Consider the following 57,671-nt stretch of genomic DNA (forward strand, 5'->3'; position numbering starts at 1 on the left):
GCTGCAACCGCTGCTGCCCAAAGACGAGCGGGAAATCACCCTGCGGGTGCAGTGCCTCGGGCAGTGGTGTCACGGTTTTCTGGTGGGCTTTGGCAGCGCTGGGCACGCCGGCGACACCAACCTGTCGGACGAAGCCCGCGAGGCGCTGGAAGATCTGGCGGCCATTGCCCAGGTGGAGCTGGACGATGAAGAGTCCGCCCGTGAAGCCGAGAACGATTACGTCGAAGTGGTGGAATATGTGCGCATGGCCGCGCTGTCGCTGTTTATGGAGTTTGGCGCGCGGGCATTGGTGGATGCCAATGTGCCTGGTGCCGAGGCGACCCAGGACCCCTCGGCGGATGAACCCCCGACCCTGCATTGATGTCGTTACCTCTTTTTCGCGTTATCTAACGGCTGAGCCCTAAGGTCGATCCATGAAAATCACACGTCAGGAGTTCGCCCGTCGGCGCAAGGCGCTGATGGAGGTGATGGAACCCAACAGCATTGCCATAGTGCCCTCGGCGCCGGAACGTCAGCGCAGTCGCGATACCGAGTACCCTTACCGCCAGGACAGCGACCTGCACTACCTGAGCGGTTTTCCCGAGCCCGGCGCGGTGTTGGCGCTGATTCCCGGGCGGGAGCACGGCGAGTTCGTCCTGTTCTGCCGCGACCGGGACCCGGACCGGGAAATCTGGGACGGCTACCGCGCCGGACCCGAAGGTGCCTGCCGGGATTACGGCGCTGACGATGCGTTCCCCATTGATGACATCGACGATATTCTGCCGGGCCTGCTCGAAGGCCGGGAGCGGGTTTACTACGCCATGGGCAAAGATCGGGAGTTTGATCGCCAGGTCATGGACTGGGTGAACAGTATCCGTGCCAAGGTCCGCTCCGGTGCCACCCCACCCGGGGAGTTTCTCGATCTGAATCACTTTCTGCACGACCTGCGCCTGATCAAAAGTGCCGCCGAGCTGCGCCTGATGCGCCAAGCCGGGGAGATTTCCGCCCGGGCGCACAGTCGCGCCATGCGCTACTGCCAGCCGGGGGTGATGGAGTATCAGCTCGAGGCGGAGATTCTGCACGAGTTTGCAATGGCCGGGGCGCGCTTCCCGGCTTACAGCAGTATTGTGGGCGGCGGTAAAAACGGCTGCATCTTGCACTATATTGAAAATAGCGCCGCACTGAAAAACGGTGACCTGGTCTTGATTGATGCCGGCTGTGAGTACGAAACCTATGCCGCGGATATCACCCGGACCTTCCCGGTCAACGGCACCTTCAGTGCGGAGCAGCGCGCTCTGTATGAATGGGTCCTCAAGGCGCAGCGGGCGGCGATTGCCGAGATCCGCCCCGGCAACCACTGGAACCGTCCCCACGAGGTGTCGGTCCAGGTGCTGACCGAAGGTCTTGTAGAGCTGGGGCTCTTGCAGGGTGAAGTGGATGAACTGATCGCCAACGAGGCCTATCGCGAATTCTATATGCATAGGGTCGGCCATTGGCTCGGGCTGGATGTGCACGATGTGGGCGACTACAAAATCGATGGCCAGTGGCGCCTGTTGGAGCCGGGTATGGTCATGACTGTGGAGCCCGGACTCTATGTGGCGCCGGACAATGAGCGGGTCGCCCGGAAGTGGCGCGGCATCGGGATTCGGATTGAAGACGATGTGGTGGTGACCAAAGAGGGATGCGAGGTTCTGACCGACGGTGTGCCCAAGGAGCCGGATGACATCGAGGCACTGATGGCCGATGCATCGCGATCGCGGTAATGACCGCCACTGTTCCTGTGTGAGGCCTGTCCATGAATGAATCGCTTGCCCTGCCGGACTACGACATCGCCATTGTGGGCGGTGGCATGGTGGGGTCTGTGTTGGCCGGACTGCTGTCCGCCAGCGGTGCCGGCTGGCGGACAGTGTTGATCGACGCCCGCTCTCCCGACGGGTTGGTGAGTGATCACTACGCGCCTCACTATGACAATCGCTCCACCGCCATTTCCGCTGGCAGCGCCGATATTCTGCAGCGTCTGGGGCTATGGTCTCGGCTGAAAGCCCACGCGACGGCCATCACGGAGGTGCATGTGTCCGATCAGGGGCACCTTGGCGGGGCCCTGATTGACGCCCGTGAGCAGGCCCGGGATGCCCTGGGTTACGTTCTGGAAAATGCCTGGCTGGCACCGACCCTGCGAGCGGCGGCCGATGGCGCGCCGGAGGTCCGGGTGCTGGCCCCGGCGCAGGTGACCGGCCTGTTGCCGGGGCGGCACCTGAGCACCCTCACCCTGAAGGGTGAGGGTGCCCCGGGAACGCTCACCGCGCGGCTGGTGGTGCTCGCGGACGGAGGCGCTTCCGATCTGCACCGTCGGTTGGGCATAGAGCAGGTCCGCCGCGACTATCAGCAGCATGCGGTGATTGCCAATGTCTCGTTCGAGCGACCTCACAGGGGTCGCGCCTACGAGCGCTTTACCCCCCGGGGGCCCCTGGCGCTGTTGCCGCTGGATGAAAGCCCGCAGGCCCGTCGGGCCGCGCTGGTCTGGACCCTGCCCCCGGGCGAGGCCGAGGCACTGCGCCGCGCCCCGGAGCCGGAATTTCTTGACGCCCTGCAGCGGGCCTTCGGCTGGCGTCTCGGGCGCCTGACCCGGGTCGGCGAGCGACAGTCCTGGCCGCTGGCGCTGGTTCAGGCCCAGGAGCAGGTGCGCTCGCGGTTGGTGTTGCTGGGCAACAGTGCCCACTATCTGCACCCGGTGGCAGGGCAGGGGTTCAACCTGTCACTGCGCGATGCGGCGGCCCTGGCGGCGGTCTTGCGGCGGGCGCGTCTGGAGGGAGGTGATCCCGGGGCGCTGCCCGTGCTGAATCGTTATGTGGCGCAGCGCGCCCAGGATCAGCGTCTGACCATACAGCTGAGCGATAAACTGGTGCGGGTGTTTTCCAACCGCCGTCTCGGTCTGATGGCGTTGCGTCATCTCGGGTTTGTCGGGTTGGACTTTCTGCCCGGGGTAAAAGACTGGTTTGCCGCCCAGACCATGGGCACGGCCGGGCCGCGTGCGCCCTGGGAACCTCCCGTTCAACGGCTGTCGGAGATGGGGCCATGAGTGAAACCACGTACGATGTCATTGTCGTCGGTGCGGGGCAGGTCGGGGCCACCCTGGCACTGAAACTGGCGCCCCTGCTGGCGGCCCGTGGCCTGCGCCTGGCGCTGGTGGAAGCCAGCGACGCCGAGCCGGCCGTGTATCGGGGGGAGCAGTTCGATCCCCGGGTGGTGGCGCTGACGCCGGCGTCCCGGCGAATCTATGAGCAGTTGGGCCTATGGCGGCACATAGAGGCCGAGCGGGCCTGCCCCTACCGGGATATGTTGGTGTGGGATGGTGAGGCCAGCGGGCGCATCGGTTTTCACGCGGATGAGCTCAACTGCGACCAGCTGGGCCACATTGTGGAAAACAGCGTTCTGGTGCGCCACCTGCGTCAGGCCTTGACCTACCAGTCCACGGTCGAGTGGTTCCGGCCGGCGGCGGTGGCGACCCTTAAGCAGCGCAATGACGGTGCCGTATCGGTCGGCCTCGACACCGGGCACACCCTGGTTGCGCCTTTGGTAATTGCCGCCGATGGGGCTCACTCCCGGGTGCGCGAGCTGGCGGGTTTCAATATCCGGGAGTGGCCCTATGAACAGAGGGCCATTGTCACCACGGTGCGGACCGAGCGTCCCCACGGCCAGACGGCCCGCCAACGCTTTATGCGCACCGGGCCACTGGCATTCCTGCCCCTGCGCTGCCACTGGGGGGAAGTGGATGCCGGTGAGCACCCCTGGGATGAGCACTACAGCTCCATCGTCTGGTCCGCCGATTCGGCTCTGGCTGACGAACTGCTGGCCCTGGACGACACGGCATTCTGCGACCGCCTCGGACGGGACTTCGAATACACCCTGGGGGCGGTCACCGGTACGGATCGCCGCCACGGTATTCCGCTCTACCAGCGCCACGCCCGGGATTACATCCGTCCGGGCATCGCCCTGGTCGGGGATGCGGCGCACAGTATCCACCCGCTGGCCGGTCAGGGGGTGAATCTGGGGCTGAAGGATGTCCAGGCCCTGTATCAGGAAATTGAACGGGCGTTGACTCGCGGCCTGCCGCTGTCGGAGCCCTCGATACTGCGCCGTTATCAACGCCAACGCCTGGGGGATAACCTGGGCATGATGGCGACCATGGAAGGTTTCAAACGACTCTTCGGCAGTCGCTCTCCCGCCTGGATCGCCCTGCGCAATAGTGGGCTCCGGCGGGTGGATAATCTGCCACTGATCAAAAACACGCTTGCTCAAAAAGCCATGGGAGTATGAGCTGCTATGAATATCAACCCCCATCTGGAACTGTCCAACCTTCTCAAAGACCTGGGTGTGAAGCCCGGGGATACCCTGATGGTGCACGCATCGCTGCGTTCACTGGGGGAGGCCATGCCCGCCGATATCGTATCGGCGGGGCTGCGCCGGGCCCTGGGGCCCGCGGGTACCCTGGCAATGCCCACGCTCAGTTACGAAACGGTCAACGCCGAAAATCCGCTGTTCGACACCGAGGAAACCCCCTCTTGTGTCGGCAGCCTGAGCGAGGCGTTCCGTCGCCAGCAGGGTGTGGTGCGCAGTCTTCATCCGACGCACTCGGCGGCGGCGATCGGCCCCAATACCTCGGACCTGCTCGTGGGTCACGAAAAGGACCATACGCCCTGTGGTGAGCATTCGCCTTTCGCCATCTTGCCGAAGCTCGGCGGCCGGATTCTCTTTCTCGGGTGCGATTTCACCGTCAACACCATGATGCACGCGGTGGAAGAACAGGTGATGCCGCCGTACCTGTTGGAGGATGAACCCGTGGACTTCATCCTCACCGATGCCCGGGGCCGTCAGATCACCAGCGCCGTTCGCTGTCACAGTTTCAAAGGCTATGTGCAGCGCTATGATCGTCTGGAGGCGTTGCTGCCTGAAGGCGCGATCAAGCGCGGCCAGCTGCTCGCGGCCGACTGCATGTTGGTGGATGCCCAGGCGGCCTGGGATGCGGCACTGGCCGCCATCAAGAAAGATCCTCTGTACTTCGTGGACAAGGAGTGACGCCGACTATGCCGTTACTCACCCCCGAGCGTAAGCGCCGACTGGACCTGTCACTCAATGCGATGTTGATCCTGTGCCTCTTGGTTGCCGGTGCGGTGTTTCTGGGCTACTCACAGGGTTATGGCCTGTTGCTGGCCCCGGTGGGCTGGGCAGTGGCGCTGGGGGTTTTCCGGCGCTGGCGCTGGGCTTACTTCGCCAGCGCCGTCTGGGCGCTGGCCTGTTACCAGTTGGCCAAGGAAGGACTGGAGTTTGAAGTACTGAAGCGCGTGGTGATGATATTCAGCATGCCTCTGGTGGTGCTCTCCATCTACCTGCACGAAGTGCTCGCCCGTCGGTAGCGCACCCATGTGGTGCCCTACACCTTTTTCGGCACCCTGTGAGTGCCGTTCGCTGCCGCTTCGGAACCCGCTCAAAGTTTCATCAAATTATGCTTGAACTGCCCGGAGCGAAGTGCTTTAATTTTTTTGCTAGAGATTGTGAACGGCCAAAGGCTAGGCTCCCGCGAGGCACCCTCCAGTAACTTTGTTCGACCCTTCCCTTAGCACAACCCCTGGGGTTGTTTCACCCCGGCTTTTGCGTTGCTCGCCCAGGCGTTGACCAAGGTCGGTTTATGTCAGGCAGGTTCGTCGATGTTTTCGGATCTGCATTTGTTTGCTAGACGAGGAAAGTATGTCAGATCAACTGGTATCAGGTGTTGTTAAGTGGTTCAACGACGACAAAGGTTATGGTTTCATCGAGCGTGAAGGTGGTGCAGACGTGTTTGTTCACTTTCGTGCCATTAATGGTTCAGGTCGTCGCACGTTGAAAGAAGGCCAGAGCGTCACTTTCGAAGTGACCCAGGGCCAGAAGGGACCGCAGGCGGAAAACGTCACACCGCTGTAATCTGACCGAACGCAATCACCTGCGCGGCCGCCGGTTCCGGCGGCCCGCATTGGGCCAGAGTGCTCTTCGCTCTGGCTTGCCCCCGCTGCTTTTCGCTCGCGTTAAGCCACACGTTTCTTATGCTGAAAATTTTTCTCTCGGGGTGGTTCCGCGAGTCACCAGACGGTATCCTTCGGGTTTGTCCGGGAATCATGAATTCATGCTCGATTTGAAAGCGTTGATCTGGCTGACCGTTCTGGGCCTGTTCATTTATTACAGCTGGCGCGCCTTTCAGGCGAAAGACCGGGCGTTCATCGCGGCCCGTCGTCACTGTGAACAGATGCAGGTGCAGATGTTGGATCAGAGTGTTTATCTGCGTAAGCTCTGGATCAAAAAAGACGCCCGGGGTCGCCCCGGTTTATGGAGAGCGTTCTATTTCGAGTTCACCGTCACCGGTGGTGACCGCTACTTTGGCCGGGTGTTGATGCTCGGTCGACACATCCAGCGCGTTGAGCTTGACCCCCACCGTTTGCATTGACCCCTGAATGTCTCCCCCAAATGATAAAGGTGATTGTGTGACTGATAGGATCGGCGGCTGGCAGCGCAAGTCGACGCGCTGCGTGTATGAAAACCCCTGGATTAAAGTGTCCCACGAGGAGGTGATCACTCCGGCTGGTACGGATGGCATTTATGGCGTGGTGCATTTCAAAAATACCGCGGTCGGTGTGGTCCCGATTGATGAAGAAGGCAACACCTGGCTGGTGCGTCAGACCCGTTACACCATGGGTGAATATACCTGGGAAATCCCGGAGGGCGGTTGTCCCCGCGATGAAGACCCATTGAGTGCCGTCAAGCGTGAGTTGCAGGAAGAGGTGGGGCTCTCGGCCCAACACTGGGAGATGTTGCAGGAGCTGCAGTTATCCAACTCGGTCACCGACGAAACCGCGATCATTTACGTGGCTCGGGATTTGCAGACCGTCGAGCAGAGTCTGGATGATAGCGAAGATATTGAAGTGAAAAAGTTACCGCTCACCGAGGCCATCGCCATGGTAGATCGCGGCGAAATCACCGATGCGATTTCGGTGGCCGCATTGTTGCGGTTAGCACGATAGTGGGGGAGCTTAACGTTGGGTTACGGCGGATGCGCTTTGCTTATCCGCCCTACACGACCTGCCGTGCTATGCGTAGGGCGGATCGGTCCGACGCTTCGGAGGCCAAAGGCCGCATCCGCCTAACCCAAGGTAATTACCCCTCCATCTCCTCCAATTCCTTCCCTTTGGTCTCATGCACCATCATCAACACAAACACCACAGAGAGCGCGGCGAAGAAGGTGTAGATACCGTAAGCGGCGGATAAACCAATGCCCGCGAGAAGAATCGGGAAGGTCCAGGTGACCAGGAAATTGGCCAACCACTGGGCCAGACCGGCAACCGCCAGACCGGAACCGCGAATCTGGTTCGGGAACATCTCCCCGAGCATGATCCACATCACCGGGCCCCAGGACAGGTTGAACAGGAACACATAAGCATTCGCCGCAATCAGGGCCAGCAGGCCGGCATTGTCGGACAGGTTCAGGTTGCCGGTTTCCACGTTCACCGGTGCGCCGGCAAAGGCATAGGCGACCAGGCCCAGAGTGATGGCCATACCGGCCGAGCCAAACCACAGCAGAGGCTTACGACCGATCTTGTCGACAAAAAAGAAGGTGATCAGACAGGCCGCGATACTGATACTGCCTGAAATGACGTTGATGGCCAGCGCGTCGTTTTCGGAGAAGCCCGCTGCCTGCCAGAGTACTGCACCGTAGTAGAACACCACATTGATGCCCACGAACTGCTGCAGTACCGCCAGGCCGATGCCGATCCAGACGATGGTGCGCAGCTTGCCGGTCTGTTTGTTGATCAGGTCGGACAGCCGCGGGCGGTGATGGTCTTTGGCCAGGGAGGTATTGATTTCTTCGACTTTGGTCTCGGCCGTGCTGCGCCCATACAACCGGGCCAGTACGCCACCGGCTTTCTCCATCTTTCCAGACGCCACCAGATAGCGGGGACTTTCCGGAATAGCCAGAAGAGCAAAGAAAAATATAGATGCCGGGATCAATTCCATCCAGAACATCCAGCGCCAGGTTTCAAAACCCAACCAGAACTCCCGGGTGGAGCCGCCGGCGAATTTGGCCAACAGGTAGTTGCTGAAGAACGCCATGGTCAGGCCGGTGATGATGGCGATCTGCTGCACTGAGGTGAGCATACCGCGGTAGCGCGCTGGAGCCACCTCACTGATATAGGCCGGTGCCATGACGCTGGCGGCACCTACGGCGAGACCGCCCAGAATGCGATAGATGACAAATTCAACAGTGCCACCAGCAACGCCGGAGCCCCACGCGGACACGATGAAAAAGACCGAGGCGACGATCAGCAGGGAGCGACGTCCGTATTTGTCCGCAAGGTTACCGGCAAAGAAGGCGCCGACGGCGCAGCCGAGCAACATGGACGACACGCTCAACCCGGTACCGGCACTGTCGGAGTTGAACGCGGTTTGCAGGCCTTCGACCGTGCCGTTGATGACGCCGCTGTCAAAGCCGAACAGAAAGCCGCCGATAGTGGCGACGCAGCTGATCAACACAATAAACAGCGTACTTCCCTGTTCAGGGTGAGTTGCATTTGTAGTCATGGAGTGAATACCTATGGTTTTTTTGGGTTCCAAAAATTGCCAGACCGTGGTTGTTATCGTCGAACTGGTTGTTGCCCCATGTTGACCTGAAACTGACCGTAGGCGTGGCGCCCGGCGGCCAGTCCCTGTGCAACCCGGCCATTATTGTCTGTCTTTAAGGCCGGGTGCGTGTGTAGCTTATCAGGGCAGAGCGCGATACACCATGTTACTGAAGCGCACTTTACCTTCACCGGCCGCGTAAAGGGCCGGGCGCAGACTCATAAAGCCATAAGCCACATTGTGGTGGTAGCCGGAGACTTCCATCTGGGTCGGATACTTGATCCAGGTTTCCCCACCATCGGTACTGGTGTGGATGGTGAGAATGTGCCGGTCATTGGTGATCCGCATCCGCAGTTGGGTGTCCATGCCGTCGGGCTTGGGGGCGGTGCGCTGGTCCATGCCGTAGCGGTGCAGGACGAAATGCGCCTTGTTGACCCCAACGCCGGCGTAGAGCTTATCGTTGTAGAACACCATGGCGCCGGCCTGAGCGCCCTCGTCAAAGTCGATATCGACTTCAAACTGATAGGAGTGATCGCCGGCAATGAAGGTCAGAGGCGAGCTGTTGCTGGGTGAGTCGCCCTTGGCCTCCAGCTCCAGAACGCCAGCGTCGTGATCGTAGTGCACCCGTTCGTTTTCGGTAATATCCCCTCGGAAAAAACTGTACTGGATGCCGAACTTGTTGGTGCTGAAATCATCGGAAAGGGGGATGCCGTGCTTGAGCGCGGTGCCACCTTCGGGCTTGGGAATGGGCTGACTCATGTCGTAGCCTTTGGTGACCAGCCAGCCATCGTCGGTCCACTCCACCGGCTCCATCAGGGTCTGACGGCCCAGTGTGTAATAGCCGTTTTCATAACCGTGGTACATCATGTACCAGTCACCGTCGGTCGGGCCTTCCACCAGGGTGGCATGACCGCGGGACCACCATTTCTCCGCGGCGCTCTCGGTGCGCACAATCGGATTGTGGGGCGAGTCTTCCCAAGGGCCGTGGATGGATTTGGAGCGGGCGTGAATCACCATGTGACCCGTAGGCGGGCCGGCGGTGCCGCCGACGGCGGTGATCATATGGTAATAGCCGTCGTGCTGCATGATCTTGGGCCCTTCCTGGCAGTCGCATTCCACGTCCCAGTGCTCGGGATAATCCCAGGCGTCATAGACGTGCTCCATGTCGCCGGTAATGCGCAGGCCATCGTCAGATAGTGGCACACGATAACCGGCGGACAGGAACAGGTAGCGCTTGCCGTCTTCACCCACGGCGTGACCGGGGTCAATCAGGTCGTTATCCAGCGCGATCGGATCGGACCAGGGGCCTTCGATATTGTCCGCATAGACCACATAGATATTGTTGTTGCCCGGAAACTTTGCCGGAATGTACAGGTAGTAGCGTCCGTCGTGCTTGGTCAGCTCCGGCGCCCAGATGCTGCCGACATACTCGGTCAGGGCCGGGCCAACCGGCTCCCAGTTCACCAGGTCTTTGGAGTGCCAGATCGTCAGGGCCGGGTAGGCCTCAAACGAGGAAAATGTCATGTAGTAGTCGTCGCCGTCTTTCAGAATACTCGGGTCGGGACGATCGCCGGATAGGATGGGGTTGAGATAAGTACCGTCACCGAGATCCGCCTGGCGTTGACCCTCGTAGGTGGTCTCCCATTGCTGGCAGTGTTTGACGTAAGGGTTGCCCAGGTAGGGACTACAGTCTTCGGCGTCGGTTTGGGAATGATCGGGGTTGTTGGCCGATGTGCAGGCGCCCAGTAGCAGCGCTGCCCCGGCAAGGGATAGCCATGTTTTCATTGTTTTTCTCTCTCATGTGTCTGGTGTGTTCCCAGATCGGGTTTATTTTTTGTTTCGGTCTAGTAACTCTTTGCTTGTGCTACTTGCTTGGGATCTCCATTGGGTTGGGTTGAAGGTCTGAGACCGGAGCGACGGGATGGCATTGTCTGAAAACGCATGAATACGTCCCTGTAGCTCGCGCGCTTCATCCCTGAAGCGAGCGTTTCAGACAATGCCACCCCGCCGCTCTGGCTGCCAGTCGCTACCACCAGGTGGTGGCAGCGGGGTTGGGTTTTCTTAGCGTACGAAACGGTTGATGATGTTTTCGTACAGCTCTTGCTGGCCGCTGGTCTGCTTGGGCTCGCCCAGGGCGTTGCCAATCTCGGCCAGTTGCTCCAGAGTGAGTTTGCCCTGCTCGAAGTCGGCACCTTTGCCGTTGTCGAAAGAGGCGTAACGCTCGGCGCGCATTTTCTCCAGCGGCGACTTCTGGATCAGGTCGTCGGCGATCAACAGTGAGCGGGCGAACACGTCCATACCACCGATGTGACCGAAGAAGGTGTCGTTCAGGTCGGTGGAGTTACGACGACGCTTGGCATCGAAGTTTACGCCGCCGCCCTGGAAGCCGCCGTGACGCAGCAGAACCAGCATCATTTCAACGGTTTCGTTGATGTTGTACGGGAACTGGTCGGTGTCCCAGCTGTTCTGGTAGTCACCGCGGTTGGCATCGATGGAACCGAGCATGCCGGCGTTGGCCGCGGCCTGCATTTCGTGGTCCATGGTGTGCTGGGCCAGGGTGGCGTGGTTGGTTTCGATGTTCAGTTTGAAGTCTTTGTCCAGGCCGTGATGACGCAGGAAGCCAATGACGGTTTCGCTGTCGAAATCGTACTGGTGCTTGGTGGGCTCCATCGGCTTGGGCTCGATCAGGAAGTTACCCTTGAAACCGTTCTTGCGGCCGTAGTCGCGGGCCATGGTCAGGAAGCGGGCCAGGTGCTCCTGCTCGCGCTTCATGTCGGTGTTGAGCAGGCTCATGTAACCTTCGCGGCCGCCCCAGAACACGTAGTTCTCACCGTCCAGTGCAATGGTCGCGTCCATCGCGTCTTTCAGCTGGGCGCCGGCGAAAGCGACCACGTCGAAATCCGGGTTGGTGGACGCGCCGTTCATGAAACGCGGGTTACTGAACAGGTTGGAGGTACCCCACAGCAGTTTTACGCCGGACTCTTTCTGCTTGGCTTTCGCCAGCTCAACCCAGTTCTGCAGACGCTTCTGGGTTTCCGCGCGGGAATCACCCTCTTCAATCACGTCCACATCGTGGAAGCAGTAGTAGGGCACACCCAGCTTGGTGAAGAATTCAAACGCCGCGTCCAGCTTCATGCGGGTGCGGGTTTCGTGATCCTTGCCTTCACTCCAGGGGAAGTGGAAGGGGCCGGGGCCGAAGGGGTCGTGACCCGCGCCGCAGAAAGTGTGCCAGTAGCACACGGCAAAGCGGAAGTGCTCTTTCATGGTCTTGCCGGCCACTACGCGGTTCTCATCGTAATACTGGAACGCGAAGGGGTTGTCGGACTCGGGGCCTTCGTAGGCAATTTTGCCAACGCCGGGGAAATACTCTTTATCGCCTAGGGTGATACTCATGGTAATGACCTTTTGTGCTTTGTGTGAAAAGAGGTGGGCGGCGGTGGCGCCACCGCCCGGTTTTGGGTGTCCTTATCGGGCCTCGGCAAGGCGGCGCTCGACCGCCTCACGCCAATGGCCATAGAGTTCCTGGTAACGGGATTGCAGCGCTGCCTCCGGCTCGAGAATCGCTTTGCGGGTCAGGGTGCGGAACACATCCTCACGGGAGGTGTAGTAGTCGCAACCCCAGGCCGCGGCCCGGGCGACGCCCTCGGCACTGTCGGTCTGATACAGCTCCAGCGGAGCGCCGGTCAGGTTCACAAAGGCGCTGCTGAAAATCGGACTCAAAAACATGTTGCTGTGCCCGGCGCGCACCACGCGGGTTTCCGCGCCCAGGCCCTTGATCAGATCAAAACCCAGGTTCATGGCGTAGGCCACGCCTTCCTGGGTGGCGCGGGCGATGTGGTTGACGCTGTGACGGTTCAGGTCCAGGCCATCCATCTGGGCGGACAACAGCTTGTTGCGCATGATCCGCTCGGCGCCGTTCCCGAAAGGATAGACGTTCAGGCCGTCACTGCCAGGTTCCACGGATTCGCCCAGCTCGTTCAGTTTCGGGTAGGAGACTTCACCGCCGGCGCTCAGCACGCCGCGCAGCCAGCTGTTCATCCGACCGGCGCCGTTGATGCAGGCCAGCAGGCCCTTGTGCACTTCGGCCTCGCCTTTGTTGACGTGGCGGAAGGTGTTGATGCGCTGATCGGGGTCGGCAATGTTCTTGTCGGTGACCGCATAGACCACGCCGGAGGTGCCGGCAGTGGTGGCCACATCGCCCGGCTCCAGCACGTTCAGACTCATGGCGTTGGCCACCTGGTCGCCGGCGCGGAAGGCGATTTTGGCGCCGGGGTTGATGCCGAGTTCGCGGGCGGCCTGTTCGTTCACTTCGCCCTGCACGCCCAGGTTCGGGACCTGTTTGGCCAACAGGCTTGGATCGATATGCCAGTGCTTGAGCAGTTTTTCGGAGGCTTTGTTTTCGGCAAAGTCCCAGAACACGCCTTCGGACAGGCCGGAGGCAGTGGTGGTGCACTCGCCGCTCAGTTTGTAGGCGATGTAGTCGCCGGGTAGCAGAATCTTGTCGATTTTGGAGTAGGTATCCGGCTCGTTTTCCTGCACCCAGCGCAGCTTGGCGGCGGTGAAGTTGCCCGGGGAGTTGAGCAGGTGCTCCATGCACCAGTCTTTACCCAGTTCCTCAAAGGCTTTCTCGCCGGTGGCGACCGCGCGGCTGTCACACCAGATGATCGAAGGGCGCAATACCTCGCCTTGCGCATCCACCGCCACCAGGCCGTGCATCTGATAGGAGATGCCGATGGCGCCAATCTTGTCTTTCGCTTCGGGGTGCTCGGCCCACATCTGGGCGCAGCCCTGACGCACGGCGTCCCACCAGGCTTCCGGGGACTGTTCCGCCCAGCCGGACTGCGGGGCGCTGATGGTCATTTCCTGGGGCGGGTAGGTGGCGCCCACCACCCGTTCGCCGGTTTCGCCATTGATGACGGCCAGTTTGACCGAGGAGCTGCCGATGTCTAATCCTAAAAAGTACATAGTTCTACTCTTTCTGTCTGTTGGGTTTGAGCCGCTTGCCGCCCATCTTATAGTTTAGTTGACTACCAGTAAATCGGTGTTGCTCGATTCAGGCCATCCGTTCCGCCGACTGATTCTGCGCCTGGCCGGAGGTATCGGAGCGCGGTGGCGCGGTGGAATCTCGCACGATCAGCCGGTGCTCCACGATTTCCGGTGCCTCGCCAATATCGTGGCCCTCAATGGCGCTGATCAGACGGCGCATGGTGCGCTCGCCGATCTCTTCCGTGGGCTGCACCACGGTGGTCAGGGGCGGATCCATGATGGCCGCGTAGCGGGTGTCATCGAAGCCCACCACCGAAATGTCTTCGGGGACGCGCAGCCCCCGGCGTTTGATTTCATAGATTGCCGCCATGGCCATTTCGTCGTTGGCGCAGAAAATGGCGGTGGGCGCCTCCGGCAGGCTGAGCAACTTGCGGGTGGCCCGCCGAGCACCGTCGATGGTCTGGTCACCGTTGACCACCCACTCCCGGTGTTCGCCCTGGGGGCTGGCTTTCATGGCATCGAAGTAGCCCCGCTCCCGGTCCCGGGTCAGCAGTGAGCCGCGCGAGCCGGCGATAAAGCCGATGCGCTGGTGACCGAGCTGGAGCAGATACTGGGTGGCCTCACTCGCGGCGCGACGGTTATCGACCCGTACGCTGGGGATATGGGCCATTTCATCGGTGACGTTTTCGCAGCCGAGCACGATCGGCGTGCGCCGTGCCTGGGTGGAGTACTGGCTGGTGCCGGAGAGGGGCGAGGGGCTGGCGAGCACGATGATGCCATCGGCCTCCTTGGACATGACCATCTTGCAGTAGTCATCCAGCTCGGGCTGGCTGCTGGCGGTCTCTCGGATCAGGATCGAATAGCCGGTCTCCCGTGCGACCCCATTGATGCCGCGCATCACGCCTTCCCAGAAGGGCAGACCCACGGATTGGAGCACCACCAGAATCAGCCCGGTCTTGCCCCGACGGAAGTTGCGGGCCAGGGCATTGGGGGCGTAGCCGGTTTCCTCAATAGCCGACTGAACGGCGGCCAGGGTCTTGGGTTTGACCTGGTCAGGGCTGTTCAGGCACCGGGATACCGTGGAGATGGATACCCCGGCCAATTTGGCCACTTGCTTGATCGACACGGTTTCGCTCCGTTAGCGCTGTGTGCTTTGACGCCCCGGCCGGGATGAGACTATTCATAAAACGTTTATGAAAACGTTGCCATTCCGGCTTATGGTCGTAAAGACACTGAATAAGGCAGATTATGGACCCGTTTTTAGGTGGTTGGCAAGTGGCTGAGTCAAAAAAATAGAAACGTTTTCATTTTGGGCTTGTCGGCAGGACTCGGATCCTCTCGGTGAGGGGGGGGTGAGATGTGGACTAAGGGGGGGAAGAGAGGGAAGGGCCTCCGACTGGAGGCCCTTGTTGGTTATTGATCAGTCGTTCTTGATAGCGGAGTAAGTGGTGGTGCCGGAGCAACTGAAGTCACCCTCGGTGTAGGTCCACTGGCCGGTGCCCTCAATCGTAAGCCCTACCGGATCGCCCACACCATTGATAGTGGCGCTGACAGAGTTGGTGGTCTGGCCGTTATCCTCATCGTAGGTCCCGCTCCAATTGACGGAGGTTCCGTCCAGCGTGCCACTGAACTCGGTGCCTAGGTAGTCGATCACGGTCAGATCCGTGCCGCTCTGCTCGATCGTGTAATTCTCGACGTAGCTCTCTTCGAAGTCAGAGCCGCACTCGGTGGCATCCTCAGTGACACTAAAGGTCCAGGTACCATTGAGATCAATTGTAGTGTCGCTCCCGCCGTCGCTACCATCGTCGGTGCCTGAACCACCGCCAGTGCCCACTTCTACACCGGTGGGACCAATCCGCTCAAACGCTTCCGGCTCTTCATTGGGGTCGTTGGTTCCAAACACCAGGGTATTGCTGTCGGCGTCGAAGGTCAGGGTTTCCACGATGTCCCCACCGTCGGGGCCGCAGGCGGTTTCTCCGGCGGACAGGTCGGGGCAGGGGTGAGAGAAGCCGCTGTCGCCATTGGTGTCGGTCACCACGGTCCAGGTGACGGCGCTGGTGTCGGTCTCAATACTGTAGGAGCCGCGCTCAATCCCGTCGGAGGGGGTCTGCGGGTCGGTATCTTCTTCCAGGTAAGCGTACATGCCATCGGCAAACAGGTGCAGAAGCAGGAACTCGTCGGCGTCTTCCATAAACCAGGTGCCCACCCGGCCATCGGTGTCGCTGTAGAGACGGGTAAACTCAATGACTTCGGCACCGTCGCCTTCGCTGTCGCAATCGTCGCCGACGCCGGTATCGGCGCCCAATAACAGCTTGTCGTCGCCGGGATTGTCGCCAGTCACCAGATCAAAGGTGAACAGGCTGTCTTCCTCTGAGGCGCAGGTGCTACCGGACAGACCAATCTCACCGTTGTAGTCGCGCACGTTCGACAGGGTGACCCGGCCGTTGTTGATGTTCCAGTCGAGATCGCCGACTTCGAAACCATCCATTTCCGGCCAGTCTTCGTCATTAAAGATGGCGAAGCGACCATCGGCAAACAGGGTCAGCACGATAACAAACTGTTCTTCCACATCCGCCGCCGAGGTATCCACGTAATACCAGCTACCCACAGCCTGGTCGCGCACATCGTCGATTGAGGACTGCAAGTGAGCCTGCGCGTCCTCGGCGGTTACCAGTGCGGTGTTGTCGCTGCCGGAGTTGGCAACCAGATCGGCCACCTGATCATCGAAATCCACGGCTGAGAAGTCCACCGCCGTGGCAAAGTCGGCGGCCTGGCTGGCGATGTCGATGCCGTTGCTGGCGTCGCCGTCAAAATCGAGGGTCTGCAACAGGCGAGCGATATTGGTCGCCACCACATCGGTGGGGTCATCGGTGCCAGCGATGGTCAAGGGGGTGATGACGCCGCGTGCGGTGGTTGGGGGGAAGCTCAGATCACCGATGGAGAAGGTCACGGTATCGCCGGGCTCAAAGGTAAAGCGGCCCTGGGCATCGGTGGTGCCGGTGACGCCGCTGGGCGCGTTGGTGAAGGTTACACCCGCGACCGCGCTGTCGACAAAGGTGCCGGTACGGCTGCCGGCAGTGGGCTCGTCGTCACTGCCGTTATCATCGTCGCTACCGTCGTCGTTGCCGCCGTCATCGTTATCGTCGTCGTTGTCATTGCCACCGTCGTCGTTGGTGGGTGGGGTGTCACCGCCGCTGCTGCCGCCGCCGCAAGCGGCCAGCGTTATCAGGGCGAAGCTCAATAGTAAGGTTCGAATGAATACAAGCATGATCTGGCTCCAATATGATTATGAGAGGTCGGTACCGAATCCCGGTCCGGACGGGTCCCTGTCGCTGCCGATGGAGCGGAACAGCGGCTCCGGCGCGAAGCTGTCGCTAAACTCCTCTCGGCAGTCTAGTACAGGTGGGGCAGGGGGGCATCACCCATTTGAGGTATGACGGACCGGAGGTGGCGGCGGCCCGACCGAAGGTTTGGCAAAAACCCCTTGCACTCGGGGCCCTAACACTGAACAATTCCCGTTTCGGCGGAGGTCAGATTCCGCACGCCCCTCCGTCCTGTGACGTTGAGTGACGACTGCAAGGTGATCAATGACAGAGCTGTACATTTTGCGCAATCAGCATGGGTATTTTCTGGGTAAACAGAAAGATTGGCTGGACGGTCGGGACCGCGGCGCCCTGTACAAGACACCCCACAAGGACGAGGCCATCAATCTGAAGGTGGAAGTGAGCGCCAAGGATTTCGAACAGCGGATTCATATTCTGCCCTGTCAGCCCGACGAGCGTGGTCTTCCGGTGCTGGCGGTGGATGACATGCCCCCACCGCGGGCCCGAGTGAAGCCGGTCCGGGCAGACAGTGCCGAGCTGGCGCCGGAATCTTCGCCCGAGCCATCCGAGTCCGCCCCAGAGGCGCAAGACTAACGCGTTTTCAACACCGGCCGGTTCGTGCTGTAAAGGAGCCAACCTTGTCCCAATCCGAGCGTTTCCGCCATCTTCTGACGCACTTCGCGTCAACCGCCAATCAGACGCTGGGCGGTATTCGCCGGGGCGTGGAAAAAGAGAGCCTGCGGGTGACGCCCGAGGGCGAGCTGTCCCAGGCGGTTCACCCCAAGGGGCTGGGCTCGGCGCTGACCCACCCGCATATCACCACCGATTACAGCGAAGCGCTGCTTGAGTTCATTACCGAGCCGTTCACCCGGGTCGATGCATTGCTCAAGCAGCTGGATGATATTCACCGTTACACCTACAGCGTGCTGGACCGGGAGCTGCTCTGGCCGGCCAGCATGCCCTGTGCGCTCAAGGGCGAGGACGGGGTGCCGGTGGCGCTCTATGGCAGCTCCAACAGCGGCAAGATGAAAACCGTGTACCGCCTGGGGCTGGCCCACCGCTACGGGCGGGTCATGCAGACCATTGCCGGAGTCCATTACAACTTCTCGCTGCCGGACGATTTCTGGCGCACCCTGCAGGGCGAAGAGGGAGATACCGGCTCCCTGCAGGATTTCAAAACCCGGCGTTACTTTGACCTGATTCGCAACTTCCGGCGCTATTCCTGGCTGTTGATCTATCTGTTCGGCGCCGCCCCTGCGGTCTGTCGTTCATTTGTGCGCAATCGGCCGCACAAACTGGTGCCGTTTGAGGGCGATGAGCATACCCTGCACGCCCCTTACGCCACCTCGTTGCGCATGGGGGATCTGGGTTACCAAAGCGATGCCCAGCAACAGATGATTGTCTGCTACAACGATCTACCCTCGTACCTTCAGACGCTGTGCAAAGCCATCACCCAGCCTCACCCGGCCTATCAGGCCGTTGGCGTGAAGGGTTCAGATGGCGAGTACCAGCAGCTCAACACCAGTCTGCTACAGATCGAGAACGAGTTTTACAGCAGCGTGCGCCCCAAGCGCACCACGCGGCGTGGCGAGACGGCGCTGCAGGCGCTTCGGCTGCGCGGCGTTGAGTACGTCGAGGTGCGCTGCGTTGATCTGAACCCCTATGAGCCCCTGGGGATCAGTGCCGAGCAGATACATTTTCTGGATGCTTTCCTTCTGCACTGCCTGCTCTCACCGAGCCCGAAAGCCGATGATCAGGAGTACCGCAACATTCAGGAAAACCAGGCGCGGATTGTTTACCGTGGCCGGGAGCCCGGCCTGATGTTGTGTCGCGGTGAGGGTGAGGTCGCAATGGCCGAGTGGGCCGGGACGCTACTGCAGGAGATGGACGCCTGTGCGGGGCTGCTGGACCAGAGCGCCGGTGACGGCCACTTCCGGTCAGCGGTGGCGCAGCAGCGCCGTAAGGTGGAGGATCCGTCCCTGACGCCCTCTGCGCGAGTGCTAGAGGATATGCGGCGGGTCAAACTGACGTTTTTCCGTCACGCCATGGGACTGGCCGAGAAGCACCGGGACGCGTTTCTTGAGCGTCCGCTGGAGCCGGAGCAGCAGGCCGCCTACGCGCAAATGGCTGAACAGTCACTGAGCGACCAAGAGGCCGTCGAGGCGGAAGATCAGATCAGTTTTGAGGACTATCTGGCAAACTATTACCGCCAGTACCAGGATTGCGGCTGCGCAAATCCGGTTACCGAGGTGTAGCGCTAAATACAAACGCTTCAGCGTTGAACCACGAAGTTCCTGAACAGCAGATCCCGGACCACATCCTCCCGGCCTTCCTCCTGGGCAAGCAGCGCATTGGTTTCCGCCAGTGCGGTCTGACGCAGTTGCTCGCGTCCGCTCTGAGTGTTGATCTCCTCTTCCCCCTGGCGACTGAACAGCATCACCAGGTGGTGTCGTATCAGGGGCATGTGGTGGCGGATCACGCCGGCATCCCGGGATTGATCGAGACGCAGTGAGACTTCGGCGCGCAAATACTTGAGCCGCCCCGGCCCGCCGTAATTGACCACCAGGGGTTCGCTCAGCGGTACGTAGAGCTGGCCGTCTTCCTGCTCCTCTTCCTGGGCGCTGGCAGGCCAGCTCAACAGCAGGCTGACGCTGAGCGCCAGGGACAGAAAAAAGCCTGCCGACAGTCGGGAATACGCATGCTTGAAGATCGACATCGAAAAACCTACCGGTGATTCATTTTGGGTTTCTGTGCGCTAAATGGTGGCGCGCTCAGGGCGTTATTGCGTACCATTGTAGCCTAAAGGCGGCGCAGCCATAGCGCCTTGTTATGGCCCCACGAGAACTGATTATGCCATTGACCATTCGTATGACCAACCTGCTCATCGTGCTCGCGGTGGTGGCCATGATGGCCGTTGCACTGTATATGGAGCACGCCATGGGGTTGGAGCCCTGCCCCCTGTGTGTCAGTCAGCGAATTTTCGTCATTCTGGTGGGCGTCTGGGCGCTTCTGGCATTTTTACACCATCCGGGACGTATCGGCCGGGGTATTTATGCGGGGTTGGGTGTGCTGTCGGCGATCGCTGGTGGTGCCGTGTCCAGTCGCCAGCTGTGGCTGCAAAGCCTTCCGGCCAGCGAAGTACCCGCCTGTGGTCCGGGGGTGGATTATATTCTGGATACCTTCCCGCTGCTGGATGCACTGCGGGTCATGCTCACCGGCGACGGCAATTGCGCCGAGGTGGCCTGGTCACTGTTCGGGATCAGCATTCCCGGCTGGACGCTCATTGGATTTATACTACTGGGGCTTGCACATTTGTGGCAGGCCCTGCGTCGGCGCTAAATCGGGCGTCGATGTTTCACTCGGTTAAGGACGGGTTATGTTAGACAACTGTAAAGATGCAAAAGAGCGCTGGGGCGGCGTGAGTACAATCATTGATCGCTGGCTGGAAGAGCGGCGCAAAATGCTGGTTCAGTTTTGCGACCTCAGCGCCCTCAAGGCCGGTGAGGCCGACGATGAGTTGCGAGGCCATAAGCTGCGCCACCTGTGCGAAATCATGGTGGATTACGTGTCGGCCGGGCACTTTGAAGTGTACGACCAACTGATCAAGGAAGGTCGCGAATTCGACGATGAAGACGCGCTGAAAGAGGCCAGCCAATTGTTCAAAGTGGTGGACCTGACCACCCAGGAAGTGCTGGACTTCAACGACAAGTATCTGGAAACCGATGACCTGGAAGCGTTGGATCGGGACCTGTCGACACTGGGTGAAACCCTGGAAACCCGGTTTACCGCTGAAGACCGCATGATTGCCGTGTTACATACCGCACACAAAGATCTGGTGGCCTGATCCCCGATCACTGAAATGAGCGAGACCCGCCTATGCGTAACGCTGCGTCCGTGGTTCGTCACTTCTCCCGCCTGGGCCTGTGCTCGCTCCTCGGGCTGACGCTCGCCGGGTGTGATCGGCCGGCAGAGCCGGTGGCCAGCCTGGAAGTGGCCTCCCGCAGTGTTCAATCGGGCGCCCTGTCCCGCAACGGGGCCTGGGCGGTGGTCGGGTCCGGCTATCAGGGCGGCAGTCTCTGGGCCCTGGACACGGATGAGCGTCGCTATGACTGGAATCACAAGGCCGACAGTCTCACCCTGATCACCTCGGCAAGCTTCTCGCCAGAGGGCAACTTCGCCCTCACGACCGATGAGCGCACGCTGGTGCTCTGGAATCGTCAGAGCGGCCAGGCCGAACAGTACTGGAGTAGCCCGTCGGAGATTCTGGCCAGCGACCTCGGACCCGAGGGAGAGCACGCGCTGTTGGGGTTGGCCGATCATCGCGCTTCGGTCTACAACGTTCGCCGTGGCGGCATTATCCGCAACCTGCACCACAGTGACCGGGTATCGGTGGTGGCTCTGAGTGCTGATGGCACCCGCGCCCTGACCGGCTCCGATGCGGGAACCTCCACCTTGTGGAATCTCGACACCGGCGACCCGATCGTCTCCCAGCAGCATGACTCCCCCATCCAGTGCGTGGCGATGAGTCCGAACGGCGGTAAAATGCTTTCGGCGGCCCGCTATGAAAGCCCCAGACTGTGGAATGCGGAAGGCGATCTGATCTGGGAGTTGCCGCTGCCCGAGGAGCGGGTCAAGCGCGGCACCCAGGTGACCGTGGCGCGCTTCAGTGACGATGGTGACTGGCTGTTGACCGGACAGCCGTCCGGTCGGGTCGATCTCTGGGATTTGCAGCGCCGGGCGGTGGTGTACAGTTGGCAGTTGCCCAAGAGAAAAGCCTTCCATCCGACCGCGGTGGCGGTGATGGACCTCGCTTTTACCGACAACCCGGACGTTTATCGGGCGCTCAGCTCCGATGGCTTTGTGCACGATCTGACGTACTGATCGCTACCGGTTTTTACCGGACATAAAAAAAGCCGCCCTTTTGAGGCGGCTTTTTTTATGACGGAAACTGAATCTGTGGTTATTCAGCGCCTTCGCTATCAGCATTTTCGCTGTCAGCACTTTCACTTTCAGTGTCGGTCTGGTCGTCAATCTCGAGCAGCTCCACTTCAAAGATCAATGCTGCATTGGGTGGAATGGGACCATTGCCACCGGGGCCATAGGCCAGATCGGAGGGGATGTACAGTTCGTACTTGGAGCCCTCAGACATCAGCTGCAGCGCCTCGGTCCAGCCGGCAATCACACTGTTCAGTGCAAAGGTGGCCGGTTGGTCGCGCTCGTAAGAGCTGTCAAATTCAGTACCATCGAGCAGCCGGCCGCGGTAGTGAACGGTCACGGTGTCGTCGGCTCCGGGTTTGGCGCCGTCACCCTCTTCCAGCACTTTGTACTGCAGCCCGCTGTCGGTCTGACTCACGCCCTCAGCCTTGGCGTTTTCCGCGAAGAATGCTTCAGCTTCCTGCTTGTTAGTTTCCGCGGCCGCTTCCTGCTCGGCTTCGCGACGGGCCATTTCCTGCTCCTGGAAGGTCTGCATCACTTCGCGCATCTCTTCCTCGCTCAGGCGCGGCTCTACGCCGTCACGCTTGTCGCGCAGGGCCTGGGCAAAAGCCTCGGGCTCAATGGTCACGCCACCTTGCGCCAGATTTTCGGCCAAATTGGTGCCGAAAACGTAGTTGACCTTCTCTTCCAGGGTTTCCAGTTTGGCGGTTTCGTTCTCGGGTTCGGCCTGATTGCAGCCAACCATCAGAGCGGTTGCACCGAGCAGGCCCGCGATCAATCGTACATTGCGTTTCATGCGTTGCACCTTCTTTTATAGTGGTTTGTCAGTCTGCCCGCTTAGCCAGCGGTGTCAAAGAGCGCTCCATGGTAACCCAAACCGGAGGGCAATGGGCGCCTTTTTGCGGCGCTAACTGGCCACAATGAGAACCCGTTGGTCCACATTTTCGCCGGTAGGTTCCATTGAGCGCGGCAAATGGCGAAAATTTTTGCCAATCTGGCCCAATTCGGTGTGCTGCCATACACATTTTTGCCCGACGATACTACAATACCTGCACAGGTTTACGCGGTTAACCGTTCACTTTCCAACTGCACAGGAATTTCACTATGGCTGCCAAGAAAAAAGCTACCGTCAGCGTGTCCGATCTGGAAAAGCAGGTCGAAAAAGTCCAGTCGCAGCTGGACCAGGCGCGTGCCAAAAAACTCACCCAGGCTGAGAAGGCCGCTGCCCAGGCCAAGAAGACCCTGGATACGGCCAAGCGCAAGTTGAAAACGCTGCGCAGCAAAAAGGCCTCCGCCGGTAAGGTCAAGGCTAAAACCGCCGCCGCCCAGCAGCGGTTACGCAAGGCATCCGATGCGGTAGTCGCCCAGCAGAAGGTGGTGGATAGCGCACAAGCCACTCTGGATGAGGCGAAGCAGACACTGGCTTCGGCCAAGGCGGAAAAGAAGCAGGCGGATCAGTTGGCGCGTGAAATTCGCAAAGCGACCCGCGCGGTTGAGAAAAAAATGAACAAGAAGGCGGCGAGCAAGCGCGGTGCGCGCAAGAAAACCGCCAGCGCTGGTGCAAAGAAAACCACCGCTAAAAAAGCCACCGCAAAGAAGGCAGGCACCAAAAAAGCCGCCGCCAAAAAGGCCGCGGCGAAAGTGACCACCAAGAAGGCGAGTACCAAGAAGAAAGCGGCGGCCAAAAAGGCACCGGCAAAAAAAGCGCCGGCCAAGAAAGCGGCCAGTAAAAAAGCTGCCACAAAGAAAGTGAGCACCAAAAAAGCCGCAAGCAAGGCATCCACGACCCAGTCGACGGCCCCCAAAAAGGCTGCGGCCAAGAAAGCTCCCGCCAAGAAAGCAGCGGCGAAGAAACCGGCCGCCAAGAAGGCACCTGCGAAAAAGGCACCGTCCAAACCAGAGCCCCAGAAGCCTGCCACACCGGAAAGCACCCTTCCCGCAGCGGGCGCGACCAGCGAGAGCAACGCCGGGGTGAACCGCAACCCGGAGGCACCACCGGTACAGCCGGCCCAGGAGCATCCCCATGAGCCGGTTCCCGGTCACCAGAGCACGGAGCTGATTGAGCCGACCGACAAGCCCAAGGCCGAGCCTGTTCCGGATCGTCCTGCATCGGGCAGCCTGTTTGGTCGCGACTTTTTCGACAGTGATGACAAATTCTAGGGGCTGAGTCTATCCGGGCCGCAGGCCCGGGCAAGGCCAACGAAACACGACTCTGGAAAAACGCACAACGGGAGGCTCAGGCCTCCCGTTGTGCGTTTGGGGCTTGTGTTGGGCTCAGGCGCGGATCAGTACCTCAAGCATCTCCCGGACTTTGTCGTCGGGAAGATGTAGTGCTCGAGCATAGACGGTCAGGTTGGCGCCCGGTGTCACCGACGCTTTGCGCTGGCTGCCGAGCCAGGTGCGGGCGAGTTTTTCCAGTCGGGCCTGAACGGCCTGTTCGGCCTGCAGTTCGGCGGCCTTGATCGCCTGACGGCTGGCTTCGATGGTCCGGTCTGACGTGCCGTAATGGCGCTTGATATGCTGGCGCATGCGTCGTAAGGGCTCGACGATCTCCGTACGCCAGGGGGCGATGTAGGCCTGGGCAAGGCGCAGCCGGGTGTCGTTGATGAGGAAGCCTTCCTGTTCCAGCCAGCGCAGCCAGAGTAGAATATTCACATCGCCGCCCCATCCATCCTGCAGGCTCAGACACAAAGACTCCACACCCGGCTGCTGGTAGAGCTGGAGCGAAAAATCCCACAAAGGGGTCTGGAGGCGGGCGAGGTTCATTGCCAATGTCCTGTTGGGCCACTCAACGGCCAGCCGGCCATTCAGAACGTGTAGAATACGCGCCATGATCCAATTACAGCAAGTTTCCCTGCAGCGCGGCCGGCAGTTTCTGCTCGATCACGCCGACCTCACCCTTTTCCCCGGTCAGAAGGCGGGCCTTATTGGCCCCAACGGTAGCGGCAAGTCCAGCTTCTTTCAGTTGTTGCTGGGCGGCCTGCAGACCGACAGCGGCCAATGGGATATCCCGCGCCAGTGGCGCGTCGCGCATATGGCCCAGGAAGTGGAAACCCTGGATCGGCGGGCGGAAGATTATGTCCTCGACGGCGATACCGAGCTGCGGCGTCTGGAGTCGGCCATTGAGTCCGCCCATGACGATGGCGAACGACTGGCCCGGTTGTACGCGGAGATGGAGAACATCCAGGCCTACTCGGCGCCGGCCCGGGCCCAGCAATTGCTCTCCGGGCTGGGGTTTGCGCCCGGGGATGGCGATCGCCCGGTGTCTGACTTTTCCGGCGGTTGGCGCATTCGCCTGAACCTGGCCCAGGCCCTGATGTGTCCCTCGGATCTGCTGCTGTTGGACGAGCCCACCAACCACCTGGATCTGGATGCGACCCTGTGGCTGGAGCAGTGGTTGCAGCGCTATCCGGGAACATTGATCATCATCTCCCACGACCGGGACTTTCTGGACAATGTGGTAGACCGCATTGTGGCTCTGGAAAACGCCAAACTGAATCTGTACGTGGGCAACTATTCCGCCTACGAACATCAGCGGGCGGAGAAACTCGCTCAGCAGGACGCGGCCTTCAAGAAGCAGCAGGAACAGATTGCTCATATGGAAGCCTATGTGCGCCGCTTTCGCGCCCAGGCCAATAAAGCCCGGCAGGCCCAGAGCCGCCTGAAGGCGATCGAGCGGATGGAGAAAATTGCCCCGGCCCATGTCGACTCCCCGTTCAGCTTCCGGTTTTCGCCCGCGGGGAAAATGTCCAGCCCGCTGATCAACCTCAGTGAGGCCGATATCGGTTACGGCGACAAACGCATCCTGAGTCAGGTGAATTTGGGGATTTTGCCCGAAACCCGGATCGGTTTACTCGGCCCCAACGGTGCCGGCAAGTCCAGTCTGATAAAAACCCTCTCCGGTGAGCTGCCCTTGCTGAGCGGTGAGTGTCACACCGGTGACAATTTCCAACTCGGCTACTTCGCGCAGCACCAACTGGACGCGCTGGATCTGGATGCCTCCGCCGCGCAACACATTCTGCGGATGACCCCCACGGCTCGAGAGCAGGAGGTGCGGGACTTCCTCGGGGGTTTCGATTTTCACGGCGATCGGGCCTTCGAGCCCATTACCCATTTCTCCGGTGGCGAAAAAGCGCGCCTGGCGCTGGCGATCATCGTCTGGCAGAAGCCCAACGTATTGTTGCTGGACGAGCCCACCAACCACCTGGATCTGGAAATGCGCCAGGCACTGACGCTGGCCCTGCAGGATTTTGAAGGGGCGGTATTGGTGGTGTCGCATGACCGTCATCTGTTGCGCAGCACCGTGGATGAATTTCTGCTGGTGGCCGATGGCCAGGTCGCCGCATTCGATGGCGATCTGGACGACTATTACCGTTGGTTGTTGCAACGTCGCCAGGATGACAATGCGGCGGATCGGGCGGCGGCGCCACCCCCGCAACAGGATAAAAAAGCCCAGCGTCAGGAGGCCGCCGCTCGTCGCGCGCAGTTGAAGCCGCTGACGGACAAGCTCAAAAAAGTGGAACGCCAGATGGATAAGCTGAACCAGTCGCTGTCCGGCATCGAAACCGAGCTGGCCGATCCGGCGATCTACGATGCCGAGAACAAGCAGCGTCTGCAGGACCTGCTAAAATCTCAGGGAGAGACCCAGGCACAACTCGACGAGTGCGAGGAACAATGGCTCGCGCTCAGTGAAGAACTGGAACAATACGCATAGGGTAACTGGATGTTCAATCTGTCCCGCCTGTTTGGTGCCCGCGCCAGCCACATTGCCGCCATCGATCTGGGGTCCAACAGCTTTCATATGATCGTTGCTCGTTGGGAAAACGATCAGCTCACCCTGCTCGATAAACTGCGTGACCCTGTACGCCTGGGGTGGGGACTGACCGAAGACGGTCGCCTGGACGATGAAGCCCGTGACCGGGCCATGGCCTGTCTGGATCGGTTCGGTGAACGGCTGCGGGATTACCCCTCCCGCAGCGTGCGGATCGTCGGCACAAAAACCCTTCGCAGCATCGAGGACTCCCGCGCCTTTCTGAGCGATGCCCAGAGTCGACTCGGGCATCCGGTGGAAATCATTTCGGGTGAAGAGGAGGCCCGCCTGGTGTATCTGGGCGTCGCACACTGCATCGCCCCCGGAGAGGGACGCCGGATGGTGGTGGATATCGGCGGCGGCAGCACCGAAGTGATTCTGGGCCAGGGCATGCTGCCGGAGCTCAAGGAAAGCCTGAGCATGGGCTGCGTGGCCCTCACCAAACGGTTTTTCTATGACGGCAAGGTTACCGACAAACTGATCAAAAAAGCGCGCCTGGCCTGCCAGCAGGAAATTGCCCCGGTACTGGACCGTTTCCTCGATCAGGGCTGGCAGGAGGTGCTGGGCGCTTCCGGCACCATCAAGGCGGCGGCCAAAGTCTGTGAACAGAATGGCTGGACCGACGGTGCCATCACCCTCGACGGCCTTAAAAAAATCATCAAGGCCTACCAGGACCACGGTAAGCTGGACTTGAATTTGAAGGGCCTGTCCAGTGACCGGGAGCCGGTGTTTCTTGGTGGCGTGATTGTGCTGACCTCAATTTTCGAGAGCCTGGGCATTGAAAAAATGCTCGCCGCCGATTGGGCTCTGCGGGAGGGGTTGTTGTACGATCTCAAGGGCCGACTGGAAAACCGGGACATCCGTCAGGAAAGTGTCGACGCCCTGGCCAAACGTTTCCATGTCAATATCCCCAAAGCCGACCAGGTCGAGCAGACCGCCCGGGTGTTGCTCGATCAGGTGGCCGAGATCTGGGGAATGGACAATGTCGAGGCGGGCAAGTTACTGGGCTGGGCGGCGCGGCTGTACCCCGTGGGGCTGGATATTTCCCACACCGATTATCACAAGCACAGTGCCTACATCATCGATAACGTGGACCTGGCGGGTTGCTCAAAAGCCGAACAGGCGCAATTGGCGGCGTTGGCGCTCGCGCATCGCAAGCGTTTCCCGTTGAAAAAATTTCCGATGGATAATACCGAGCTGGTGCTGTTGGCCATGGTGCTTCGGCTGGCGGTGATTTTCAATCGGGCCCAGAAAAAAACCGATAATCCACCCATACAGTTCAGTGTGCAAAAGCAGACCTTGACCTTGAGCGTTCCGGGGCAGTGGGTGGAGAATAATCCGCTGACCTTGGCGGATCTGGAAACCGAGGCGGGGTATGTGAAAGATATTGGTTACCAGCTGGATATTGTTGCGGTGTGATGGTTGGGTAACGGCGGATGCGGCCTTCGGCCTTATCCGCCCTACGAATAGCACGGCAGTCCGCGTAGGGCGGATAAGCGAAGCGCATCCGCCGTAAACCCGCCATTCCACAAAATCCCTAAACCGACGTCAACTGCCGCGCCGCCCATCGGTCCAACAGAATCGCCTGAGAATCCACCGCCTCTTCACCGCCCTTGGGCTGCAAGTGCTGGTAGCTACCGTTAGATTGCAAAATCCAGGCGTGGGTATTGTCCTGCAGGTACAGCTCCAGATCTTCAATAATCCGATCGCGAATTTTCTTGTGCTTGATCGGAAAACAGGTCTCCACCCGGTGAAACATATTGCGGATCATCCAGTCGGCGCTGGAGCAATAGAGCTCCGGGTTGCCGTCATTTTCAAAATAGAACACCCGGCTGTGCTCGAGCAGACGCCCGACAATGGAGCGCACCTGAATATTATCCGATAGCCCCTCCACACCGGGGCGCAACTGACAGATGCCGCGCACAATCAGATCGATTTTCACCCCGGCCCGGGCGGCCGCGTAGAGCTCGTTGGTGAGCTCCTCCTCATACAGCGAATTCATTTTGGCAATGATCCGCGCCGGTTTGCCCTTTTCCGCATTCTCTTTTTCCGTGCGAATCCGTCGCACCATCCCCTTGTGAAGGGTAAAGGGTGCGTACAGCAGACAATCCATCTTGGACGCCTTGCCCAGGCTGCTCAGTTGCAGAAACACCCGGTACACGTCCTCCCCGATTTCCCGATCGCTGGTCATCAACCCGTAGTCGGTGTAGAGCATGGTGGTTTTGGGGTGGTAGTTGCCCGTACCCAAATGCACGTAATAGCGCAACTTGTTCTCTTCCCGACGGGCCACCAGCAGCATCTTGGCGTGGGTTTTAAACCCCACCACCCCGTAAATCACGTGAATGCCATAGCGTTGTAGGCGCTCGGCCAGAGCGACGTTCTGCTCCTCGTCAAAGCGCGCCCGCAGCTCGACAATGGCGGTCACTTCTTTGCCCGCTTTGGCGGCGGCCACCAGCGCGTCTACCACCGGCGAGTTGGAACCGGTGCGGTACAGCGTCTGCTTGATGGCCAGGACGTTCGGATCGGTGGCGGCTTCGCGCAGAAAATCCACCACGGCATGGAAGGAATCGAACGGGTGATGAAGCAGGATGTCCTGCTTTTTCAGCGCCGAAAAATAGCTGTTGGCCCGCTTGGGCAATCGGGGCATGTTCTGCACAAAGGGGGTGAAGTAATAGGCGCTGTCCTTGATCAGGTCAAACAGGTCCGACAATCGGTTCAGGTTGACCGGGCCGTTGATGCGATAGACATCCCGCGGCTTGATTTCGCAGCGCTGCATCAGGAAGTCTTCCAGCTCTTTGGGGCAGGTGTCCGCGACTTCCAGACGCACTTCGTCACCGTACTGGCGATACACCAGCTCCCCCTGAACCGCCCGCAGCAGGTCTTCGCTTTCCTCTTCATCGAGAAAAATGTCGGAGTTGCGGGTCAGGCGGAACTGATAGCTGTCGATCACCGTCATGCCGATAAAAATTTCCGACATGAAGTAGTGAATGATGGAGGATACGAACACGAAGGTTCGTCCTTCACCGCCGACTTCTTCCGGCAACTCGATCATATGGTTGAGGGAGCGGGGCACCTGCACAATGGCGCGGCCGGAGCTGCGCCCGAAGGCATCTTTGCCGTCGAGCTTGACGATAAAGTTCAGGCTTTTATTCAGAATGCGCGGGAAGGGATGGGCCGGGTCCAGTCCGATGGGGCTGAGCAGCGGCAGGATGTCGGTTTCAAAATAGTCCTGCAGGTACTCAATCTGCGCGTCGTTCCACTCGTCCCGACGCAGGATCCGGATGTGATTGTCCCGCAGCAGGGGAAAGAGCTGATCATTGACGATCCGATATTGCTCATCCACCAGGGCGTGAGCCCGCTCGGATACCTCGGTCAGGGTCTGTTCCTGACTCAGGCCATCGGGTCCGGCGGGGCTGGAGGCATTGAGTTCCAGCATTTCCACCAGGCCACCGACCCGGACCTCGAAGAATTCGTCCAGATTGGTGGCGAAAATGCAGACAAACCGGAGCCGTTCCAGCAGTGGCAGCGAATGATCGTAGGCCTGATAGAGGACTCTTTTGTGGAACTCAAGCAGACTGAGTTCGCGATTGAAAAACGCGTTGGACACGGTGTAACCCTGTTGCGCCATAAAACGAAGGCCCTACCTTATTGCAGAAATATGACAATCATAAGTCAGGCGCCAGGGCATCTCCCTTTTGGCCACGCTCATGTCGCCCTCAGTATAGCATCCGCTGGGGCCCGATTTTTCTGGACTGCAATCGATTGCGGTGTGTGACGGAGCAGGCTATGCTTGCCACAGAGCCTGGCACTATCAGACCCGGAATTGCCAATAATAACCACTGCGCCCAATGTGGCCGCGGTACAACGCGAGGACTTTCCCCATGACATGGCCCATGACTCGTCGCGCCTTCACCCGCAATGCCCTCACGGCCCTTGGTCTGACACTGCCCCTGGGAAGTGCCCAGGGAGCTGAACGCCCGCCCAATATCCTGGTGCTGGTGGCCGACGACGCCGGAGCTCGGCACTTTGGCTGCTATGGCAACCCGGAGATCAAGACCCCGCATATCGACCGGCTGGCGCGGGGTGGGCTGACCGCCGATAACGCTATTCTGACCACGCCCCAGTGCAGTCCGTCCCGAATCAGTATCCTCACCGGGCGCTATCCGCACGAAACCGGGGCCGAAGACCTGCATATGCCCCTGCCGGAGGGTGATCCAATTGTTCCGGGACTGCTCCAACAGGCTGGCTACTTCACCGGGCACATGCAGAAAACTCACTATGGACCTCACGCGGATGCCCAGTTCCAGTGGTATGACCCGGGTTTGGATCAGCTCGACGGGTTCATTGATGCGGCGCAGGGTAAGCCGTTCTTCATGTGGGTCGGATTTGACGACCCGCACCGTCCCTATCAGGACAATACCATTCCCGAACCCCACGACCCGGCGCGTCTGCCTCTGGCTCCCTGGTTGGCCGATACCCCCGAAACCCGCCTGGACCTGGCGCGTTACTACGACGAAATCGCCCGTATGGACGGGGTAATCGGGCGGATGATGGCCACGCTCGCGGCGCGCAACCTGGCTGAGGAGACGCTGGTGGTGTTCCTGAGCGACAATGGCGCCCCCTTTCCCCGGGAAAAGGGCGCTCTGACCGATGCCGGGGTCAAAACCCCGTTGATCTTTCACTGGCCGGGCAAGGTGCCCGCGGGCCAGCGGACGGCGGATGTGATCAGCGTCATGGACCTGGCGCCGACCTGGCTGCAGCTGGCGGGGCTGGATCCGTTGGAGAACATGGGCGGCAGCACCCTGGTGCCTCATATCCTGGGGTTGGAGCCCTTTACCCGGAAGGCGGCCTTCAGCGAGCGCAATTGGCACGACACCGACGAGCACCTGCGCAGTGTCCGTGCTCAGCGGTACAAGCTGATCCATAACGCCTATATTCACCTGCCGTTCGGCTCCCCGGCGGACGTTTCGGAAAGCCCCTCCTGGCGGGCGCTGTTTGACCTCAAACAGAAGGGGCAGCTCAGCCCGGAGCAGGCGCTACTGTTCCAGTCTCCCCGCCCGGAAATCGAGTTCTACGACCTGGAACAGGACCCCTGGGAACTGAACAACCTGGCCGGTGACCCTGCCTATCGGGACCGACTGCGGGAGCACGTCAGGCTGCTGGAAGACTGGCGGGAAGCCACCGACGACTTCCCGCCCTCCCGCCGCCAGCGCCGGGGCCATACCGACCGGATCCGCGGGGTGTTTTTCTCCGATACCATACCGCCGATGACGGATCCCTAGCCGATTTGGTGATAATCTGGAGGCGCCAGATGGCGGATTTTGCTTTCACGGTCGTCCTACAGACAACGAGCCCCGGCGTCGGCTGTGCGGGGATTGCGTGATACGACCATAGACGCGAAAATAAGTATGACAAATAAAGAGAGCTTGGAGAACGTATACCTTTCGATCAGAAAGGGGCTGATAAGGGCTGTTTCCCGGCTGGTGCCTCCCAAGGAGATAGAGGACATCGTCCAGGAGACCTATGTCCGGATCTGTGCGGTCAAGCAGACCGAGCAGATCCGGCACCCTCGCTCGTTTCTGTACCGGACGGCCCGCAACCTGGCGCTTGATCATCTCAAGCGGGCCGAGACGCGGGTGGGCGTCAGCATGGAAGATGACAGTGTAAACCTGGACTGGGCTACCGATGATGTTGACCAGGTATACAGCCAGGTATCGGCCAAGCAGGAGTTTGAACAGTTTTGTGAGGCGGTTCGACATCTGCCCCTGCAATGTCGACGAGCCTTTGTATTGAAAAAGGTGTACGGATACTCCCAGAAAGAGATTGCCCAGAACCTGAATATCAGCGAGAACACGGTTGAGAAGCATATTGCCACGGGCATGAGCCGGTGCAGGAAATACATGAAACAGGCTTCGGCCACTGTGAACAGGAATCCGGGCTCGTTCAAGAGCCAGGAGATAAAGTGATGAGTAATATTTATCAATTTCAGACAGAAGAGCAGATGTACGAGGATGCGAGCCTGTGGGTAGCGCGCCTGGATCGCGGTCTGTCTGAAGAAGAGACCGCCGCCTTGCGCCGCTGGCTCGACGTCAATCCCGGTCATCGCGACTGTCTGCTGGAAATGGCGGAGCTCTGGGACCGCATGGACAGCCTGTCGGTCCTGTCGGAGCTGTTTGATCCCCCGGTGGCTCAGCAGCAGCGCTCGCGGGCGGTGGGACGCACGGTATGGGCGGTCGCCGCATCCATTCTGGCAGTGGTGTTTGCCGTCAATTTGCTGTTGCCCATGTCACCCTGGAGTGGGGCGAACTCCGAGGGACCGGCACTGAGCAATCTCGAGACCTCAGACACCCTTTACGAAACCGGGGTTGGCGCTCACTCCACGGTCAATCTGCCGGACGGCACCAGAATGTTACTCAATACCAATACGCAGGTTTCGGTGACCTACAGTGATCAGGAGCGCCTGCTGGTGCTCAACCGGGGGGAGCTGCATGTTGAAGTCGCTCACGACAAACAGCGCCCGCTGCGCGTGCGGGCAGGCAGCAATGTCGTGGAAGCGGTGGGCACGGCGTTCAATGTCTATCTCAAAGAAGACGAAAGTGTTGATGTGATTGTCACCGAGGGGCGGGTTCGGGTTAAACCACTGCCGCAAAACGATGACGTATCAAAGCAGGTAGATCAGGTCCGCGACCTGGTTCGCGGCCAGAAGCTGACCGTACGGGACAGCCAGGCGCTGGCTGTTGAAGAGGTCGACACGACCTTGATCAATGATCGGCTCTCCTGGCGCGATGGCAACCTGGTGTTTCGTGGAGAAACCCTTCGGGAAGCACTCAACGAACTCAGCCGCTATACCCCGACGACGTTCAAGGTGGTTGATTCACGTATCCGTGACGTTCGCATAGCCGGATTGTACAAGGCGGGCGACGTTGATGGATTGCTGTTGGCACTGAAAGAGAATTTCAATATTGACCACCGGCGGACCGGTAGTGGCGTCATTGAACTGTCTTTAAGGGACACTCCGGAGTCAGTCAAATCAAAAGGCTGACAATGTTGGACGGCCTCAAAGCGAACCTTTAACTTTAACTCCCGTGAACTGGAGAACAACCTATGTCATCAAGGCAGCAGGTAATGAATCGTATTGTTCTGGCGCTGGTCGGTGTGGCGCTGACGGTGTCAGCGTCGATAGCGAGCGCCGATGAAGAGCGCCATGCAGGCACATCCGTCCAGCTGTGGTCGGTCAAAGATCAGGTCTCAGAGGATATCAGAGGCACCCTGGGAGATCTGGCGGATATGGGGTTCGATGGCATTGAGTTGGCCGGAAATCTGGGTGAGTTCACGGGCGAGCCAGAGGCTTTCAAAGCGTATCTGAATTCTCTTGGCCTGGAAATCAGCGGTGCGCACGTGGGCGTAGATCAGTTCAACGACGCCAATTTTGCGGACACCATAGAACTATACCGCACACTCGGCGTGGACCGGCTGATTGTACCCATGGATGCCCGAGCCTGGGACCCGGAGCGAATAGACGATCTGATTGCTGACCTGAACCGGATCGCCGAGCAGTTGAAGCCTTACGACATGAAAACCGGCTACCACAATCACCATCGGGAGTTTGATTCCTATAAGGACACTACCTTCTGGGACTACCTGGCGGACAACACTGCCGATGATGTGCTGCTGCAGTTGGATGTAGGGTGGACCTACTTTGCAGGTAAGGACCCCGCCGAGGTGATCGAACGCTACCGGAGCAGAATCGAAACGGTGCATTTCAAAGCGCAAATGACCCGCTATGCGGATATACGCGATCAGGCTCAGGCAGCCGCCGGGGCGGATAATCCGTTTGGTGAGTTCGGTGTCATTTTTCAGCACAACCAGAAAGCGGCGGATAGCAGTGACACCCATCAACCCTTGATTGGTCAGGACTCATTGGACTGGCAGGCAATTATTGAAGCGTTGGAAGGCGAGGGCGATCCGGTCTGGTATGTCGTCGAGCAGGAAATCTATCCCAATGACATGCCACCGATGAAAGCCGTCGAGATTTCGATGGACGGCTTGCAAGACGAACTGAACAATAACTAGAGAGGACGAGTTATGTCTGATAACCACTATGACGCAATTGTGGTCGGCTCCGGCATTAGCGGTGGTTGGGCCGCCAAAGAGCTGACCGAAAAGGGCCTGAAGGTGCTTCTGTTGGAGCGTGGCCGGAATATTGAACACGTTAAGGACTACAAGAACGCCACCAAGGAAGTCTGGGACTACCCGCATCGGGACAAGCCCACCCAGGAAATGAAAGAAAAGTTTCCGGTTCTCAAACGTGACTATCCCCTCAATGAATCCACGTACGGCATGTGGGCGGATGAGCAGAAGAACCCTTACGTTGAAGAAAAGCGCTTCGATTGGTATCGGGGCTATCACGTGGGAGGTCGCTCCCTGCTGTGGGGCCGCCAGAGCTATCGCTTCAACCGGATGGATTTTGAAGCCAACGCCAAAGAAGGTATCGCTGTTGATTGGCCGATCCGCTACGACGATATCGCGCCCTGGTACGACTATGTCGAAAAATTCGCGGGCATTGCCGGTACTCGTGAAGGTCTGGATGTTCTTCCAGATGGACAGTTCCTGCCGCCGGTAGAGCTGAACTGTGTCGAGAAAGATATAGCCAAGCGTATCAAAAAAAGTTTTGGTGGGCTGCGTCATCTGATCAATAGTCGTACCGCGAACATCACCAAGCCCATGCCTGAGCAGGGCCGGGTCAACTGCCAGTACCGCAACAAGTGCTGGCTGGGCTGCCCCTTCGGCGCCTACTTCAGCACCCAGTCCTCCACCCTGCCGGCGGCCATGAAAACCGGCAACCTGACTCTGCGGCCCTTCTCCTTGGTGAAAGAAATCATCTACGACAAGGACAAAAAGCGGGCCAAAGGCGTGGAGGTGATCGACACCGAAAACAACCAGACCTACGAGTACACCGCCGACGTGGTGTTCCTGAACGCCTCGGCCTTCAATTCCACCTGGATTCTGATGAACTCCGCCCGGGATGTGTGGAACGGCGGGCTGGGCAGTAGCTCTGGAGAGCTCGGTCACAACGTCATGGACCACCATTTCCGTTGTGGCGCCAGTGGCGATGTCGAGGGCTATCTGGATAAATACTATTACGGTCGCCGACCGGCCGGTTTTTATATTCCTCGCTTCCGCAACGTGGGTGGCGATCAACGTGACTATGTGCGCGGTTTTGGTTATCAGGGGTCGGCGAGCCGCGAACGTTGGGATCGGGAAGTGGCCGAATTTGATGTGGGTGCCGACCTGAAGCAGGCACTGAGTGAACCGGGCGGCTGGACCATCGGTATGACCGCCTTCGGTGAAATGTTGCCGTACCACGAAAATCGGATTGCGCTGGATCATTCGGTCACGGACGCCTGGGGTTTGCCGGTCTTATCCATGAACGTTGAGATCGGGGACAACGAGAAACAGATGCGTAAGGACATGATTCAGGATGCGGTGGATATGCTTGAGGCCGCCGGGGTTAAAAATGTCCAGGGTAGCGATTGGGGCTACGCGCCGGGCATGGGCATCCACGAAATGGGCACCGCCCGCATGGGGCGGGACCCGAAAACCTCGGTCCTCAACGCCCACAACCAGGTATGGGACGCGCCCAACGTCTACGTCACCGACGGCGCCTGCATGACCTCCGCCTCCTGTGTGAACCCGTCCCTGACCTATATGGCGCTGACCGCCCGGGCCGTGGACCACGCGGTGAATGAACTGAAGAAGGGGAATCTGTGATGAATCGACGTGAACTCCTCAAACTGATCACCGCTGCCACCGGCACCGCCATGATTGGCGCGACCGGCACGCTCGCCGGTTGTGCAAATGAGGCTTCAAAAGCGGCTCCCCTGACGTTCACCGAACAGGACGTGTTCCTGCTCGATGAGGTGGCGGAAACCATCCTGCCACGCACCGACACCCCGGGGGCCAAAGACGCCGAAGTGGGCCAGTTCATGACCGTGTTTGTCCGGGACTGCTACACCGAGGCCGAGCAGGCGATTTTCCACAGCGGTATGGATCAATTGAACGCCGCGGCCAACGAGCAGTACGGCAGCGGCTTCCTGAACCTGAGCGGCGAGCAGCGCACCGAGTTCATTCGGGCGCTGGATGCCGAGGCGAAAGCCGTGGCCGCCGCCGGCACCACACCGCCGCACTACTTCACCATGATGAAGCAGCTGACCCTGTTCGGTTTCTTCACCTCCCAGGTGGGGGCCACCCAGGTGCTGCGCTATATCGCCATCCCGGGCCGTTACGATGGTTGCATGCCTTACGAGGAAGGCGACCGGGCCTGGGCGACCTGATTTGGGGTCAGGTAACGGCGGGTGCGCTTCGCTTACCCGCCCTACGCATGATTATGGAGGTGTCGTGGATTTGGTTATGACGTGCTGCCGTGGTATGCGTAGGGCGGATAAGCCGAAGGCGCATCCGCCGTAACCACTCTTCCCGCATCCGCCGTTACCCAAAACCGTAGGGTGGATAAGGGCGATAGCCCGTCATCCACCGCTTGGCTTCCTTTCCACGTTACGTCTTCTGAAAATCGATCAATATCTTAAACGTCGCAGATCTTGATCGCCGCTTTCAATGACTCAACCTTCTCCTCATCCGTCGCCCGCGCCGGAATAAATTCCTGGGCCACATACCCTTTGAAATCCACCTCCTGAATGGCCCGCATGATTGCCGGATAGTACAGCTCCTGGGAGTCGTCAATCTCGTGGCGTCCCGGTACCCCGGCGGTGTGGTAATGGCCGAAATATTGATGGTTGTCGCGGATGGTGCGGATGATGTCACCTTCCATGATTTGCATATGATAGATATCGTAAAGCAGTTTGAAGTTTGGTGAATCCAGCCGCTTACACAGTTCAATACCCCAAGCCGAGCTGTCACACAGATAATCGGGATGGTCCACCTTGCTGTTGAACAACTCCATCTGCAGCACAACGCCACGCTTCTCGGCCTGTGCCAGAACTTTCTTCAAACCGGTGACGGCGGCTTTCAGACCATCTTCCGGGTCCATGCCCCGAGCGTTACCGCTGAAACAGATCAGGTTGGTGTAACCCGCGTCGCTGACCAGATCAATGTGCTTACGATAGCTTTCGATAAGGGCGCTGTGGTGCTCGGCATTACCAAACCCTTCCTCAAGGCTCAGCTCGGCGCCGTTACACATGGACGAGTCCACCCCATGCTCTTTGAGAATGTGCCACTCCTTGGGGCCGATCAGGTCGATGGCCGAAAAGCCGATTCGTTTGACCAGCTGGCAGAGCTCCTCCACGGAGAGGAAATCGTAGGTCCACCGTGCCACCGAGTGGCGAATATTGCCCTTGAGCTGATGAGATTGTCCGTGGTGGTCGGCCAGTGCCCGGGGTCCCAGAGCGCTCAGGCTGGTAACGCCAAAGGCGCTGGCGACGGCACCGCGCAGCAGGGCGCGGCGGTTGAGAGAGTCAGTCATGGTTACAGTCCTCTTATGGTTTTGTTGTGGTTACCCCTCAGCGGCGCTGAAGCGTAATTTTCTGAATCGGATTGACCGAATTGTGTTCCTTGTGTCGCTGAATAAGACGGTTTAGCTGGAAGAGGGAGGTCAGCATGCTGTTCATGGCCATCAGGTAACCCCGTTTCTGGAGCTCCAGCAGTTCTTTGTCAGACAGCGACGATAACCTGTCCTGATCCAGTGTGTACAGTCCTTCAAGAGTTCGGCTCTTACCGTCTTTGTACAGCACGTTGATGCTGATGGGCTGAATGAGGTTCAGCCCATCGAGGTGTTGGCAGAAAGCCCGGGTGGCCGCAGCGCCAGAGAGGTCTTCATGCAGAGCATTTTCGATTGCTTTGAGATAGTCCGTCGGCTGGCCTTCATCGTCGTAGAGTCCGGCTCCGGAATCCGAAAGGTCTTCGGCCCGAACCGCGAGGCTGACGCCTTCTGCGCCGTCGGCTCTGGTGAGTCGCACCGGGTAGGTCTGGATGGACAAAGGCATATAGACGCCCTGCCAACCCTCATCTCCGACAAATAGGTTGGATTCCGGCTCAAGGGACGTCAGTGCGGTGATATCCCATTCTCCGAACTGGGGGTCTTTGGTGATCAGCACCGGAAAACAGCAGCCCGCGTTTCCGACCTCGGGAACCCTTAGTCGAACCACCTGGGCCTGGCGAAAATCATTGATCGCGCGCCGGGTATCTATAAACCGGTGCTTATGCTCTGAGGGTGATAGTGGAATCAATGTTGACATCGTAACTCCGGGAATCGATGAGTGTTCAGTCAGGCGGCCTGGCCCAACCAGCGGTTGATCAGGTCGCGGTGGCTCGGCAGCGAATCCAGCAGTTGCCGGGTGAGCTGTTGATTGCGGGTGAAGACCTGCTGGGCCAGTTGCTGTTGATCATACAGCCAGGCCTGACTTGAAAAGTCGGGTCTGAATCCCATGCCGTAAAGAACGTACTGATAGCTGGCCGCCGGGAACAGCTCCAGAGCGCTGTCAAAGTCCGCGGTCTGGGGGCCACGGGTTGCCCAGACCGCAAGATCCTCCTTAAGGCTTTCGGGAATGCTGGCCGGGTCCCGGTGCGCCCTCCAGTATGGCTCGGGGCGATCGTTCAGCATGTAGTGCAGCTTCAGGAAATCGATGATTCGCTGCCAGCGGTAGGACATCGCCTGATTGAAGCGCTTCTCCATGATGGCCATGGTGTGGCGGTCGGCCGGCAGGTTTTCAGAAATGAACCGGGCCGACAGCTCAACCAGCATGATGGCGGTGGCTTCCAGGGGCTCGACAAATCCGGCGGACATGCCGACGGCAACACAATTTTTCTTCCACCAGCAGGCCCGGTGGCCAGATGAGAACTTGATGACTCTGGAATCTGCCTCGGACTCGTTCAGGTCAAGATACTGACGCAGGGTAAATTCGGCTTCATCTTCGCTGATAAAATCACTGGAAAAAACATGACCTGTGCCGCGGCGGTGCGTCAACCCGATATCCCAGATCCAGCCGGCCGCTTTGGCAGTGGCCAGGGTGTGACAGGGGATGGGACTGCGCTCGTCCGGGTAGGGCGCCTGTACGGCAATGGCGCGATCATTGAACAGGATAGAATCCATCGGCTTGAAGGGAACACCCAGGGCCTGGCCCAGGAGCCTGGACGCAAAGCCCGTGCAGTCGACAAAAAAGTCTCCTTCCAGTTTCCCTGTCTGCTCCAGGGTGATTGCGTCGATAAATCCATCGCTGGACAGGGACACGTTCGATACTGTATCGACGAGATGATGCACGCCCAGTTTCTCCGTGGCGTGTTGCTTGAGTAGCTCGGCGAACTCGCCGGCATCCAGGTGATAGGCGTAATTGCAGGGGCCCTGAAAGTCGGGATCCGTCAGGGATCTCGGCCCCAATCCCGCCTCACAGATGTGATGTTGAAAATTCGTTTCCGGTGCAAAGTGAGTCAGGTCGTTGATGTAAGGCGCCAGATCCAGCCGCTCATAGGCGATCGGTACAGTGAATGGATGGTAGTAGGCATCGCCGTTTCCGGTATGCCAGTCGATGAATTTTCCGCCCTGCTTGAATGTGCTGTGGCAGCGGGCAAAAAAGGTTTTTTCATCGATTCCAATTTTCTGCAGCGTGTTTTTCATGGTGGGCCAGGTGCCCTCGCCCACGCCGACGGTAGGTATGCCGGAAGACTCCACCAGTGTCACCTTCAGTCCGTCCGGGCGGTGACCGTTATGATAGGCGGCGATCATTGCGGCGCTGAGCCAACCGGCGGTGCCTCCACCGACGACAACAACGTGACCAATGCTTTCCGTCATGATGACTCTTCTCCTGGCTTATCGTTATGGTTTTAAGGCGCGTGCAGTTTCAGCAAAAAAGACCCGACAGCATGATTGCTGCCGAGCCAATCAGACACTGAGCTTTCGCTTCAGAAGTCTCCATGAACCTCCGGCGTCCCTGCCGGACTCACCGGTTTAGAAACGGGCGCGCAGACCGACCGAGTAGCGAGCGCCGGTATCAAAGACCGAAATGATCTGGTCTTCCTCACGGCCGCGGCTGACCAGCTCTTCTTCGGTGACGTTCACACCCTCAAAGTATACCGAGAAGATGTCGTTCACGTCGTAACTCGCGCTCACATCCCACTGGCCGTAGGTGTCCACCGTAAGCGGCTCGCTGGCGGGACCATTGTTGATCGCCTGCAGGAACTGCTCCCGGTTGTTGAACGCGACCCGAGCCTGGAATGGGCCACGCTCATAGAACACTACCGCATTCTGCGAGTCGCCGAGACCAATCAGGGCAAAGGTCTGGTCCCGGTCCTCGGACAGCGTCGCGTTACTGTCGGTTTTGGTGGCGTTAAGGGTTACACCAAAGCCATTATCCCAGAGGTGTGTCCAGGCCAGCTCGAGACCGTTGACTTCCGCCGTCTCCGCGTTCCGTGGGCGAGTAACCCTCAGCGTCTCAGACAGGCCTTGCAGTTCATCGGGAAGTCCGGCGTCGGCAGCAATGTCTGCACACTGGTCTGTAGCGCAGATGTTATTTGGGGTGCTTGTGCGATCTGCCAAAGTGAACTCTTCATCAGCGGCAAGAGTGACGATGAAGTTGTCCACCTCTTTATTGAAGTAAGCTACAGACAGGTAGCTGGCGCTTCCGTAATACCATTCGTAAGAAATGTCCCAGTTCTCAGCAGTAAATGGCTTGAGATTAGGGTTGCCACCAGAGGCGGTCAAGTTCTGCAGGCGTGGCTGTCCAATGTTCAGCGCTGGTGACAGTTCCGTCAGGGTAGGGCGAGTAAGGGTTTCATAGCTCGCAAAACGTAGCACCATATCGTCCTGCAGGTCAATTTTGGCGTTGATGCTGGGTAACAGGTTGGTGTAAGAGTTGCTTTCGGTAACCTCGGTTGGCGAGCCTTCTACGGTCTCAAACAGCGTCGGATCGCCGGTGGCCACAATGTCGCTCAGCACAGTCTGTACCGCATCGACCGAGGTTGATGTTTCCGCGTAACGGGCGCCAACATTGACGGTCCAGGGCAAATTCATGACATCACCTTCAAAGGTGAAGTCCATATACAGGCTGGATATATTTTCTCGTACTGTGTAACGGTCGTCGTTTACCGTCAGCTCGAACATATTGCCGTCCTGCAATGCCTGCCAGGTCGTGCCGATCTCATTGCCCCGCTCTCGGTCGTTTTCGTTGGCCTTTTCCTCGGTGAGCATTACGTCGTAAAGCTCCCAGTTATCAAAGGTCCACCAGGTATCCTGAGCACCGGGGAAGAAGCTGGGTGCAGTAAATTTGGACATAAGTTCTTCAGGGGCGGATGCATAATAACCGCCGTAAAGAGAACCATTTTCCACGCCGACTGAATAGTAGGCTTTTTCCCGTTCCTGACGATAGGCGCCGAAACGCATTGAGGTAAAGCCGCTGGTATTGTACGGCGTGTACTCAAAGTCTGCGCGAAGCTCATTGATTTCATCTTGGCTGTTGGGACCACCCGGAGAGCCAACGTGCATTTTCATGATGGAGCGATCCGGGATGTCACTGCCGTTGTAGCCTTCATGGTTGGCCAAGGGACGTCCGGAGCTCAGGTCAAAATCATAGGTGTTGATATGACCGATCACGCCGAAGTTTTCCTTCCCGGCCATATCGTTTTCGGCATCCGAATAGGAGGCATCAAATTTACCCACCAGCTCGTCGGTAATATTCCACTCAACATTCAAACCAAAGGCATTGAGGGTGACGAACTTACTGTCACCGTGGTTGACCACGAAGTCCGTTGCCGCCCGGGTGTCTTCCGTGCCGACGTTATTCATGTAGGTGACGGTGCGGGTTTCGTTGTTGAAGTCAACGTCCGTGACCCTGTTGGGCTCGAACCAGGCGGCCAGAGCATTCAGCTTGGCGTCGACCTCATAGTTGGAGTGATAACCATCAAAGGTTACAGTCAGATCATCAGAGGGGGCATACTGAAATGACAGGTTTGCGTTGGTGCGGGTTCGCTTCTGTTGCTCAGTGCGCATGTCCAGATTTCGAGGAGGAGTGACGTTGCCTGCCTGTAGTTCCCCCTGTTCATTGTACAGATTCAGGCCTGGTCGATACCCGGCGGTAAATAGTGAGTTGACGTAGTTTTCCCGCTCAGAGTGGGACACCGCCAACAGAACACCCAGGGTGTCATCGGCAAAGGTGTTGCTGATCAGGCCCGATACGGTTGGATAGGTTTTTTCATTCAGGCTTTCATAAGTACCTTTGATCGAACCGAACATTTCAAGACCATTAAAGTCGAATGGTCGTGCGGTCTGAACATCAATCGTGGAACCGATGCCGCCCGAAACCATTGAAGGGTTGCTGGTCTTGTAGACGTTCACACCTCGAACCAGCTCGGCTGACAGGGTGTCAAAGCTGAACGCCCGGTCCTGGTTCTCGGTCGCCATCTGCCGACCGTTGACCATGACCGTATTAAAGGAGGGACCGAAACCGCGCACGGTGACCGACTGGCCCTCGCCGCCACTGCGGTCAATCGAAACGCCGGTAATCCGTTGCAGGGATTCGGCCACGTTGGTGTCGGGAAATTTACCCATGTCTTCGGCAGAGATTGCGTCGACCACGCCGGATGAATCCCGTTTGATATCCATGGAGCGCTCGAGAGAGCCCCGGATCCCGGTTACGACCACTTCTTCAAAGTTGCCGTTGGCGGCGTCCTGGGCAATGGCCTGAGCGCCTGCCAACGAAGACATGGCCACGATGATAGCGCTGGATAATTTATTCTTTTGTAGCATTGAATCTTTCCCCTTAGAGTCGTCATCGGTGCGGATAAAGAGCTTGCCGCTGCCGCTTACGGAGAGATTCAGTCCAGTGCCTTCAATCAGATGGAGCGCCGCTTCCACAATGGTGTAGTGACCTTGCAGCGGCTGGGTTTTGATATTCACCACCTGCTCGAACGGGACAATAACAGTCATATTTGACTGTTGTGCAAACTCCGTGAGCGATACGTCTGCTCTGCTTTCAGAGATGTTGAATTGTGTGGTTTCCCCCAGACGCGACGCATCCCCAGACGCATGAACTGCGCATGTGATCAGCTGGGTCAGCAGCACGGTCGGTGTTATTTTCAATTCAACGTTCTCCCCAACGGATCAGCTCCGTTGTATTACAGTGACGAACGGGTTGGTGTTTTCCGCTACAGGGTTCTGTATTTGTATCCGGTTGCGTGTTTGTTCAAAAGGGAGTAAAAGACGCTAAGGTCTTGTCTGCCGCCAGGAGTGGCGCATAATCCCTTGACGAGTATATAGTCTCATTTGCGGGTCCGCGAATGGGCCTTGGTGGTACTATAAAATAAGATGAGTGACTTTTCCCGTCGGATTCTGCCTGTGTTCAATTGGCCCGCTTTAATGGTCATAAAAACCATAAGGAATAGCTTGGTTGACCGCTCCCGAGTGGCGCTGCTGGTGCTTCTGTTTGCCGCTGGCGCAACGGCATCGGAACGTCAGTCCATAGTGCTTGCCCCCGGTTTGACGCTTCAGCCCCCCAGCGCGCTATCGCTTGAGTCCGTCAGAAGTGATGCCGCGGACGGTGCGCCGGTGTTGGTCGGGTATATCGAGGGGGCGCCGGGGTATTTTCTGGCGGCCGACAGAGTCACCGGTAAACAGCGTGTCTCGGTGCTCTGGGAAAAGCTGGAAATGGAAATGCGCGGCCGCGCAGATGCGCGTTCAATCGAGGTGGAGGACCGGGGCATTTTCCTGACCCAGAGCGAGGCGAAAGTCTGGTATCGCGCTTACCGGTACCGGCTGGATGGGGTCAAGCTGCGGCCGGTTTACTATTTGCTTCGGCAGGATGATCAGAGTTATTGGCTGACGCTGACTACGGCGGAGGGCGTTGATCTGGAAGTGGTCAAGCCTATCGTCGATGTGATTCTGAAGCGGGTGGTCATCAGTAGCGAGACGGGCCGGTACTGAGCCGATGCAGTGAAGGCCCGGCGTACCGGGCCTCGATCGCATTACTGACAGCGGTAGATGGAGAATGTCTGGCGGCCATCCTCAGGCTCTCCCTGAGGCACGATGGTGTCGCCACCCAGGCGTACCGCTTCATTTTTACCCATGTTCAGCAGCTCGGTCGCCACTTTCTCTTCGCTGCGGCTGATCGGCCCGATACTGTCGGCGACGCTGACGTTGGTGTCGCTGAGCTTCTCGCAGCCGCGCACGTTGGCCTCTTTGCCGACCACGATGTCTTCGGCTTGTTCATTCACTTTCACCCAGGTACAGGCGCTGGCCAGGCTGGCCATCAGGATCAACAGGGATAATTTTTTCATGGAGGTGTCCTCTAGCAAAGGGTAAGTGTCCGTTTGGAGCCGGTGAGACCACGTGGTGGCGGGTTGGGTTCCAGCGTTGTAGGGCATCTTATACCAAAGCCGGAGGTGGCGTCACAAGCGACTGGGCCGCAACCCTGAAGGTTGACGGCCCGGAGGGTGGAGAGGTTCAGTGTGCCGGCTGTCGCCAGGCTATCAGGCCCAGTGCCAGGGCGGTGAGCAGCAGGCCGGCGTTGATGCCCGGCGCCGCACCGGAGAAGGCATCGGCGCCGAAGCGCAGGGCGTGCCCCAGCGCCAGCAGCACCAGGCCGGCGCTGGTCAGCCCCAGCAGCCAGCGCTTGGTGGGGGGGTGCCGGTCGCGCCATTGCGCGAGGATCATGGCGGCCAGGATCACGCCCCAGAAAATCCACTTGGAGGGCCACTGGAGCAGCACCTGGGTAATGGCGCTGACGACAAACGCCAAGGGTGTACCCCAGACAATGCCGGTCCAGAGGTTGTTCAGGGCATCCCGGTGTTTGCGTTTCGCCAACCAGATATTGATGCCGCTGACTGATACCACGGTCAGCGCCAGGCCCAGTGCCACCCAGAGCAGTTTCACGCCCAGGCCGCCAACGTGCCCAAAGTGGATGCGATAGACCGAGAATATCGCCTGCCGCCCGGGTTCCCCGTCGCTAAAGCCCACCTTGTTCAGGAAGTTGCCCGCGCCGTCGTAGTAAAACTGCTCGGCATAGATGAGTCGATCCGGGTAGTGAGTGCCCACCAATAGGTGCTCCTCGTCGGTATCCGGGTGCTCAACGGTCACGTAGATGGGGCGGGTGCCTTCCGGTGCGCGCTCGATGCTGTCCTGCAGGGCGCTAGCAATACCCAGCGGGCCCTCGCGCTCTGGCAGGTTCTCCGGATGACCGCCGTACACCGTCTCAATTACCGCGTCGGTATCACCATCGTAAAAAGCCTCCGCCGCGACCCAACTGAGCATGGCGGCGAGACCGTAAAAGGCGCCGGTCACGGCAATCATGATGTAAAACGGCAGCCCCCAGACGCTCAGGCGGTTGTGCAGGTCGGTCTGCTCCAGGCGCGCGTTGCCCTTGCGTCGGAAGTGAAAGGCATCCTTGAACAGTCGCGGGTGGGCCAAGACGCCGGAAACAATCAGGGCCAGCAGCATGGCGCCCAGCGTGCTCACCAGCACCATGCCCCAACTGCTCGGCAAGTGCAGGTACAGATGCAGGTCGGTCAGTATGTGAGTCCAGGGGTGTGCGGCGGGCTCCCCCAGGGTGCCGTCGGCATTGAGCACCCGGGCGCTGTGGTCGGACATCAACACTGTGCGGGGCATGCCGGGGCGGGGCAGCAGGACGTAGGCGTGCTCGGTGGGCTCCTGACCCTCCATGAAACGCTGGTAGGCGCTCTGGATGGTCTCGGGGTTTACCTCGGTGTATTCCGACACGGTCGGCGTCTCCCAGCGCTCGAACTCCGGATAGAGCACCGCCAGAGTGCCGGACAGGCACACCCAATACATCAGCGCGCCGATGGCGATGCCCATCCAGCTGTGGCTGGCCAGGGAGTTTTTTACCAGTTGGGGAGAGAGTCTGAAGGCCATAGTAGAGCGTCGTTATAGAAGAAAGAGGTAGCCGGCGCTAATCACGCCGGTCGCGATCAACGCCAGGGTCGGGCGCCAGAGTCGGGTGTCGGCCAGCACCCAGTAGCTGGCCAGGCCCCAGAACACCGGCATCATCAACACCCCGGTCACCAGGCGGTTGACCGCCTCCCAGGGCAGCAGATCGGTGACCGCAAAGCTGAGCAGGGCACTGACAAGACCCGCCAGAGGCACACTGATCACCAGTTTGAGCACCTGCACACCCAGTAACGTGATCCGGGGCCAATTCAGAGTCCGCTGTTCCAGTTTGGTGTCCCGTGCGGGCTGTCGGTCCGGGCTGGCCCAGCCGATCCAGAGCCAGGCGAGCAGGGCCGGGACGGTCAGGGCGAAGCACACGGCAAACTCCACTGGCTGGGCCCAGAGCCAGGCAATCAGTGACAGCATCAGCAGTATCCAGCCCAGGCGGCGCCAGTGCGTCGGCTTGGGCAGGGGCAAACGCCAGCTGCGGTAGAGGCTCAGTACACCGGCAAAGCCGGTGGCGGTAGCCAGGGTTCCCAGTATCCAACTCATGGTTTAAAACTCGACCGAGGCGGACAGAACCAGGCTGCGCGGCTCGGACAGCACCAGGTAGTTCGAGCCCGGGAAGCCGCCGACGGAGGCCCAGTAGTTTTCATCCGTCAGATTGTTCAGTCGGGCTCGCAGGGTCAGGCCCCGTCCGTCCCACTGGGTCTGGTAGCGGGCGCCCAGGTCCCAGCGGGTCCACGCGGGGGCGCTCACGGTGTTATCGGCATTGGCGTACTGGTCATCGGTGTGAATGATCCGGGTATCCAGGGTCAGGCCGGGCAGGGCGGTCAGGTCCCATTCCAGGTTCAGGTTGAGTTGGAATTCGGGTACTCCCACCGCCTGCTTGCCGTCGTAGAGGCCGCCCTGGGTTTGGGTCTGTTCGCTGTCCAGGAAAGTCAGGCCGCCGAGCACACGCACTGTGTCCAGGGGCTGACCGAAAGCGCTCAACTCCAGCCCGCGATTGCGCTGCTCGCCGTTGACGGAAAACCGGTTGTTCTCCACATAGCCGCTGGGCAGCGCGGTATCAAACAGGCTGACGCTGCCGCCGTAGGTGTCGGCGTCGTATTTGAGCCCCACTTCGATCTGCTCGGCCTGGTAGGGCTCGAAGACTTCTCCGGCATTGTCGACCGGCTCACCGCCACTGGTGGCCGGGGCCACCTCGCCGGGCATCAGCCCCTCGATGTAGTTGCCGTACAGGGATACCTGGTCGCTGGGCTGATAGACCACGCCGGCGACCGGAGAGAGACGACCGTCGTCGTACTCGGAGGTCAGATTGCCGCTGTTGTAATCATAGCTTCGGGTGTGAATATCCTGATAGCGGGCGCCCAGAGTCACCAGCAGGGTATCGCCAAACAGTCCCAGCATATCCGCCAGCGCGACACTCTGGTTGTCCACCCGCTCGGTCACACCGGGGGCGGACAGATCGCCGCCGACAAAGAAGTCGGGGGTGGGAGGGGCAACCGGTTCGGGGTTGTACAGGTTGCCGGAAAAGCCGGAAAAGTCTGAGAACGCATAAGCGTTGCGAGACTCGGAGGAGAAGTCCGTTGCCGACGCCACCAGTCGGTGACTGACCGTGCCGGTCTGGAATTCACTTTTCACGCCGACTTCGGCGGAGCGCACAGAGTCTTCCCGCACGTTATCAAACCGGTAGGTGCTGGTGTTCCCTTCGGCGTCGCTGTTGGGGTTGGCCAGAATGTTGTTTTCCTCCCCCTCACGCAGTCCGGCGGCGGCCCAGCCGGTGATGTGGTCGGTCAGGTCATACTCGGCCCGCACCACACCAAACAGTTGTTGTTCGTCGGTGTAGGTCCAGGGCTGGGCGAAATTGCGGTCCGAGTCCGGTGCCTCGGGCAGCTCGCCGGTGGGGGTCACACTGGGGCGGGGCGCATCAATGCGATGATCCTGAAATCCCAGGTCGGCGGACAGACGCAGGCGCTCGCCCCGATAATCGGTACCGATGGCGGCCAGGGTCAGTTCCCGCTCCTGGTTCTCCACGGCGGTCTCGCCATCCCGGCGAACCAAATTGGCGCGCACCCCGGTTTCCTGTCCGGCGCCAAAACGCTCGCCGATATCCAGCGCGGCGTAGCCCTGACTCTGGCCCCCAAGGCCAAGCGTGGCCCGGCGCACACCGTCCTCCGGCGCCCGCTTCGGCACCAGATTCACCGATCCGCCGATGCCACTGCCGCCGGGCGCCGCACCGCTCAGGAAGGTGTTGGCGCCGCGAAAGACTTCCACCCGCTCCAGCAACTCCGAGGCGACGTACTGCCGGGGCAGAATGCCGTACAGGCCGTTATAGGTCATATCGTCGGAGAACACGGGAAAGCCGCGAATCACATACAGCTCCTGGAAGTTGCCAAAGCCTTTGGCCACCCGGACCACCGGGTCGTTCTGGAGCACGTCCGCCACGCTGCTGGTCTGTTGATCCAGCATCAGCTCGGCGGTGTAGTTGGTACTGGTGAACGGCGCATCCATCATGTCCAGATTGCCGAACACGCCCACCCGGCCGCCGCGGGCCACCTGACCACCGGCATAGGCTTCGGGCAGCAGTACCTGGGAGCCATCGGCGGTGACCACCATCTCTTCAACGCGCTCGGTCGATCCGGTCTGCGCCAGTGACGGCGAACACAGCGCACCGGCTGAAATCAGCAGAGCGAGCGATTTGAGGTTAAACAGGGAGGACGAAGGATTGCGCATAGCGGGTTCGGTTCCGGAGAGTCATTGAGCAAGAGGCGTTGAATAAGGCGCATGATAACGAGATAGTTTCTCATTTACAATAAGATTTGTTTCCAGTGGTGGGTTGCTTTGTCATCAAGGCGGAGGCCGCTGCCCAAAAAGCCCGACGGGTCGATGTAAATTAGTGTTAAAGCGTCGGCCGGAGTCGTCTGGTGTGGTGTGACTGGGCGTAAAATCGAGGGCTTACCAGACTATCCCCCGACGAGCATGCACCTGATGAATAAACCCCTGGCGATGACCCTGTTGATTCTGTCTCTGTTCCCGGTTGGCGTGGCGCACAGCCAGTCCGGTGATCCGGGGGTCGTCGTCCAAACCGTGGTTCAGGAGCCGATCCGCAACCGCATCGAGGCGCTTGGTACGCTGCGCGGCAACGAATCCATTCACCTGACCTCCAATGTCACCAAAACGGTCACCCGCTTGAACTTTGAAGACGGCGAGCGGGTAGAAAAGGGCCGGGTGCTGGTGGAAATGACCAGTGCGGAGGAGATTGCCCTGCTCGAGGAGGCGCGCACCAACGCCGAGGACGCCGAGCGGCAGTGGCGCCGGGTGCGTTCGCTGGTGGATCAGGGGGCGGCGTCGCAATCCATGTTGGACGAGCGGCAGCGCGAATATCATTCGGCCCAGGCCCGCTACAACGCCCTGGAGGCGCGACTGGAAGACCTCCGGTTGAGTGCGCCCTTCGACGGGGTGGTGGGACTGCGCAATATCAGCGTCGGTGCCCTGGTTACACCGGGAGATCTGATTACCACGCTGGTGGACGATCGTCAGATGAAGCTGGACTTCACCCTGCCGGCGGTGCACCTGCAGGCGGTGGAGCCGGGGCTCGATATTCGCGCACGTAGTCGGGCGCTCGGCGACCAGGTGTTCGAAGGCGTCGTCTCGAGCATTGATAACCAGGTGGACCCGGTTACCCGGTCGTTCACCGTGCGCGCGATCCTCCCCAACGACGGCGGCCAGCTCAAACCCGGACTGTTGATGACCGTGGAGTTGTTCACCCGCGAGCGCGAAGCGATCATGGTATCGGAAGCGGCGTTGATGTCCGAAGGCGGTGGCCACTATGTGTTCGTGATCGTGAACCCGGACAGTGAGCCGGTGGCGGAGCAGCGCTCCGTCACAATTGGGCAGCGGTTTTTTGGGCGAGTGGAAATTCTGGAAGGCCTGTCGGCGGGAGAAAAAGTGGTGACCCACGGGTTACAGAAAGTGCGCTCCGACGAGCCGGTGGTCATCACCGCCGAAGACAGTGGCAGCGACCCCTTACCCGAATTGCTCAATCAATCCCAATAACCGAGGAGACACGCCATGTTGTTGTCCGATGTCTCCATCAAGCGGCCGGTGTTTGCCTCGGTCATCTCCCTGATCCTGATCGCCCTGGGCCTGCTGGCCTACGATCGATTGACGTTGCGTGAATACCCGGATATCGACCCGCCGGTGGTGTCCATTCGCACCAACTACCCCGGCGCCGCCGCGGCGGTGGTGGAAACCCGTGTGACCCGACTGCTGGAAGATCGGGTGGCGGGTGTCGAGGGCATGGAGTACATCGAGTCCTCAAGCGAAAACGGCCGTTCGGATATCACCATCCGCTTTAATGTCGACCGGGACATTGATGCCGCCGCCAACGATGTGCGTGACCGGATTTCCCGCGCCCTGAACAATCTGCCCACCGAGGCCGATCCGCCGGAAGTACAGAAGGTCAGTTCCGACGAAGACGTGATTGTCTGGTTCAATCTGGCCGGCGAGGGGCGCACCGTGCCGGAGTTGTCGGATTATGCCGAACGTTACCTCTTGGACCGCTTCTCGGTCATTGACGGAGTGGCCCGCGTTCGTATTGGCGGGCAGCAGCGCTACGCCATGCGCATCTGGCTGGATCGTCAGGAAATGGCCGCTCGCGGTCTGACGGTAGCCGATGTGGAAAACCGCCTGCGCGAAGAAAACGTCGAGTTGCCTGCGGGCAGTATCGAATCGGATCAGCGGCATTTCACGGTACGAATGGCCCGGCTCTATCGGGAGGCCAGTGATTTCGATCAACTGGTATTGGCCGAGGGCAGCGATGGGTATCTGGTGCGCCTGAAAGATATCGCGCGAGTGGAAAAGGGCACCGAGGAAGACCGCACTATTTTCCGCGGTAACGGCATTCCAATGGTGGGCATCGGCATCGTCAAACAGTCCACCGCCAACACCGTGGATGTGGCCCGCGCAGCGCGCGAGGAAGTCGAGCGCCTCAATGAAACTTTGCCCGAGGGCATGCGCCTGGAGCAGAGTTTCGACAGTTCAGTGTTTGTCGGTCAGGCGATCAAGGAGGTGTATTACACCCTGGCGTTTGCGATCGCCATGGTGATCCTGGTGATTTACTTGTTCCTCGGCAGCGCCCGGGCCATGTTGATCCCGGCGGTGACCGTGCCGGTATCGGTGATCGCCACCTTTACCGTGCTGGCGGTACTCGGCTTTTCGATCAATTTGCTGACCCTGCTGGCACTGGTACTGGCCATCGGTCTGGTGGTGGACGATGCGATTGTGGTGCTCGAGAACATCGTTCGCCACATCGAGGAAAAAGGCAAGCCGCCGCTGCTCGCCGCCTATCGCGGCACGCGGGAAGTGGGCTTTGCGGTGGTGACCACCACCCTGGTACTGATTTCGGTGTTTGTGCCCATCGCCTTTCTGACCGGCGATGTGGGGCGGCTGTTTTCCGAATTTGCCCTCACCATGGCGGCGGCCGTGGGTTTCTCTTCGCTGGTGGCGCTGACGCTCTCGGCCATGCTCGCCTCCAAGCTGATCAAGAAAAAGGAAAACACCTCCTGGCTGGTTACCAAACTCGATCAGGGCATTATCTGTTTGCGTCACTATTACGGCAAAGCCCTGCACCAATGCCTGCGCCACGCGCGTATTGTGGCGGTGGTGTTTGTCGGGTTGCTGGCGGGCACCTGGTGGGTGTCGCAACAGCTGCCCCAGGAGTACGCACCGCGGGAAGACCGGGGGGCCTTCTTTGTCATTGTCGACGGTCCGGAGGGGGCGAGTTACTCCTATATGGTGGAGTACATGGACGAGATCGAAAAACGCCTGATGAAATACGTCGACCAGGGTGAGATGGCCCGTCTGCTGGTCCGTGCGCCCCGGGCCTGGGGGGCACTGGAGCGGTTTAACAGCGGCATTGTGATCGCGACTCTGACCGACTGGTCCGAGCGGCGCAGCGGTTTTGACATCATGGACGATGTGCGTGCGGACCTGGCCGATTTACCCGGCGTGACGGCCTTTCCGGTGATGCGTCAGGGCTTTGGTTCGTCCACCCAGAAGCCGCTGCAGTTTGTGATCGGTGGTGGCTCCTATGAGGAGCTGGCCGAGTGGCGGGATATCCTGCTGGAAAAAATCGAAGCGGATAATCCGGGGTTGACGGGCATTGACTGGGATTACAAGGAAACCCGCCCCCAGGTCGAGGTGATTGTCGATCAGGATCGTGCCGCCGACCTGGGTGTGAGTGTGGCCAACGTCGGGCGCACTCTGGAAACCATGATGGGCTCGCGTCGGGTCACCACCTTTATTGAAGACGGCGAAGAATACGAGGTGATGCTCGAAGGTGAGCGAAGTGAACAGCGCACACTGGACAGCCTGGAGAATATTTTTGTGCGTTCCGAACGCAGTGGCGAGCTGGTGCCCCTGGCGAGTCTGGTAGAGCTGCGGGAGTTTGCCGACGCCGCTACGCTGCGACGCTATAACCGGATTCGAGCCATCACCATTGAAGCCAACCTGACCGATGGCCTCACCCTGGGGGATGCCCTGACGCATATGGAAGGCCTGGTGGCGGAGCACCTGCCGGAGAATGCGGTGATCGACTACAAGGGCCAGTCCCGCGATTACAAGTTGGCCGGCGGCTCGGTGGCCTTTATTTTCATGATCGGCATTCTGATCACCTTCCTGGTGCTGGCCGCACAGTTCGAGAGTTATATTCACCCCTTCGTGATCATGCTGACGGTGCCACTGGCCATGCTTGGCGGACTGCTGGGGTTATACCTCACCGGCAACTCGCTCAACCTTTACTCCCAGATTGGTCTGGTCATGTTGGTGGGGCTCGCAGCCAAAAACGGCATTCTGATCGTGGAGTTTGCCAACCAGTTGCGGGACCGGGGGATCGCCTTTGATGAGGCCTTAGAGCAGGCCTCTCTGGCCCGTCTGCGGCCCATCTTGATGACCGGCATCACCACAGCGGTGGGTGCCGTGCCCCTGGTGATGTCCTCCGGCGCCGGCTCGGAAACCCGGGCGGTGATCGGGGTGGTGGTGATTTCCGGGGTCCTGGCGGCCACGCTGTTTACCCTGTTTATCGTGCCCACGGCCTACAGTCTGCTGGCCCGCCATACCGGTTCGCCCAACGATGTGAAGCGCGAGCTGGAACGGGTGGCGGATGAGTACGATCGCAAACAGCAGAAGCATCCCTCCTGATGGACTGAGGTGCCAGGGATGGCACGTTTTTCCACTTTTTTGCCGGGCCGGCCATCCAGACCGATCGCCAGTGCGTATATAAAAACACTCTCAATAACGCACAAATGGAGCCTTCTCCCATGACCGATCTCGTTCAGGTGGTTTACATCAGCCGGGCCACGTTCAAAGCCATGCCCGCCTCCGGCGGTGTGGAGCCGCACGTGGCGCGCATTCTGCAACAGTCCCGCACCAACAACCCCCGCCTGGGGCTCGGTGGTGTGCTTTATTATGGGGAGGGGTGTTTCTTTCAGTGTCTGGAAGGTGAGCGCGAAGTCGTGGATAAGATGCTTGCCAAGTTGAAAGGCGATGATCGCCACAAGGACTTCAAGGTCGTGCTCCAGCGCAATATCACCGAGCGGCAGTTTACCGACTGGTCCATGAAGTACATTCCCACCAATGCCACGGTGAAAGGGTTGTTGGCACGGGCAGGGTATGACCGGTTTGATCCCTATCAGTTTGATCAGAAAACCATTGAAGACCTGCTGACTACCTTCCGCGAACTGCGCGCTCAGGCCGATCGGGCCATTCCCAGTCACGCCGCCCAGCCCGAGGTACGGGCCAACGAGTCGGGCGCCATGCCCTATGTGGTGGCCGGCCTGGTGGTCTTGGTGTGTGCCGTCGCGGTGGGCTGGTTCGTGTTGTAGCGAGCGCTGATCAGCCGTTACCACATCAGGTCGTCGGGGATAACATAGTCCTTGTAGGGATCGTCCTCGTCGACCGCTTCCTGGGTTTTCTGATTGGCGACCACAATATAGTCCGGGTCGCGCTCGGAGATCTTGTCGGATACCACTTTCGGAATCAGTTCGTAGTTCTCCCCGGCGCGGACCACAATGAGTTGGCCGCGAATGATCTGTTGTTGCACCCGAGCGCTGACCAGCAGCTTTTTGATTTTGGTGCCGTCGGTAAAGTTGTACTCCACCTCCCCTTCACCGCTGCCGCGCTTGGCCTGCTTGTGGGTCTGAATCAGCTGGCGGATTTGCGCTTCAATGGCTTTTTTCTCGGCGGCGGCCTGGCGCTCGCGATTCAGCGCCCGATCCCGTTCGGCCTTCTCTTCGCGGGCCGCCTGCGCCGACTGGCGGAGTTCCGCGTGGGGGTCCTCACCGGTATGGCGGGCCTGCTTTTTCTGTTTGCGCTGTTCTTTCTTAACCTGCTTGGCTTTCTTGTCGTCCACCAAACCGGCTTTCAGCAGTTGATCCTGTAGGGAAGGCATAAGAGGTACCGTATGGGTTGTGCTCGTTGGCGATCATTATGCCAGCTTCCCAGACCACCTCGCCAATGTTGACGGACATTTCGGTCAGGAGCCGTTGGTAATGGCTTCCAGGTTGACTGGAACGGACTTGAACGCCGGGGTCTGACTGCGGGGATCCTGCTCGGTGCCGATCAGAATGTTCGCCTCCGGGTAGTAGGCGAGCAGGGAGCCGGCGGGCAGGTTGAACGGGTAGACCGTCAGGTTTTCCATCACCCCGTGAGCCGAACGCAAAGTGGCTTTGTCGCCGGCTTTCAGGCTCAGGCGTTCCCGGTCTTCCGGCCCCACCAACACACACCAGCGGTGCTCGGTGCCCCGGTAACTGTCCGACTCTTCGTAAATGATGGAGTTGAACTGCCCCTCACTGCGGATACTGGCCAGGGTAAAGGGAAAATCCGGCTCGCGGGCGACCGGCAGAGAGTGCACCTGAAAACGGGCCTTGCCGTTGGGGGTGTTGAAGGTTGGCGATGTCAGCAGGCGACCGCCAATGGTGAATTCCTGATGGCTGGTGCCGATATCGGCCAGCGCCTCCATGCCGGGCACCGTTGCGGCTATGGCGGTACGCACCCGGTCGTGTTCCCTAAGCGCCCCGAAATCAAAAGGTCCGGCGGGCAGTAAGCGCTTACCCAGTTCCGCCAGAATGGCCACCTCCGAGCGCACATTGGTCAGGCGGCGAATACCGCCATCGCTCAGTCGTACATAGTTGAACATGGATTCCTGGGTGGTGCTCTGGGGCTCTTCGTCCCGGGCGGTGACCGGCAGGATCATCGCCTCGCTGTGCTCCATGCCGTGAATGTGCCCCTGGTTGAGGGTGGTGGTCAGATACAGCTTGAAACCCACCCGATCCAACGCCCTCCGGGCAAAAGTGGCGTCCGGGGTGGCCGCATAGAGGTTACCGCCCATCAGCAGGGCCGCGTCCATGTCCCCGGCGTCGGCGGCGCGCAGGCAGGCGAGGGTGTCCAGCCCCCGAGTGCGGGGCAATTCCAGATCAAAATGCGATTCCAGCGCCGCCAGCACATCCTCGGAGAGCACCGGCTTTACGCCGATGGTGCCGATGCCCTGAACGTTGCTGTGGCCCCGCAAAGGCAGCAGTCCCGCGGACGGTTTGCCCAGCATGCCGCGCAACAGCGCCAGATTGGCGATGGCCTCGACATTGTCCACGCCATTGCGGTGGTGGGTGATGCCCATGCCCCAGGCAAACACCGCGTGCTCGGCCCGGGCGTAGTCGGCGGCCAGGGCTTTGATGTCGGTTTGGCTGAGGCCACAGGCGGACGTCAGCGACGCCCAGTCCGTCTGTTCCAGATCCGTCCTGTAGGCATCGAAGCCCTCGGTGTGGGCTTCGATGAAGGTGGTATCCAGCGCGTGCTGTTCGAGTAGGGCTTTGCCCACGGCTTTGAGTAGAGCGAGGTCCGAGCCAATGTTCGGTTGCACATAGCGCGAGGCGATCCAGGTGCCGCCACTCAACATGGAGCGGGCGCTTTTTGGTACGGCAAAGCGCACCAGCCCCGGCTCCCTGGCCGGGTTGATCACAATCACCTGGCCACCGCGTTCGCGGCAGTGCTGCAGTTGGTGCACAAAGCGGGGGTGATTGGAGGCCGGGTTGGCACCAATCACAAAAATCAGGTCCGCGCCGCCCAGGTCTTCCAGGCTGATGGTGGCCGTGCCGGTACCGATTACGTTGCCCAGGCCCACGCCGGTGGCCTGGTGGCAGTAATAGGAGCAGTTGTTGACGTTGTTGGTGCCATACAGGCGGGCCAGCAACTGCAACACAAAGCCCGCCTCGTTGGAGGAGCGGCCGGAGGAGTAGAAAAAACTGCGGCTGGGGTCGGTGGCCGCGAACCGCTCGGCGGCCAATGTCAGGGCCTGATCCCAGTCGATGGGTTGGTAGCGGTTGCTGTCGGCGGGCTTGTGCAGCGGCGTGTTCAACCGCCCGAGGTGTTCCAGCTCATGGGCGGAGAGCTCTTTGAAATCATCCAGCGTATGCTCGAACAGCTCGTCGGGGATCGGTGGTTGGATATCCGTGGATTGGGCCTGGATGCTTTTATTGCACACCGAGGGGAACTCATCCAGCTCGTTGGTCATACCCCCGTGCTGGCCACCCATGCCCAGCCCGCAGGCCTTACAGGTATTGCGTGCTTTGAGTGCCTTGGTGGAGTTGAGCAGCCCGATCCGGCTCAGGGTGCGCAGCGTATACAGCACCTTCTTGGGGCCACCCCCGACAATGGTGATGGGATCGGCAGAGGTTTCGGAGGCACGCTCGGACATGGCAGACTCTTGGGTTACGAATGGCAACTGACAGACTATGCCGAACCGGCAAACGAGGCAATACGTTGATTGACGCTAAACACTATCTGATTCACGGGCGGGTCCAGGGCGTTTCCTATCGCGCCAATACCCAACGCAAAGCCCGGGAGCTGGGTCTCACCGGCTGGGTTCGAAACTTGCCCGACGGCCAGGTCGAAACGCTGGCTCAGGGGGCTCCCGAAACACTGCAAGCCTTCGAAAGCTGGCTTTGGCAGGGCCCGGCGTTGGCAGAGGTCACCCGGGTGGAGGTCAGCGAGGCCGAGGGCGAGCCGGCCGATTCAGATTTCATCGTGCGCTACTGATCCGCTGGATCCATTCTCA

General features: G+C 59.7%; 49 protein-coding genes (2 of these 49 cut by a window edge). 29 read left to right on the forward strand and 20 right to left on the reverse strand.

Annotation, left to right across the window (positions count from 1 at the left end):
* The 9 genes from N645_RS17105 to N645_RS17110 all read left to right on the forward strand — a co-directional run.
* On the forward strand, positions 1-361 hold the 3' portion of the coding sequence (locus N645_RS17105; protein ID WP_024461965.1) for a UPF0149 family protein. 266 nt of this gene lie to the left of the window's left edge; 361 of the gene's 627 nt are visible here — the last part of the coding sequence; the start codon falls outside the window, past its left edge; its stop codon occupies positions 359-361.
* 52 nt (positions 362-413) lie between these two features.
* On the forward strand, positions 414-1,742 hold the full coding sequence (gene pepP / locus N645_RS0113075) for a Xaa-Pro aminopeptidase (RefSeq protein ID WP_024461966.1): 1,329 nt from the start codon (positions 414-416) through the stop codon (positions 1,740-1,742).
* Positions 1,743-1,774: 32 nt separating this feature from the next.
* Entirely contained in the window at positions 1,775-3,058 is a 1,284-nt protein-coding gene (ubiH, locus tag N645_RS0113080; protein ID WP_024461967.1) for a 2-octaprenyl-6-methoxyphenyl hydroxylase, read from the forward strand.
* The gene (locus N645_RS0113085; protein WP_024461968.1) at positions 3,055-4,296 is read left to right on the forward strand and encodes a UbiH/UbiF/VisC/COQ6 family ubiquinone biosynthesis hydroxylase; all 1,242 of its coding nucleotides are present in this window, start codon (positions 3,055-3,057) and stop codon (positions 4,294-4,296) included. The genes ubiH and N645_RS0113085 overlap by 4 nt, the downstream gene beginning before the upstream one ends.
* Positions 4,297-4,302: 6 nt before the next feature.
* Positions 4,303-5,055, forward strand: coding sequence for an AAC(3) family N-acetyltransferase (locus tag N645_RS0113090; RefSeq protein WP_024461969.1), 753 nt, complete (start codon positions 4,303-4,305; stop codon positions 5,053-5,055).
* Positions 5,056-5,063: 8 nt separating this feature from the next.
* The gene (locus tag N645_RS0113095) at positions 5,064-5,393 is read left to right on the forward strand and encodes a hypothetical protein (protein WP_024461970.1); all 330 of its coding nucleotides are present in this window, start codon (positions 5,064-5,066) and stop codon (positions 5,391-5,393) included.
* A gap of 331 nt (positions 5,394-5,724) precedes the next feature.
* Positions 5,725-5,937, forward strand: a complete 213-nt coding sequence (locus N645_RS0113100) for a cold-shock protein (RefSeq protein ID WP_024461971.1) — start codon at positions 5,725-5,727, stop codon at positions 5,935-5,937.
* A gap of 199 nt (positions 5,938-6,136) precedes the next feature.
* Positions 6,137-6,454 (forward strand): DUF3301 domain-containing protein, encoded by a 318-nt coding sequence (locus N645_RS0113105; RefSeq protein WP_024461972.1) that lies wholly within the window; start codon positions 6,137-6,139, stop codon positions 6,452-6,454.
* Positions 6,455-6,461: 7 nt separating this feature from the next.
* Positions 6,462-7,028, forward strand: a complete 567-nt coding sequence (locus tag N645_RS17110) for an NUDIX hydrolase (RefSeq protein WP_051174463.1) — start codon at positions 6,462-6,464, stop codon at positions 7,026-7,028.
* 133 nt (positions 7,029-7,161) lie between these two features.
* Here the strand turns inward: N645_RS17110 and N645_RS0113115 are convergent, their stop codons facing one another.
* From N645_RS0113115 to N645_RS0113140, 6 genes are all read right to left on the reverse strand, one after another.
* Entirely contained in the window at positions 7,162-8,583 is a 1,422-nt protein-coding gene (locus N645_RS0113115; protein WP_024461973.1) for a sugar porter family MFS transporter, read from the reverse strand.
* A 180-nt stretch (positions 8,584-8,763) separates the two neighbouring features.
* On the reverse strand, positions 8,764-10,407 hold the full coding sequence (locus tag N645_RS0113120) for a family 43 glycosylhydrolase (protein ID WP_024461974.1): 1,644 nt from the start codon (positions 10,405-10,407) through the stop codon (positions 8,764-8,766).
* 276 nt (positions 10,408-10,683) lie between these two features.
* Entirely contained in the window at positions 10,684-12,015 is a 1,332-nt protein-coding gene (gene xylA, locus N645_RS0113125) for a xylose isomerase (protein WP_024461975.1), read from the reverse strand.
* Between the two features lie 72 nt (positions 12,016-12,087).
* A complete protein-coding gene (locus tag N645_RS0113130; protein WP_024461976.1) occupies positions 12,088-13,587 on the reverse strand; it encodes an FGGY-family carbohydrate kinase in 1,500 nt (499 codons plus the stop codon).
* Between the two features lie 88 nt (positions 13,588-13,675).
* A complete protein-coding gene (locus N645_RS0113135) occupies positions 13,676-14,734 on the reverse strand; it encodes a LacI family DNA-binding transcriptional regulator (protein ID WP_024461977.1) in 1,059 nt (352 codons plus the stop codon).
* 294 nt (positions 14,735-15,028) lie between these two features.
* Positions 15,029-16,876: a hypothetical protein gene (locus tag N645_RS0113140; protein WP_024461978.1), complete on the reverse strand. Its 1,848-nt coding sequence runs from the start codon at positions 16,874-16,876 to the stop codon at positions 15,029-15,031.
* Between the two features lie 319 nt (positions 16,877-17,195).
* Here N645_RS0113140 and N645_RS0113145 point away from each other — a divergent pair, with 319 nt between their 5' ends.
* A complete protein-coding gene (locus N645_RS0113145; protein ID WP_024461979.1) occupies positions 17,196-17,525 on the forward strand; it encodes a hypothetical protein in 330 nt (109 codons plus the stop codon).
* A 44-nt stretch (positions 17,526-17,569) separates the two neighbouring features.
* Complete coding sequence (gene gshA / locus N645_RS0113150; RefSeq protein WP_024461980.1) at positions 17,570-19,186, forward strand: glutamate--cysteine ligase; 1,617 nt, start codon at positions 17,570-17,572, stop codon at positions 19,184-19,186.
* Positions 19,187-19,203: 17 nt separating this feature from the next.
* On the opposite strand, the gene N645_RS0113155 is transcribed toward gshA, so the two are convergent.
* Entirely contained in the window at positions 19,204-19,647 is a 444-nt protein-coding gene (locus N645_RS0113155) for a flagellar basal body-associated FliL family protein (RefSeq protein WP_024461981.1), read from the reverse strand.
* Positions 19,648-19,781: 134 nt separating this feature from the next.
* Between N645_RS0113155 and N645_RS0113160 the strand changes: the two genes are divergently transcribed.
* The 3 genes from N645_RS0113160 to N645_RS0113170 are packed head-to-tail and all read left to right on the forward strand — an operon-like array spanning position 19,782 to position 21,812.
* Positions 19,782-20,270: a disulfide bond formation protein B gene (locus tag N645_RS0113160; RefSeq protein ID WP_024461982.1), complete on the forward strand. Its 489-nt coding sequence runs from the start codon at positions 19,782-19,784 to the stop codon at positions 20,268-20,270.
* A 37-nt stretch (positions 20,271-20,307) separates the two neighbouring features.
* The gene (locus N645_RS0113165) at positions 20,308-20,775 is read left to right on the forward strand and encodes an Rsd/AlgQ family anti-sigma factor (protein ID WP_024461983.1); all 468 of its coding nucleotides are present in this window, start codon (positions 20,308-20,310) and stop codon (positions 20,773-20,775) included.
* A 32-nt stretch (positions 20,776-20,807) separates the two neighbouring features.
* Positions 20,808-21,812: a WD40 repeat domain-containing protein gene (locus N645_RS0113170; RefSeq protein WP_024461984.1), complete on the forward strand. Its 1,005-nt coding sequence runs from the start codon at positions 20,808-20,810 to the stop codon at positions 21,810-21,812.
* A gap of 79 nt (positions 21,813-21,891) precedes the next feature.
* Here the strand turns inward: N645_RS0113170 and N645_RS0113175 are convergent, their stop codons facing one another.
* Positions 21,892-22,662 (reverse strand): FKBP-type peptidyl-prolyl cis-trans isomerase, encoded by a 771-nt coding sequence (locus tag N645_RS0113175; RefSeq protein WP_024461985.1) that lies wholly within the window; start codon positions 22,660-22,662, stop codon positions 21,892-21,894.
* Between the two features lie 308 nt (positions 22,663-22,970).
* Between N645_RS0113175 and N645_RS17865 the strand changes: the two genes are divergently transcribed.
* Complete coding sequence (locus N645_RS17865; protein WP_024461986.1) at positions 22,971-24,026, forward strand: histone H1-like repetitive region-containing protein; 1,056 nt, start codon at positions 22,971-22,973, stop codon at positions 24,024-24,026.
* Positions 24,027-24,140: 114 nt separating this feature from the next.
* On the opposite strand, the gene N645_RS17115 is transcribed toward N645_RS17865, so the two are convergent.
* Positions 24,141-24,632 carry a TIGR02444 family protein gene (locus tag N645_RS17115; RefSeq protein WP_024461987.1) on the reverse strand — a complete coding sequence of 164 codons (492 nt, stop codon included), beginning with the start codon at positions 24,630-24,632 and terminating at the stop codon, positions 24,141-24,143.
* A 64-nt stretch (positions 24,633-24,696) separates the two neighbouring features.
* Here N645_RS17115 and N645_RS0113190 point away from each other — a divergent pair, with 64 nt between their 5' ends.
* Positions 24,697-26,580 (forward strand): ATP-binding cassette domain-containing protein, encoded by a 1,884-nt coding sequence (locus tag N645_RS0113190; RefSeq protein WP_024461988.1) that lies wholly within the window; start codon positions 24,697-24,699, stop codon positions 26,578-26,580.
* Between the two features lie 9 nt (positions 26,581-26,589).
* Positions 26,590-28,095, forward strand: a complete 1,506-nt coding sequence (locus tag N645_RS0113195) for a Ppx/GppA phosphatase family protein (protein ID WP_024461989.1) — start codon at positions 26,590-26,592, stop codon at positions 28,093-28,095.
* 118 nt (positions 28,096-28,213) lie between these two features.
* On the opposite strand, the gene ppk1 is transcribed toward N645_RS0113195, so the two are convergent.
* Positions 28,214-30,304 carry a polyphosphate kinase 1 gene (gene ppk1, locus N645_RS0113200; protein ID WP_036161375.1) on the reverse strand — a complete coding sequence of 697 codons (2,091 nt, stop codon included), beginning with the start codon at positions 30,302-30,304 and terminating at the stop codon, positions 28,214-28,216.
* A gap of 253 nt (positions 30,305-30,557) precedes the next feature.
* On the opposite strand from ppk1, the gene N645_RS0113205 reads away from it, so the two are divergent.
* From N645_RS0113205 to N645_RS0113230, 6 genes are all read left to right on the forward strand, one after another.
* The gene (locus tag N645_RS0113205; RefSeq protein WP_193744984.1) at positions 30,558-31,958 is read left to right on the forward strand and encodes a sulfatase; all 1,401 of its coding nucleotides are present in this window, start codon (positions 30,558-30,560) and stop codon (positions 31,956-31,958) included.
* Positions 31,959-32,084: 126 nt separating this feature from the next.
* Complete coding sequence (locus N645_RS0113210; RefSeq protein ID WP_024461992.1) at positions 32,085-32,642, forward strand: RNA polymerase sigma factor; 558 nt, start codon at positions 32,085-32,087, stop codon at positions 32,640-32,642.
* Complete coding sequence (locus N645_RS0113215; protein WP_024461993.1) at positions 32,642-33,718, forward strand: FecR domain-containing protein; 1,077 nt, start codon at positions 32,642-32,644, stop codon at positions 33,716-33,718. Before N645_RS0113210 ends, N645_RS0113215 begins: the two co-directional genes overlap by 1 nt.
* An 83-nt stretch (positions 33,719-33,801) precedes the next feature.
* The gene (locus N645_RS0113220) at positions 33,802-34,749 is read left to right on the forward strand and encodes a sugar phosphate isomerase/epimerase (RefSeq protein ID WP_024461994.1); all 948 of its coding nucleotides are present in this window, start codon (positions 33,802-33,804) and stop codon (positions 34,747-34,749) included.
* A 12-nt stretch (positions 34,750-34,761) separates the two neighbouring features.
* On the forward strand, positions 34,762-36,447 hold the full coding sequence (locus tag N645_RS0113225) for a GMC oxidoreductase (RefSeq protein WP_024461995.1): 1,686 nt from the start codon (positions 34,762-34,764) through the stop codon (positions 36,445-36,447).
* Complete coding sequence (locus N645_RS0113230) at positions 36,447-37,010, forward strand: gluconate 2-dehydrogenase subunit 3 family protein (protein ID WP_024461996.1); 564 nt, start codon at positions 36,447-36,449, stop codon at positions 37,008-37,010. The genes N645_RS0113225 and N645_RS0113230 overlap by 1 nt, the downstream gene beginning before the upstream one ends.
* A gap of 248 nt (positions 37,011-37,258) precedes the next feature.
* Here N645_RS0113230 and N645_RS0113235 read toward each other — a convergent pair whose 3' ends face one another.
* From N645_RS0113235 to N645_RS0113250, 4 genes are all read right to left on the reverse strand, one after another.
* Positions 37,259-38,155 (reverse strand): hydroxypyruvate isomerase family protein, encoded by an 897-nt coding sequence (locus N645_RS0113235; RefSeq protein WP_024461997.1) that lies wholly within the window; start codon positions 38,153-38,155, stop codon positions 37,259-37,261.
* Between the two features lie 37 nt (positions 38,156-38,192).
* A complete protein-coding gene (locus tag N645_RS0113240) occupies positions 38,193-38,927 on the reverse strand; it encodes a SapC family protein (protein WP_024461998.1) in 735 nt (244 codons plus the stop codon).
* A gap of 29 nt (positions 38,928-38,956) precedes the next feature.
* Positions 38,957-40,477, reverse strand: a complete 1,521-nt coding sequence (locus N645_RS0113245) for a tryptophan halogenase family protein (RefSeq protein ID WP_024461999.1) — start codon at positions 40,475-40,477, stop codon at positions 38,957-38,959.
* A gap of 156 nt (positions 40,478-40,633) precedes the next feature.
* On the reverse strand, positions 40,634-43,606 hold the full coding sequence (locus tag N645_RS0113250) for a TonB-dependent receptor (RefSeq protein ID WP_051174464.1): 2,973 nt from the start codon (positions 43,604-43,606) through the stop codon (positions 40,634-40,636).
* Between the two features lie 456 nt (positions 43,607-44,062).
* On the opposite strand from N645_RS0113250, the gene N645_RS0113255 reads away from it, so the two are divergent.
* Positions 44,063-44,599: a hypothetical protein gene (locus N645_RS0113255; RefSeq protein ID WP_024462001.1), complete on the forward strand. Its 537-nt coding sequence runs from the start codon at positions 44,063-44,065 to the stop codon at positions 44,597-44,599.
* Between the two features lie 41 nt (positions 44,600-44,640).
* Here N645_RS0113255 and N645_RS0113260 read toward each other — a convergent pair whose 3' ends face one another.
* The 4 genes from N645_RS0113260 to N645_RS0113275 all read right to left on the reverse strand — a co-directional run bounded on the left by N645_RS0113260 (position 44,641) and on the right by N645_RS0113275 (position 49,294).
* Positions 44,641-44,952 (reverse strand): DUF4156 domain-containing protein, encoded by a 312-nt coding sequence (locus N645_RS0113260; RefSeq protein ID WP_024462002.1) that lies wholly within the window; start codon positions 44,950-44,952, stop codon positions 44,641-44,643.
* A 166-nt stretch (positions 44,953-45,118) separates the two neighbouring features.
* On the reverse strand, positions 45,119-46,543 hold the full coding sequence (locus tag N645_RS0113265) for a PepSY domain-containing protein (RefSeq protein ID WP_024462003.1): 1,425 nt from the start codon (positions 46,541-46,543) through the stop codon (positions 45,119-45,121).
* Between the two features lie 12 nt (positions 46,544-46,555).
* Entirely contained in the window at positions 46,556-47,110 is a 555-nt protein-coding gene (locus tag N645_RS0113270; protein ID WP_024462004.1) for a hypothetical protein, read from the reverse strand.
* Positions 47,111-47,113: 3 nt separating this feature from the next.
* Positions 47,114-49,294 (reverse strand): TonB-dependent siderophore receptor, encoded by a 2,181-nt coding sequence (locus N645_RS0113275; protein WP_036161381.1) that lies wholly within the window; start codon positions 49,292-49,294, stop codon positions 47,114-47,116.
* Between the two features lie 255 nt (positions 49,295-49,549).
* On the opposite strand from N645_RS0113275, the gene N645_RS0113280 reads away from it, so the two are divergent.
* The 3 genes from N645_RS0113280 to N645_RS0113290 all read left to right on the forward strand — a co-directional run bounded on the left by N645_RS0113280 (position 49,550) and on the right by N645_RS0113290 (position 54,444).
* A complete protein-coding gene (locus N645_RS0113280; protein ID WP_202960800.1) occupies positions 49,550-50,617 on the forward strand; it encodes an efflux RND transporter periplasmic adaptor subunit in 1,068 nt (355 codons plus the stop codon).
* Positions 50,618-50,632: 15 nt separating this feature from the next.
* Entirely contained in the window at positions 50,633-53,761 is a 3,129-nt protein-coding gene (locus N645_RS0113285; protein ID WP_024462007.1) for an efflux RND transporter permease subunit, read from the forward strand.
* Positions 53,762-53,880: 119 nt separating this feature from the next.
* The gene (locus tag N645_RS0113290; RefSeq protein WP_024462008.1) at positions 53,881-54,444 is read left to right on the forward strand and encodes a BLUF domain-containing protein; all 564 of its coding nucleotides are present in this window, start codon (positions 53,881-53,883) and stop codon (positions 54,442-54,444) included.
* 17 nt (positions 54,445-54,461) lie between these two features.
* Here the strand turns inward: N645_RS0113290 and N645_RS0113295 are convergent, their stop codons facing one another.
* Together N645_RS0113295 and N645_RS0113300 are read right to left on the reverse strand one after the other, a co-directional pair.
* Positions 54,462-55,010, reverse strand: a complete 549-nt coding sequence (locus tag N645_RS0113295; protein WP_024462009.1) for a DUF2058 domain-containing protein — start codon at positions 55,008-55,010, stop codon at positions 54,462-54,464.
* 84 nt (positions 55,011-55,094) lie between these two features.
* Positions 55,095-57,311 carry an FdhF/YdeP family oxidoreductase gene (locus tag N645_RS0113300; protein WP_024462010.1) on the reverse strand — a complete coding sequence of 739 codons (2,217 nt, stop codon included), beginning with the start codon at positions 57,309-57,311 and terminating at the stop codon, positions 55,095-55,097.
* A gap of 65 nt (positions 57,312-57,376) precedes the next feature.
* Here N645_RS0113300 and N645_RS0113305 point away from each other — a divergent pair, with 65 nt between their 5' ends.
* A complete protein-coding gene (locus N645_RS0113305; RefSeq protein ID WP_024462011.1) occupies positions 57,377-57,652 on the forward strand; it encodes an acylphosphatase in 276 nt (91 codons plus the stop codon).
* Between the two features lie 18 nt (positions 57,653-57,670).
* Position 57,671, forward strand: a 1-nt sliver of a protein-coding gene (locus N645_RS17870; protein ID WP_081666142.1) for a DUF2256 domain-containing protein. 170 nt of this gene lie beyond the right edge of the window; a 1-nt sliver of its 171-nt coding sequence is all that appears in the window; its start codon straddles the right edge of the window (only 1 of its three bases is visible, at position 57,671); the stop codon falls past the right edge of the window.

It is taken from the genome of Marinimicrobium sp. LS-A18 (assembly GCF_000463525.1).
Taxonomy (GTDB): Bacteria; Pseudomonadota; Gammaproteobacteria; order Pseudomonadales; family Cellvibrionaceae; genus Marinimicrobium; species Marinimicrobium koreense.

Coding starts and splice junctions, on each gene's coding strand:
- N645_RS0113245 (WP_024461999.1), bottom strand. CDS start 40,477: ATGACGGAAAGCATTGGTCACGTTGTTGTCGTCGGTGGAGGCACCGCC.
- N645_RS0113090 (WP_024461969.1), top strand. CDS start 4,303: ATGAATATCAACCCCCATCTGGAACTGTCCAACCTTCTCAAAGACCTG.
- N645_RS0113105 (WP_024461972.1), top strand. CDS start 6,137: ATGCTCGATTTGAAAGCGTTGATCTGGCTGACCGTTCTGGGCCTGTTC.
- N645_RS0113240 (WP_024461998.1), bottom strand. CDS start 38,927: ATGTCAACATTGATTCCACTATCACCCTCAGAGCATAAGCACCGGTTT.
- N645_RS0113275 (WP_036161381.1), bottom strand. CDS start 49,294: ATGCGCAATCCTTCGTCCTCCCTGTTTAACCTCAAATCGCTCGCTCTG.
- N645_RS0113120 (WP_024461974.1), bottom strand. CDS start 10,407: ATGAAAACATGGCTATCCCTTGCCGGGGCAGCGCTGCTACTGGGCGCC.
- N645_RS17110 (WP_051174463.1), top strand. CDS start 6,462: ATGTCTCCCCCAAATGATAAAGGTGATTGTGTGACTGATAGGATCGGC.
- N645_RS0113260 (WP_024462002.1), bottom strand. CDS start 44,952: ATGAAAAAATTATCCCTGTTGATCCTGATGGCCAGCCTGGCCAGCGCC.
- N645_RS0113145 (WP_024461979.1), top strand. CDS start 17,196: ATGACAGAGCTGTACATTTTGCGCAATCAGCATGGGTATTTTCTGGGT.
- N645_RS0113290 (WP_024462008.1), top strand. CDS start 53,881: ATGACCGATCTCGTTCAGGTGGTTTACATCAGCCGGGCCACGTTCAAA.
- N645_RS0113170 (WP_024461984.1), top strand. CDS start 20,808: ATGCGTAACGCTGCGTCCGTGGTTCGTCACTTCTCCCGCCTGGGCCTG.
- N645_RS0113085 (WP_024461968.1), top strand. CDS start 3,055: ATGAGTGAAACCACGTACGATGTCATTGTCGTCGGTGCGGGGCAGGTC.
- N645_RS0113205 (WP_193744984.1), top strand. CDS start 30,558: ATGACATGGCCCATGACTCGTCGCGCCTTCACCCGCAATGCCCTCACG.
- N645_RS0113190 (WP_024461988.1), top strand. CDS start 24,697: ATGATCCAATTACAGCAAGTTTCCCTGCAGCGCGGCCGGCAGTTTCTG.
- N645_RS0113270 (WP_024462004.1), bottom strand. CDS start 47,110: ATGAGTTGGATACTGGGAACCCTGGCTACCGCCACCGGCTTTGCCGGT.
- xylA (WP_024461975.1), bottom strand. CDS start 12,015: ATGAGTATCACCCTAGGCGATAAAGAGTATTTCCCCGGCGTTGGCAAA.
- ppk1 (WP_036161375.1), bottom strand. CDS start 30,304: ATGGCGCAACAGGGTTACACCGTGTCCAACGCGTTTTTCAATCGCGAA.
- N645_RS0113220 (WP_024461994.1), top strand. CDS start 33,802: ATGAATCGTATTGTTCTGGCGCTGGTCGGTGTGGCGCTGACGGTGTCA.
- N645_RS0113095 (WP_024461970.1), top strand. CDS start 5,064: ATGCCGTTACTCACCCCCGAGCGTAAGCGCCGACTGGACCTGTCACTC.
- N645_RS0113250 (WP_051174464.1), bottom strand. CDS start 43,606: ATGACTGTTATTGTCCCGTTCGAGCAGGTGGTGAATATCAAAACCCAG.
- N645_RS0113140 (WP_024461978.1), bottom strand. CDS start 16,876: ATGCTTGTATTCATTCGAACCTTACTATTGAGCTTCGCCCTGATAACG.
- N645_RS0113225 (WP_024461995.1), top strand. CDS start 34,762: ATGTCTGATAACCACTATGACGCAATTGTGGTCGGCTCCGGCATTAGC.
- N645_RS0113300 (WP_024462010.1), bottom strand. CDS start 57,311: ATGTCCGAGCGTGCCTCCGAAACCTCTGCCGATCCCATCACCATTGTC.
- pepP (WP_024461966.1), top strand. CDS start 414: ATGAAAATCACACGTCAGGAGTTCGCCCGTCGGCGCAAGGCGCTGATG.
- N645_RS17115 (WP_024461987.1), bottom strand. CDS start 24,632: ATGAACCTCGCCCGCCTCCAGACCCCTTTGTGGGATTTTTCGCTCCAG.
- N645_RS0113215 (WP_024461993.1), top strand. CDS start 32,642: ATGAGTAATATTTATCAATTTCAGACAGAAGAGCAGATGTACGAGGAT.
- N645_RS0113210 (WP_024461992.1), top strand. CDS start 32,085: ATGACAAATAAAGAGAGCTTGGAGAACGTATACCTTTCGATCAGAAAG.
- N645_RS0113195 (WP_024461989.1), top strand. CDS start 26,590: ATGTTCAATCTGTCCCGCCTGTTTGGTGCCCGCGCCAGCCACATTGCC.
- N645_RS0113100 (WP_024461971.1), top strand. CDS start 5,725: ATGTCAGATCAACTGGTATCAGGTGTTGTTAAGTGGTTCAACGACGAC.
- N645_RS0113115 (WP_024461973.1), bottom strand. CDS start 8,583: ATGACTACAAATGCAACTCACCCTGAACAGGGAAGTACGCTGTTTATT.
- N645_RS17865 (WP_024461986.1), top strand. CDS start 22,971: ATGGCTGCCAAGAAAAAAGCTACCGTCAGCGTGTCCGATCTGGAAAAG.
- N645_RS0113285 (WP_024462007.1), top strand. CDS start 50,633: ATGTTGTTGTCCGATGTCTCCATCAAGCGGCCGGTGTTTGCCTCGGTC.
- N645_RS0113160 (WP_024461982.1), top strand. CDS start 19,782: ATGCCATTGACCATTCGTATGACCAACCTGCTCATCGTGCTCGCGGTG.
- N645_RS0113265 (WP_024462003.1), bottom strand. CDS start 46,543: ATGGCCTTCAGACTCTCTCCCCAACTGGTAAAAAACTCCCTGGCCAGC.
- N645_RS0113235 (WP_024461997.1), bottom strand. CDS start 38,155: ATGACTGACTCTCTCAACCGCCGCGCCCTGCTGCGCGGTGCCGTCGCC.
- N645_RS0113130 (WP_024461976.1), bottom strand. CDS start 13,587: ATGTACTTTTTAGGATTAGACATCGGCAGCTCCTCGGTCAAACTGGCC.
- N645_RS0113280 (WP_202960800.1), top strand. CDS start 49,550: ATGAATAAACCCCTGGCGATGACCCTGTTGATTCTGTCTCTGTTCCCG.
- N645_RS0113295 (WP_024462009.1), bottom strand. CDS start 55,010: ATGCCTTCCCTACAGGATCAACTGCTGAAAGCCGGTTTGGTGGACGAC.
- ubiH (WP_024461967.1), top strand. CDS start 1,775: ATGAATGAATCGCTTGCCCTGCCGGACTACGACATCGCCATTGTGGGC.
- N645_RS0113155 (WP_024461981.1), bottom strand. CDS start 19,647: ATGTCGATCTTCAAGCATGCGTATTCCCGACTGTCGGCAGGCTTTTTT.
- N645_RS0113175 (WP_024461985.1), bottom strand. CDS start 22,662: ATGAAACGCAATGTACGATTGATCGCGGGCCTGCTCGGTGCAACCGCT.
- N645_RS0113230 (WP_024461996.1), top strand. CDS start 36,447: ATGAATCGACGTGAACTCCTCAAACTGATCACCGCTGCCACCGGCACC.
- N645_RS0113165 (WP_024461983.1), top strand. CDS start 20,308: ATGTTAGACAACTGTAAAGATGCAAAAGAGCGCTGGGGCGGCGTGAGT.